At 60.7% G+C, this 56,470-nt stretch carries 55 protein-coding genes (1 of these 55 cut by a window edge); 14 read left to right on the plus strand and 41 right to left on the minus strand.

The features are described 5' to 3' along the window. Positions 1-200: 200 nt before the first annotated feature. The 4 genes from nudC to JO015_09950 form a co-directional block, all read right to left on the minus strand. Complete coding sequence (gene nudC, locus JO015_09935; protein MBV9999419.1) at positions 201-1,130, minus strand: NAD(+) diphosphatase; 930 nt, start codon at positions 1,128-1,130, stop codon at positions 201-203. Between the two features lie 110 nt (positions 1,131-1,240). Next, positions 1,241-1,999 (minus strand): TIGR00266 family protein, encoded by a 759-nt coding sequence (locus tag JO015_09940; GenBank protein MBV9999420.1) that lies wholly within the window; start codon positions 1,997-1,999, stop codon positions 1,241-1,243. 86 nt (positions 2,000-2,085) lie between these two features. After that, positions 2,086-2,661, minus strand: coding sequence for a GreA/GreB family elongation factor (locus JO015_09945; protein MBV9999421.1), 576 nt, complete (start codon positions 2,659-2,661; stop codon positions 2,086-2,088). 125 nt (positions 2,662-2,786) lie between these two features. Continuing rightward, complete coding sequence (locus JO015_09950) at positions 2,787-4,424, minus strand: alpha-amylase family protein (GenBank protein MBV9999422.1); 1,638 nt, start codon at positions 4,422-4,424, stop codon at positions 2,787-2,789. A 549-nt stretch (positions 4,425-4,973) separates the two neighbouring features. Between JO015_09950 and JO015_09955 the strand changes: the two genes are divergently transcribed. Then, positions 4,974-5,303: a TraR/DksA C4-type zinc finger protein gene (locus JO015_09955; GenBank protein ID MBV9999423.1), complete on the plus strand. Its 330-nt coding sequence runs from the start codon at positions 4,974-4,976 to the stop codon at positions 5,301-5,303. 107 nt (positions 5,304-5,410) lie between these two features. Here JO015_09955 and JO015_09960 read toward each other — a convergent pair whose 3' ends face one another. The 5 genes from JO015_09960 to JO015_09980 form a co-directional block, all read right to left on the minus strand. Beyond that, positions 5,411-6,886 (minus strand): MFS transporter, encoded by a 1,476-nt coding sequence (locus JO015_09960; protein MBV9999424.1) that lies wholly within the window; start codon positions 6,884-6,886, stop codon positions 5,411-5,413. A gap of 361 nt (positions 6,887-7,247) precedes the next feature. After that, on the minus strand, positions 7,248-7,838 hold the full coding sequence (locus JO015_09965; protein ID MBV9999425.1) for a membrane integrity-associated transporter subunit PqiC: 591 nt from the start codon (positions 7,836-7,838) through the stop codon (positions 7,248-7,250). Beyond that, positions 7,835-8,851, minus strand: a complete 1,017-nt coding sequence (locus JO015_09970; GenBank protein ID MBV9999426.1) for an MCE family protein — start codon at positions 8,849-8,851, stop codon at positions 7,835-7,837. The genes JO015_09965 and JO015_09970 overlap by 4 nt, the downstream gene beginning before the upstream one ends. Continuing rightward, on the minus strand, positions 8,835-9,692 hold the full coding sequence (locus JO015_09975; protein ID MBV9999427.1) for an ATP-binding cassette domain-containing protein: 858 nt from the start codon (positions 9,690-9,692) through the stop codon (positions 8,835-8,837). Before JO015_09975 ends, JO015_09970 begins: the two co-directional genes overlap by 17 nt. Before the next feature lie 20 nt (positions 9,693-9,712). Next, positions 9,713-10,798 (minus strand): ABC transporter permease, encoded by a 1,086-nt coding sequence (locus tag JO015_09980; protein ID MBV9999428.1) that lies wholly within the window; start codon positions 10,796-10,798, stop codon positions 9,713-9,715. 177 nt (positions 10,799-10,975) lie between these two features. Here JO015_09980 and JO015_09985 point away from each other — a divergent pair, with 177 nt between their 5' ends. Further along, the gene (locus JO015_09985; GenBank protein ID MBV9999429.1) at positions 10,976-12,079 is read left to right on the plus strand and encodes a galactose mutarotase; all 1,104 of its coding nucleotides are present in this window, start codon (positions 10,976-10,978) and stop codon (positions 12,077-12,079) included. A gap of 89 nt (positions 12,080-12,168) precedes the next feature. Here JO015_09985 and JO015_09990 read toward each other — a convergent pair whose 3' ends face one another. The 3 genes from JO015_09990 to JO015_10000 all read right to left on the minus strand — a co-directional run bounded on the left by JO015_09990 (position 12,169) and on the right by JO015_10000 (position 16,570). Then, the gene (locus JO015_09990; GenBank protein MBV9999430.1) at positions 12,169-12,351 is read right to left on the minus strand and encodes a hypothetical protein; all 183 of its coding nucleotides are present in this window, start codon (positions 12,349-12,351) and stop codon (positions 12,169-12,171) included. 127 nt (positions 12,352-12,478) lie between these two features. Further along, positions 12,479-13,807 carry an MATE family efflux transporter gene (locus JO015_09995; protein ID MBV9999431.1) on the minus strand — a complete coding sequence of 443 codons (1,329 nt, stop codon included), beginning with the start codon at positions 13,805-13,807 and terminating at the stop codon, positions 12,479-12,481. Positions 13,808-14,464: 657 nt separating this feature from the next. Continuing rightward, entirely contained in the window at positions 14,465-16,570 is a 2,106-nt protein-coding gene (locus tag JO015_10000) for a UvrD-helicase domain-containing protein (GenBank protein ID MBV9999432.1), read from the minus strand. A 55-nt stretch (positions 16,571-16,625) separates the two neighbouring features. Here JO015_10000 and JO015_10005 point away from each other — a divergent pair, with 55 nt between their 5' ends. Then, a complete protein-coding gene (locus JO015_10005) occupies positions 16,626-17,627 on the plus strand; it encodes an aldo/keto reductase (protein ID MBV9999433.1) in 1,002 nt (333 codons plus the stop codon). Between the two features lie 152 nt (positions 17,628-17,779). On the opposite strand, the gene ribB is transcribed toward JO015_10005, so the two are convergent. Next, positions 17,780-18,913 carry a 3,4-dihydroxy-2-butanone-4-phosphate synthase gene (gene ribB, locus JO015_10010; protein ID MBV9999434.1) on the minus strand — a complete coding sequence of 378 codons (1,134 nt, stop codon included), beginning with the start codon at positions 18,911-18,913 and terminating at the stop codon, positions 17,780-17,782. Between the two features lie 122 nt (positions 18,914-19,035). Between ribB and JO015_10015 the strand changes: the two genes are divergently transcribed. The 3 genes from JO015_10015 (at position 19,036) to JO015_10025 (ending at position 20,979) form a co-directional block, all read left to right on the plus strand. Beyond that, positions 19,036-19,284, plus strand: a complete 249-nt coding sequence (locus tag JO015_10015; protein MBV9999435.1) for a hypothetical protein — start codon at positions 19,036-19,038, stop codon at positions 19,282-19,284. Positions 19,285-19,384: 100 nt separating this feature from the next. After that, on the plus strand, positions 19,385-20,377 hold the full coding sequence (locus JO015_10020; GenBank protein MBV9999436.1) for an aldo/keto reductase: 993 nt from the start codon (positions 19,385-19,387) through the stop codon (positions 20,375-20,377). Next, positions 20,374-20,979, plus strand: a complete 606-nt coding sequence (locus tag JO015_10025; GenBank protein MBV9999437.1) for an isoprenylcysteine carboxylmethyltransferase family protein — start codon at positions 20,374-20,376, stop codon at positions 20,977-20,979. Before JO015_10020 ends, JO015_10025 begins: the two co-directional genes overlap by 4 nt. A gap of 230 nt (positions 20,980-21,209) precedes the next feature. Here JO015_10025 and JO015_10030 read toward each other — a convergent pair whose 3' ends face one another. From JO015_10030 to JO015_10060, 7 genes are all read right to left on the minus strand, one after another. Continuing rightward, on the minus strand, positions 21,210-21,410 hold the full coding sequence (locus tag JO015_10030) for a cytoplasmic protein (protein ID MBV9999438.1): 201 nt from the start codon (positions 21,408-21,410) through the stop codon (positions 21,210-21,212). A 144-nt stretch (positions 21,411-21,554) separates the two neighbouring features. Further along, positions 21,555-21,998 (minus strand): host attachment protein, encoded by a 444-nt coding sequence (locus JO015_10035; protein MBV9999439.1) that lies wholly within the window; start codon positions 21,996-21,998, stop codon positions 21,555-21,557. 46 nt (positions 21,999-22,044) lie between these two features. Beyond that, positions 22,045-22,890, minus strand: coding sequence for an aldo/keto reductase (locus tag JO015_10040; protein MBV9999440.1), 846 nt, complete (start codon positions 22,888-22,890; stop codon positions 22,045-22,047). 73 nt (positions 22,891-22,963) lie between these two features. Continuing rightward, positions 22,964-23,113: a hypothetical protein gene (locus tag JO015_10045; GenBank protein MBV9999441.1), complete on the minus strand. Its 150-nt coding sequence runs from the start codon at positions 23,111-23,113 to the stop codon at positions 22,964-22,966. A gap of 390 nt (positions 23,114-23,503) precedes the next feature. Beyond that, positions 23,504-24,019, minus strand: a complete 516-nt coding sequence (locus tag JO015_10050; GenBank protein ID MBV9999442.1) for a ferritin-like domain-containing protein — start codon at positions 24,017-24,019, stop codon at positions 23,504-23,506. A 560-nt stretch (positions 24,020-24,579) separates the two neighbouring features. Continuing rightward, a complete protein-coding gene (locus JO015_10055) occupies positions 24,580-25,260 on the minus strand; it encodes a YceH family protein (protein ID MBV9999443.1) in 681 nt (226 codons plus the stop codon). A gap of 18 nt (positions 25,261-25,278) precedes the next feature. After that, entirely contained in the window at positions 25,279-26,304 is a 1,026-nt protein-coding gene (locus JO015_10060) for an AI-2E family transporter (protein MBV9999444.1), read from the minus strand. Between the two features lie 116 nt (positions 26,305-26,420). Here JO015_10060 and JO015_10065 point away from each other — a divergent pair, with 116 nt between their 5' ends. Beyond that, entirely contained in the window at positions 26,421-26,741 is a 321-nt protein-coding gene (locus JO015_10065; protein MBV9999445.1) for a hypothetical protein, read from the plus strand. A gap of 65 nt (positions 26,742-26,806) precedes the next feature. Beyond that, positions 26,807-28,078 carry a S41 family peptidase gene (locus JO015_10070; GenBank protein ID MBV9999446.1) on the plus strand — a complete coding sequence of 424 codons (1,272 nt, stop codon included), beginning with the start codon at positions 26,807-26,809 and terminating at the stop codon, positions 28,076-28,078. A 17-nt stretch (positions 28,079-28,095) separates the two neighbouring features. Here JO015_10070 and JO015_10075 read toward each other — a convergent pair whose 3' ends face one another. The 3 genes from JO015_10075 to JO015_10085 all read right to left on the minus strand — a co-directional run bounded on the left by JO015_10075 (position 28,096) and on the right by JO015_10085 (position 30,998). Then, the gene (locus tag JO015_10075; protein MBV9999447.1) at positions 28,096-30,027 is read right to left on the minus strand and encodes an ABC-F family ATP-binding cassette domain-containing protein; all 1,932 of its coding nucleotides are present in this window, start codon (positions 30,025-30,027) and stop codon (positions 28,096-28,098) included. A gap of 39 nt (positions 30,028-30,066) precedes the next feature. Then, the gene (locus JO015_10080; GenBank protein ID MBV9999448.1) at positions 30,067-30,459 is read right to left on the minus strand and encodes a peptidoglycan-binding protein; all 393 of its coding nucleotides are present in this window, start codon (positions 30,457-30,459) and stop codon (positions 30,067-30,069) included. 299 nt (positions 30,460-30,758) lie between these two features. Next, positions 30,759-30,998, minus strand: a complete 240-nt coding sequence (locus JO015_10085) for a hypothetical protein (GenBank protein ID MBV9999449.1) — start codon at positions 30,996-30,998, stop codon at positions 30,759-30,761. A gap of 228 nt (positions 30,999-31,226) precedes the next feature. Between JO015_10085 and JO015_10090 the strand changes: the two genes are divergently transcribed. Next, positions 31,227-32,321, plus strand: coding sequence for a lipid A deacylase LpxR family protein (locus JO015_10090; protein ID MBV9999450.1), 1,095 nt, complete (start codon positions 31,227-31,229; stop codon positions 32,319-32,321). Positions 32,322-32,528: 207 nt separating this feature from the next. Here JO015_10090 and JO015_10095 read toward each other — a convergent pair whose 3' ends face one another. Then, positions 32,529-33,218 (minus strand): M23 family metallopeptidase, encoded by a 690-nt coding sequence (locus JO015_10095; protein ID MBV9999451.1) that lies wholly within the window; start codon positions 33,216-33,218, stop codon positions 32,529-32,531. Between the two features lie 243 nt (positions 33,219-33,461). Here JO015_10095 and JO015_10100 point away from each other — a divergent pair, with 243 nt between their 5' ends. Further along, positions 33,462-34,526: a carbohydrate kinase family protein gene (locus JO015_10100; protein MBV9999452.1), complete on the plus strand. Its 1,065-nt coding sequence runs from the start codon at positions 33,462-33,464 to the stop codon at positions 34,524-34,526. Positions 34,527-34,551: 25 nt separating this feature from the next. On the opposite strand, the gene JO015_10105 is transcribed toward JO015_10100, so the two are convergent. The 5 genes from JO015_10105 to JO015_10125 form a co-directional block, all read right to left on the minus strand. Further along, positions 34,552-35,016 carry a hypothetical protein gene (locus tag JO015_10105; GenBank protein ID MBV9999453.1) on the minus strand — a complete coding sequence of 155 codons (465 nt, stop codon included), beginning with the start codon at positions 35,014-35,016 and terminating at the stop codon, positions 34,552-34,554. A 93-nt stretch (positions 35,017-35,109) separates the two neighbouring features. Further along, positions 35,110-35,523, minus strand: a complete 414-nt coding sequence (locus JO015_10110) for a response regulator (GenBank protein ID MBV9999454.1) — start codon at positions 35,521-35,523, stop codon at positions 35,110-35,112. Positions 35,524-35,886: 363 nt separating this feature from the next. Beyond that, a complete protein-coding gene (locus JO015_10115; GenBank protein MBV9999455.1) occupies positions 35,887-36,318 on the minus strand; it encodes a DoxX family protein in 432 nt (143 codons plus the stop codon). A 237-nt stretch (positions 36,319-36,555) separates the two neighbouring features. After that, the gene (locus JO015_10120; GenBank protein MBV9999456.1) at positions 36,556-37,506 is read right to left on the minus strand and encodes a HAMP domain-containing histidine kinase; all 951 of its coding nucleotides are present in this window, start codon (positions 37,504-37,506) and stop codon (positions 36,556-36,558) included. Positions 37,507-37,684: 178 nt separating this feature from the next. Next, positions 37,685-37,909, minus strand: coding sequence for a DUF2905 domain-containing protein (locus tag JO015_10125; protein MBV9999457.1), 225 nt, complete (start codon positions 37,907-37,909; stop codon positions 37,685-37,687). Positions 37,910-38,532: 623 nt separating this feature from the next. On the opposite strand from JO015_10125, the gene JO015_10130 reads away from it, so the two are divergent. Further along, positions 38,533-39,798 (plus strand): MFS transporter, encoded by a 1,266-nt coding sequence (locus JO015_10130; GenBank protein MBV9999458.1) that lies wholly within the window; start codon positions 38,533-38,535, stop codon positions 39,796-39,798. A gap of 54 nt (positions 39,799-39,852) precedes the next feature. Here JO015_10130 and JO015_10135 read toward each other — a convergent pair whose 3' ends face one another. The 3 genes from JO015_10135 to JO015_10145 all read right to left on the minus strand — a co-directional run bounded on the left by JO015_10135 (position 39,853) and on the right by JO015_10145 (position 41,979). Further along, positions 39,853-40,155: a non-heme iron oxygenase ferredoxin subunit gene (locus JO015_10135; GenBank protein MBV9999459.1), complete on the minus strand. Its 303-nt coding sequence runs from the start codon at positions 40,153-40,155 to the stop codon at positions 39,853-39,855. A gap of 157 nt (positions 40,156-40,312) precedes the next feature. Further along, entirely contained in the window at positions 40,313-41,257 is a 945-nt protein-coding gene (locus JO015_10140; GenBank protein MBV9999460.1) for an aldo/keto reductase, read from the minus strand. Positions 41,258-41,325: 68 nt separating this feature from the next. Continuing rightward, positions 41,326-41,979, minus strand: coding sequence for a hypothetical protein (locus tag JO015_10145; protein MBV9999461.1), 654 nt, complete (start codon positions 41,977-41,979; stop codon positions 41,326-41,328). A 155-nt stretch (positions 41,980-42,134) separates the two neighbouring features. Between JO015_10145 and JO015_10150 the strand changes: the two genes are divergently transcribed. Continuing rightward, positions 42,135-43,202, plus strand: coding sequence for a hypothetical protein (locus JO015_10150; GenBank protein MBV9999462.1), 1,068 nt, complete (start codon positions 42,135-42,137; stop codon positions 43,200-43,202). A gap of 461 nt (positions 43,203-43,663) precedes the next feature. Here the strand turns inward: JO015_10150 and JO015_10155 are convergent, their stop codons facing one another. After that, positions 43,664-44,542 (minus strand): DUF3500 domain-containing protein, encoded by an 879-nt coding sequence (locus tag JO015_10155; GenBank protein MBV9999463.1) that lies wholly within the window; start codon positions 44,540-44,542, stop codon positions 43,664-43,666. 167 nt (positions 44,543-44,709) lie between these two features. Between JO015_10155 and JO015_10160 the strand changes: the two genes are divergently transcribed. After that, on the plus strand, positions 44,710-47,346 hold the full coding sequence (locus tag JO015_10160) for a glycoside hydrolase family 3 C-terminal domain-containing protein (protein ID MBV9999464.1): 2,637 nt from the start codon (positions 44,710-44,712) through the stop codon (positions 47,344-47,346). A gap of 87 nt (positions 47,347-47,433) precedes the next feature. Here JO015_10160 and JO015_10165 read toward each other — a convergent pair whose 3' ends face one another. The 5 genes from JO015_10165 to rimJ all read right to left on the minus strand — a co-directional run bounded on the left by JO015_10165 (position 47,434) and on the right by rimJ (position 50,962). After that, positions 47,434-47,829 carry a hypothetical protein gene (locus JO015_10165; protein MBV9999465.1) on the minus strand — a complete coding sequence of 132 codons (396 nt, stop codon included), beginning with the start codon at positions 47,827-47,829 and terminating at the stop codon, positions 47,434-47,436. A gap of 239 nt (positions 47,830-48,068) precedes the next feature. After that, complete coding sequence (locus JO015_10170) at positions 48,069-49,004, minus strand: SMP-30/gluconolactonase/LRE family protein (protein ID MBV9999466.1); 936 nt, start codon at positions 49,002-49,004, stop codon at positions 48,069-48,071. 92 nt (positions 49,005-49,096) lie between these two features. Beyond that, a complete protein-coding gene (locus JO015_10175) occupies positions 49,097-49,456 on the minus strand; it encodes a hypothetical protein (GenBank protein ID MBV9999467.1) in 360 nt (119 codons plus the stop codon). A gap of 311 nt (positions 49,457-49,767) precedes the next feature. After that, positions 49,768-50,316 (minus strand): DedA family protein, encoded by a 549-nt coding sequence (locus tag JO015_10180; GenBank protein MBV9999468.1) that lies wholly within the window; start codon positions 50,314-50,316, stop codon positions 49,768-49,770. A gap of 85 nt (positions 50,317-50,401) precedes the next feature. Continuing rightward, positions 50,402-50,962 (minus strand): ribosomal protein S5-alanine N-acetyltransferase, encoded by a 561-nt coding sequence (gene rimJ / locus JO015_10185; GenBank protein MBV9999469.1) that lies wholly within the window; start codon positions 50,960-50,962, stop codon positions 50,402-50,404. Positions 50,963-51,158: 196 nt separating this feature from the next. Between rimJ and JO015_10190 the strand changes: the two genes are divergently transcribed. Further along, positions 51,159-52,469, plus strand: a complete 1,311-nt coding sequence (locus JO015_10190; protein MBV9999470.1) for a class I SAM-dependent methyltransferase — start codon at positions 51,159-51,161, stop codon at positions 52,467-52,469. Positions 52,470-52,790: 321 nt separating this feature from the next. Here JO015_10190 and JO015_10195 read toward each other — a convergent pair whose 3' ends face one another. The 3 genes from JO015_10195 to JO015_10205 all read right to left on the minus strand — a co-directional run. Next, the gene (locus JO015_10195) at positions 52,791-54,482 is read right to left on the minus strand and encodes an isovaleryl-CoA dehydrogenase (protein MBV9999471.1); all 1,692 of its coding nucleotides are present in this window, start codon (positions 54,480-54,482) and stop codon (positions 52,791-52,793) included. Positions 54,483-54,560: 78 nt separating this feature from the next. Next, entirely contained in the window at positions 54,561-56,048 is a 1,488-nt protein-coding gene (xylB, locus tag JO015_10200; protein ID MBV9999472.1) for a xylulokinase, read from the minus strand. Between the two features lie 71 nt (positions 56,049-56,119). Next, positions 56,120-56,470 carry the 3' end of an FAD-binding protein gene (locus JO015_10205; GenBank protein MBV9999473.1) on the minus strand. The gene runs 1,020 nt beyond the window's last position, so only the last 351 of its 1,371 coding nucleotides appear in the window; its start codon lies off the right edge, out of view; the stop codon is at positions 56,120-56,122.

The raw sequence follows: 56,470 nt of genomic DNA on the forward strand, positions 1-56,470 counted from the left end.
CGCCGAACTCCGAACGCCGAACTCCGAACGCCGAACGCCGAACTCCGAACGCTTTCCCCTTCTTCCTCTTCCTCTTCCTCTTCCCGCCGTGGTCGCCGTGGCTCGCCGTGTTCGCCGTGTGAACTCTTACGTTGCGCCCGCCAAACCCGCTGTGCCCGCCGTGTGACCGAACTCCGAACTCCGAACTCCGAACTCCGAAACTACCCGTTACGCATATTGAGCCATGCACGGATCAACCGCCGGGCGATGGTGTCCAGATGCGGGTAACGGAGGTCGAGCCGGGCCATCAAGGCATTGGTTTCATCGACGTCGAACCACCGGACTTCGGCCAGTTCCGGCGCGCACACGATGTCGGTATTGATCGCCTCCGCGTGAAACCCAAGCATTAACGATTGGGGAAAGGGCCAGGGCTGCGACCCGAAATACCGCAGGTTGGTTACGTCAATGCAGGTTTCCTCTTTGACCTCGCGAATGACGGCTTGTTCGACGGTTTCTCCAGCTTCCACAAACCCGGCCAGCGTTGAGAAGATTCCTTCCGGCCAACTGGGCTGGCGCCCCAGGAGGCACCGGTTTTCGTTGTGCACCAGCATGATCGTTGCCGGGTCGCTGCGCGGAAAGATCTGGGTCTTGCACGATTCATTGGTGCACACCATGACATGGCCCGCTTCGCCGGGACGGGTCGGTGAGGCGCAGACATGGCAGAAACGCTGGCTGGCGTGCCAATGCATGATCGCACGAACGTAGAAAAGCAGCCCGCGATCCGCCGCGGTGAGTTGCCCCTGATAACTTCGAAGGTGGCCGAAAAAGGCGGCGGACTCGGTGAGCTGCAACTGGTCGAGCGCTTCGCGCTGGGTTTCAGCCCGAGCGGACAGGTCTAACGCAAACAAAGCCTGGTCATCAGCCTGGGTCCCAAGGAATACGATCGGGGCCGAATCAAAAGCCTGGGCTTCAAGGCGGACCGCGAGCGGTGGACGATTGCCGTCGTTCGCGAAAAGGTTTTGGCCTTTCCAGTATGGAACCATCCAGGCCGGCGCTTCAAACTGGCCGGACAGCCACCCTGAGTCGAGTCGCCGGTGCGAAGCCCGGTCGAACTTGTGAAGCAAAGGGTCCAGCGCCGTAACTTTAGCCATGCGCTATCTTTTTACATCGTGTGATCCATCCCGCAACCATGCATGCATGGACGACGGCAGCCTACGAGTGCCGCTTTTCCCCGCTTGGCCGGGCATCCCGGGGCACGAGTTCATTTTGAACCCAGGTTTCGCAGGAGCGCGCCGAGGATGCCACCGGCGCCGGCGCTTTCGACCCGTTCGATGGTCCTGGGCAGATAAGGCGACAATGCGTGCGCCAGGTTTGCGAGGGGTAACGACTGCAGCCAGATCCGGCCGGGGCCGGTCAAGGCAGCCAGAAAAATGCCGTCGCCTCCGAACAGCAGGTTTTTGATGCCGGGAATCCGGGTGATGCTGAAATTGACGGTCGCGTCAAACATGCCGACGTGACCCGGGTGCACGCGTAACGTTTCACCCGGTCCGAGGTCGTAGCTGACCACCTCGCCGTCCAGTTCGATCCACGCTTCCCCGGCTCCCGTTACCTGTTGCAGCAGAAAACCCTCTCCGCCAAAAATGCCGGCGCCGAGCGACTGCTGGAAACCGACCGAGAGTTGGACGCCGGGTGTCCCGCAGAGGAATCCGTGCCGATGGACCAGATAACTTTTCGCGGGTGTGACCGCGATCGGCAGGATGTGTCCGGGAACGCGCGTTGCGAACGCCAGCAAACCAGGTTCACCGTGCGCCGAGTATCGGGTCATGAAAAGCGAGCCGCCGCCTGCCAACCGTCTGAACGCGCCGAAAATGCCGCCGGAGCCCCCGAGTTGCGCGCTGGTCTGCAGCGTGATGGATGCACTCATCCAGGATAACTCGCCGGACACCGCCACCACGCTTTCGCCCGGCGCCAGTTGAAACTCCAGGACCGGCAGCGTGGTACCGATAATTCGATGGTTCATGCGCGCTTATGTACGGCAACCGGCGCGGCCTGACGAGACATCATTCCCATTCGGTCGCAGGAGACGGCACGCCGCACCACGGGGAGTCAAGCTTCGCCGGTTTCCGGTTGTAAACTGGGAAAAACGCGGAAGATCTCCTCGCGCGTCGGCCGGCGAACCGAGGCCACGTCGATTTCCTGGCGCCGGCCGTTGATTTCCGCGGTGAATCGTTCCCCCGTTTTCCGGCCGAGCAAGGCTTTTCCGAGGGGTGAATTGTATGGTATCGGAACCAGGTCACCTTCCTCGGGCAGGTGGTTGTCGCGTGCGCCGGCCACCAGAAAACTGTCGGTTGCGCCGTTCCAGTCGAGCGTTACCACGGTTCCGATCTCGATTTGGGCAACCGCGGGAGCGGCCGGGTCGGACGGCACCCAGCTGAGCGGATCGACCAGGGTGTGTCCCTGGGCAATCAGATCGTTCATTTCACGGGTCAGGCGGCGCTGGATTCGCCCCATGGTCCGGAACTTTTCTTTGGCGGCCTGGTAAGGGGCATTTTCGCTCAGGTCTCCGTCCAGCTTGGCAACCTTTGCCTCGCGCAGGGCGGCGTTCTTCTGGGCGACGGTGTCCTCAAAACGGTCGCCCAGGGCCCATGCGCTCACCGTCGAAAGGATGATTTTGTCTGGCATAATTCGTCTTCAACAGGCTTGCGCGGGAGCAATCCATGGAGATTTTACGGGCCGGTTCCCTGCAGACCCGCGTTAGGCTCTCCCCTATCCGCCCGTCACCTTAGACGTTACGCCGGCTCTGAGCTTCAACTCTTCAGCCGCAGCCAGGAAAAGCCGTACGGGGCGAGTTTCACCTTGATCTTTCCGTCTTTGACAGATTCCATCGGCAATTCGTCGAAAAGGTAAAGAAAGCGGATGAACCGTTCGTCCCAGAGGTGAACCGTCACTTCCACCGGTTTGCCGGCGAAATTATGCACGGCCAGCAGCGCATTTCGGTTCTCGTCTTCACAGGCATGGGCAAACACGTGGCTGGGACAATCGTTTTCCACGAACCGGAAATTACCTTCGCCGATCTCAGGGTATTCCTTCCGGGTGCGTATCAACCGCTCGAGCGCGTTGAGTAACGAGTCCGGCTGGCGTCGCTGGGTCTGAACGTTCACCTTGCGATAATCAAACGGCCCGGAGCTGACGAGGGGACGCCGCAACTGGCTCGGCGGAGCGGATGAAAATCCGGCATTCCGGTCGGGTGACCACTGCATGGGCGTGCGCACGCTGTAACGCTCTTCCTGTTTAAGGTCATCGCCCATCCCGATCTCATCGCCGTACCAAATGACCGGCGTACCCGGCAGCGAGAAGATCAGGCTGTAGCCGAGCATTTGCCGCGCGAGGTTTCCATCCAGCATCGGTGCCAACCGCCGGCGGATACCCCGGTCGTAGAGCTGCATTTCCGGCTTCGGCCCGAAAGCTTCAAAACAAAGCTCACGTTCGATGTTGCTCAGCCGGCTAAGGTCCAATTCATCATGGTTGCGCAGGAAATAGGCAAAATGGCAACCGCCGGGCAGCTTGGGCAACTGGAGCAGGCTGCGGGTCAGCGGCTCGGGTGACTCCTGAGCCATCGCGAGGAACAGGTGCGGGTTAACGAAGAAATTAAGCACCATGTGCATGCGCTCGCCGCGATTGCCGAAGAAATGCAGCATCTGGTCCGGAAGCACGTTCGCCTCAGCCAGCAGGATCGCGTTGCCGGTGCGCCACGACAGGAAACTGCGCAGTTCATCAAGAAATGTGAATTCCTCGTGGGGCCGCTTGTCGGCGTCCGCCCCCTTATAGGCGATCACGAACGGCGTGGCGTCCACCCGGAAACCCGACACGCCGAGGGCCAGCCAGAACCCCATGATCTTTTTGATTTCCGCACGAACGGCCGGGTGAGCCGTGTTCAGGTCGGGTTGATAGTCATAGAACCGGTGAAAGTAGTAGGCTTTGGCCAGCCGGTCGTAATGCCACACGGAGCGCTGTTTCCCCGGAAAAACCACTTGGTCGCTCGTGTTGCCGGGTTCATCCTTTCGCCAGACGTAATAGTCGTGGTACTGCGGGCGGCCGCGCCGGGCCGCCTGGAACCACGGGTGCTGGTCCGAGGTGTGGTTGACCACCAGATCGATGATGACCCGGATCCCGCGGTCCTGGGCCTCGTGCATGAAAGCAACGAAATCGCCGAGATCGCCCAGGGCCGGATGGACGTTGATATAATCGGTGATGTCGTAGCCGTTGTCGCGCCCGGGCGACGGGTAAAACGGCAGAAGCCAGACGCAGTTTACGCCGAGGCCGGCAAGGTAACTCAGGCCTTGTTGCAGCCCGATAAAGTCGCCGATCCCGTCCCCGTTCCCATCCTTGAAAGTATCGACGTCCACACAATAAATGACCGCGTTCTTGAACCAGCGACTTTCCATGGTGGCAAGGGGAATGGAATGCATGCGGGAGCGATCCACGCTTTCACAGATCTTTTCGGATTAGAAGAGGATTCGGCAGCGCATATTTACCGGCACGCCGAGGAATGGAGCGCCTACGTTCAGAAGCGCCAGTCGCTCATGGCCTGACAGGGTTGAATCCCTACCGGATCCGCGCTGATTTTCAGGCACCGGGCCTACCCGGATTACAGAGGCCGGACGACCGGTCCGGCTCACTTGTTCTGTTTTTGTCAGCACACAAGGTTTATGGAGAACCGAAATCAAACCGCGCAAGACAATGCCCCCGGGCAGCCCAGCCAGACCGACATGATCCTTGGACGACCGGCCGATCAGGCGCCCAAAGACGTTGTTGCGGCAGTGGCGCCGGACCAGATCGACCCGGTGCTTCGGCCGCGTTACCAACAGCTTTTACAGCTACGCGATGACCTCATCGATCAGGAAAACAACCTGCAGGCGCAGGGCGAAGAGGTGCAACCGAAGGACCGGCAACAGGCGGATGCGGAGTCGGCCACCGTCATCAACCTTCGCGACATGGCGTTTGCCCGCGCCATGACTTACAACGAGTTAATCGAAGAAGTAAACGAGGCGCTGGGCCGGATCGAGGGCGGCACCTACGGCCGTTGCGAATTGACCGGCAAACCGATTCCCGCCGAACGGCTTGACGCCATTCCCTGGACACGATTCACGGCCGAAGCCGAAGCGCAACTGGAAAGGGAAGGTCAGGCGCCGGCCCAGTTCCGTTTTCCTGACGCCGGGCGGCTCAAAGGCAGCTCGGAGACGATCGAGCTTAGCGGCGGCAACGAGACGCAGACCACCGAGGAAGGACCCGCCTCTCCTTCGCAATCCGAAGAAAAGAGATAAAACGTCCACAGATTACGCAGATTAAAGGGATTAAGGATTCACCCCGGCATGCCGGCTTCCACCCGACACTCGGCACTCGGCACTCAACACTCGGCACCCGGCACTCCTCACCCGTTGTTGGCTGCGCCGCGCGCGTCACCGATGTTCACCTGCACTGAGCTGACGCGTTTACGCCCGGCCATTTCCTCGCCCGCTTCAGGCGGTAACCGGGCGAAACTGATGGCGGACCACAGTGAAATCAGACCCACCAGCAGGAACGCAAACGGAAAATCCGCGGCCGACAACCTCGTGTGCCCGTGTAGCGCCATGGTCGACTGGAGCGTCGACGCAGCCACCGTAATGCCGAGGCTGAGGGAAACCTGCTGGGCTACACTTGCAAAACTGGTTGCGGCACTCATGCGAGGTTGTTCGACCTCGGCATAGCTGATGGCGTTGATGCAGGTAAACTCCAGGGAACGGAAGAAGCCGCCCACGAAAAGGACCAAGACGATAATCGCGACCGGCGTCGTTTCGGCGAAGAGGGCAGGGGCGGCGATCAGCACGGCACTGATGATCGAGTTGACGACGAGCACCCGGCGGAAGCCATACCGCCGGAGGATGCCGGCGGCCGCGGTTTTCATCCCCATCGCGCCGATCGCCGCGACGAAGGTCAACAGGCCGGAGTTCAGCGGGCTGAATCCGAAGCCGAGCTGCAGCAGCAAGGGCAACAGAAGCGGCATGGCGCCTACGCCGATGCGAAATAGCGAGCCGCCGGTAATGCCGGCGCGAAAAGTGGGAAGCCGCAGCAGGCTGAGGTCCAGAAGGGGAGTTTCGTCCCGGCACGCGTGCCACACGTAGAGCGCCGACAAGCCCAGGCCGGTCACGAGTAACGCTGCCGCCACCCACGGCGAAACGAAACTAACGTCCATCACGGCGGCCCCCGAAACGACGGCCGCCAGGCCGACCCCGGAAAGCACAAAGCCGAGCGCGTCGAACGGGGGCACGTCGTCCGCCCGGACATTCGGGATGTAAAGCGTTGCGAGAATCATCCCGAGCCCCGCAATCGGCAGGTTGATCCAGAAGATCCAGCGCCATGAAAAAAAGGTGGTGATAAACCCGCCGACGGGCGGCCCGATGACCGGCCCGAGCAAGGCAGGGATCGTCAACCAGGCAAGTGCACCGACTAACTCCGAACGTGGTACCGTGCGCAGAATGACTAATCGTCCCACCGGCACCATCATCGCGCCCCCGACTCCCTGAAGGGCTCGGGCCGCCACCAGGACCTGGACGTTGCCGGCAAACCCGCAAAAGGCTGATCCCAGAGCAAAGACCAGAATCGCAGCTCGGAAAACGATCCGAGCCCCGAACCGGTCTGCCGTCCAGCCGGACGCAGGGATGAAAACTGCCAGGGTAAGCAGGTAGGAGGTGAGCGCCAGCTTCAGCTGGATCGGGCTCTCGTGCATGTCATGGGCAATTGCCGGCAGCGCGGTCGACAGCACCGTCGCGTCAAGGTTTTCCATGAACAATGCGCAAGCCACGATCAGGGGCACCAAAATCCTTAGAGGCAGGGTGCCATTCTCCTGAGCTCGAGCCAAAACCGCCATTCCTGTGTTAAGCCAATGTCACCGTCGAACTGCTTGCGCCAACAAATATTACTCGGGAACGTCCCTAGTACGGCACTCAGGCAGGGGTTAACGAGGAGCGAGTAAGCGGGCACGACGACAGAGTTCACACGGTCACACGGCGGGCACAGTGGGTGGGGCGGGCACAACGTAAGAGTTCACACGGCGACCACGGCGGAAAGAGGAAAGGGTTCGGGGTTCGGAGCCGGGAGATGTCACGAATGAAGAGGGAACCGACGCCGTTGTGAGGTGTCCCTCTTAATCTGTGTCAATCTGTGTAATCTGTGGATGTTTTCTCTCTTTTCTGCGTTCTCTGCGTGTTCTGCGGATGATTTCTTGTTCGTTACAGGGAGTGCGCGATGGCGCGGCTCAGCTCCATCAACTCTTCGCTGAGCAGCCGCGCCAGGCCCGCGTAATCACCCGGTTGCCACCCTGACCGGCGCGCTTCGAAACTGCGGCCGGCGATCGGGTCGGTGCCGTTGGCCGCGAGGACCTGGTACCGGGCGGTGAGGATCACCTGGCCGGTATCGGTACCCTCGAAACGCTGCAACTGAATCGCCACGCTGTAAGAGGAATCGCCTGGTGGTGGAGAGGTGGGTGTAAACGACGTGGCCTGAACGTGCGCCACCCGGTTCAGACCCTCGGCCACCATCCTTGCAATCCCTTGATCCAGCGGCTCCGCCCATCGCGCTGAGCTGGCGTAGGCCACCTGGTTTCCTGCCCTGACCATCACCAGACTGTTCCTGGCGAGGTAGGCCGGAACCGCGACCCTCTGGACATAGACACTCGGACCGCCATGGCTCCGGCCGTTGCCGCCCGCAGGCGGGGTAAGCAAATAAAATTGCGGCAACGGTTCCCTGGCGGCACAAGCCGCCAGAAAAAATGCCAGCGCCAGCCCGATGGCCCTGAGCTTGAATTTCCGTTCCCGTCTCACGGCTGATCCTGGCGGGGCGGCTTACGGCCGAACAAAATCGAGTTCGGGTGTCGCTGCAGAAAATCCGAAAGGTTCTGGATGGATGCTGCTGCGGCACTCAACTGCGAAAGGGAACTGTCCAATTGATACTGGAACCCGGAGTTCGGTTTAAGCATGGTGTTCAGGCTGCCCACCGTTTTCTGAATCGATGCCAGCGTCCGCTTGGCTTCATCCAGGGTCGGATTCAGATTTTTCGCAGCCGGGCTAAGTTCGGTGTCAAGGTTCTTGAGCGTCGCCGTCAATTGATCGAAAGACGTATGCAGGCTGGTGAGGACTCCTTTGACGTCCGGACCATTCACCAGCTTGTTGAGGGATTCAGTTGTCTCGTTGAGCGAAGCGCCTAGTTTTTCCAGTTGCATGGCGTCGATGCCCGTACGCGCGCTCGCCACCAGATCCTGGACGTTCTGTGCCAGAGCAAGAAAGTTGACGTTGCCCAGGTTGCTGACCGCTTTCGTTACGTTGGTCATGATGGCTTCGATGTCAGACGGTTCGCCCGGGATCATCAGGTAGCGTTCATCCCCCGATTCCGGCGGGATAAGCAGCGGCGGTGCGTCCTTGTAAAAGTCGAGCGAGACGTAAAGCTGACCGCTGATCAGGCTCTCAAAATCCAGCTTTGCCCGCAACCCGTTCTCGACCCGCTTCTCGTTCAACTGGCGGCTCGACAAGTCGATGGGGGCACCGGTGTGCTTCTCGACCAGACGGGTGTCAATGGCGTAAAACACCTTGACGAACGGCGGTTGGGTGGCACCGCGGAGACTGAGAGCGACCTTGCTGACCTGGCCCACGGTCACCCCCTTGAATTTAACGTTCGATCCTACCGTCAGGCCGTTTACCGATTGATTAAAGTAAGTAAGAAAAACCTGCTTTTCGGAAAACAGGTTCATGCTGCCGAAAAACACGATAGCGCCGACGGCGATGAGGAGGGCGCCGAGAACGAACGCCCCAATGAGGGTCGGATTAGCTTTTCGACTCATGCGGTCCTTTCCGGCCGTGCGAAAGTTCCCCGCGGAGGAGAAAATCCCGTACCTTGGGATGGCTGTGTCCCTCCTCGACCAGGTCTTTCGGACTGCCTTGGGCGATCATTCGTTTTGTGTCGGCATCCAGGAAAATGGAGTTGTCGGCGATGGTGAAAATTGAGGGGAGCTCATGCGTAACCACCATGATGGTGGTGCCGAGGCTATCCCGCAGCCGCAAGATCAAGTCGTCCAGCCGCCGCGAACTGAGCGGGTCCAATCCGGCCGACGGTTCATCGAAAAACAGGAAGGCCGGGTCAAGCGCCATGGCTCGAGCCAGGCCGGCGCGCTTGCGCATGCCGCCGCTGATTTCTGCAGGATAAAATTCTTCAAACCCTTTCAGCCCGACCAGCGCAAGCTTCAGCGACACGATCTCCTGGATCTCCCGGCGGCCCAACCGGGTGTACTGCTCGAGCGGCAGGGCCACATTTTCAGCCAGCGTCATCGAACTCCAGAGCGCTCCCGCCTGGAATAACACGCCGAATTTGCGCTGCATGCTTTCTCTTTCTTCGGGTGACGCCTTCGAGTAGCTTTGGCCGTCGTACAAAATCTCGCCTTTTTCTACCGCTTTAAGCCCGATCATGTATTTCAAAAGGGTGCTCTTGCCGCAACCGCTGCCGCCCATGATCACCATGACTTCACCCTTTTTCACGGTGAAATTGATGTCGCGCATCACCACGTAAGAACCGTATCTCAGCTCGAGGTCTCTGACTTCGATCGCGCAGGTCCCCTGGCCACCCTCGGTGTCCCGTGAAGGTCCGGGTCCGCCGGCATGCGGATCAGGCGCCCCGGCTTGCGGCATCTCGACTGCAGGTTGGGTCATTATCTTATATTCAGGGTTTGTTGGATGACATCGAGCACCGCGTCGCCGGCCACAATCCACGTGATAGACAACACCACGGCCGAGGTGGCGGCATCGCCGACGGCGGCGGCATCCCGGCCGCACGCGATTCCGCGCTGGCATCCCGCCATGGCCACGATCACCCCGAAAACCGAACTTTTCACCAGGCCGATCATGACATCGGTGAGATGGACTGCCCCGAGGGTCTGATTCCAGTATTGCTGCAGGCTGACGCCCAGAAAACTCATCGCGACCAGCGCCCCGCCGGCCATCCCTATCAGGTCGGCATAGAGCGTCAGCAGCGGCATCATGATGCAAAGCGCCAGCACCCGCGGGCTCACCAGAAAATCCGTCGGCGAAATGGCGAGGGTGACGAGCGCGTCGATCTCTTCCGAAACCTTCATGCTTCCAATCTGCGCGGCAAAAGCGGCTCCGGTTCGCCCGGCCATGATGATCCCGGTCATGAGCGCGCCCATTTCCTGCGTTATACCCAGCCCCACCAGGTTGGCTACGTAAATGCCCGCCCCGAACTGCCTCAACTGGATGGCGCCGACAAAGGCGAGAATCAACCCGGTCAGAAAACTGATCAGACTGACGATCGGCAACGCCTGGGCGCTGCACTCCTGCATCGTCAGCCAGAACAGCCGCCAGTCGAATGCCGCTTGCCGTCTCAGGATGCGGCCAAAGCTCAGAATGATTTCGCCAATGAAGGTGAGGGTGGCGACCGCCCCGCCGGCGAGCCCCAGCACCCATTCGCCCAGAAACACCAACAGGGTCCTGCGTTCGGCCCGGGCGCGGCCGGTCTTTCTTTCCGGGACCTCATTGGCAAGCGCCTCCAGGTCCCGAATCCCTGCAGGCAACGAATCCTCCACCAGACGGACCTGGTGCTGGCGGCACCATTCCTCAACCCGCGAGATCAAAAGGAGGAGGCTGCTGTCCCAGCTTTCCAATCCATTCGTCCGGAATGCCAGACTGGCCACCGGTCCCTGGTGATCTAACTCCGACATAACCTGGTCGATTTGCCGGGTCGGAATGCGCCGGATGCTCCAATTCCCGTCGACCGCCATAACCACCTGGTCACCGGTTTTCTGAACCGAAGCCCGGGCGTCCGGTTGTACCGTTGAAGAATTGGTCGTTTCCATCGGCTCCCCAAAACCCACCGCAGGGTTCCTGCCCAACAACGACCAGAGAGTGCATCGGGTCAACGCCGGACTCGGCCCGGCACATTATTTAGGTAGCGGGAAATGGGCCGGTGCCGGCTGGTATGGCCCCTGTTTTCACGCGTAACGATTGATGACGGGGCGACGATCGCTCATCATGGGAAAACCCCTCCTATGGACCTCTACACCCTCACCAACGCCAACGGAATCGAAGCCCGGGTCATCAACTACGGCGCTCACCTTGTCTCGTTGAAAGTTCCCGATCGAAACCGCCATTTTGCCGACGTGCTGCTCGGTTTTGATCGCCCTGAAGAGTACGAGCAGCCCAACCCCTATTTCGGAGCGATCGTGGGCCGGTACGCCAACCGCATCGCCCATGGCCGCTTTACCCTGAACGGCGTCACCTACCAACTGGCCACCAACGATCGCGGCAATCACTTGCACGGCGGGATCCGTGGTTTCGACAAGGTTTTCTGGCAGGGCCAGCCTTCTGAACCGGCGGGTCGCGGCTCAGGCGTCACCTTGACTTACCTGAGCCCGGATGGAGAGGAAGGGTATCCCGGGACCTTACGGGCGAAGGTCACTTACGTTCTCAACGACGAAAATGGGCTCGAAATTCATTATGAAGCGACGACCGACCAGCCGACCGTGATTAATCTTACCAATCACGCCTATTTTAATCTAACCGACGGGGGCCGCGGAACCATCGTCGATCACGTGTTGACGATCGCCGGCAGCCGCTTTACCCCGACGGACAAAGCCTCCATTCCGACCGGCCGGGTCGTAAGCGTGCACGGTACCCCGTTTGACTTCACCAGACCCACCCCCATCGGCGCACGAATCCGGGAGGAAAATGAGCAGCTTGCCGATGGCCTCGGGTACGATCACAACTGGGTTCTCGACAAAATCGGCCACGAGCTTTCGCTGGCCGCAACGGTTCATGACCCGGCTTCAGGACGGTTCATGGAGGTGTTAACAACCCAACCCGGAATTCAGTTTTATTCCGGGAACCAACTTGACGGCTCGGTCCGGGGTAAACAAGGGACCTCTTACCAGTTCAGGTCGGGGCTTTGCCTGGAGACCCAACACTTTCCTGATTCACCCAACGAACCTTCGTATCCCTCAACGGTCCTGAATCCGGGAGCGACGTACACCCAGACCACCATTTACCGTTTCTCGGTCAGGTAGCCCGGCCGGCCTCGGGATTGATCCGGACTGCGGATCAACGGAATCATTTTCCCTTGAGGGAAAACGATCCGAATGATCCGCGATCCGGATCATTCGTCCTTAACCGGCAGGTTGCCAAAGCCGGATTTGCCTTGCTCAACCTTGGTTTCAAGCGCGACACGCAGCTCTTCGGCTGCGGCCCGGCTGGCCGCCTTCGCTTTGCTGGTCGCCTCGGATTGGTCCTCTTGATCCGGTGACGCTGACTTCTCCTCGTGCGTTACATCTTCGTCCATAAAGCCATTCTCCTTCTTGTCGGCCGGTCTTGCAGCATCAAAGCGCAAAAGCGGTGATGTCCAAAGAAGGCGCACCTGCGACCGGCTGTCATCTTCAGCCCACGCCTTGCGTCCTTCGGCAAGTCCATCATGGTTCTTCCTCTTTTTTCCTGGCCTCCTTCAGGGCGCTTTTGTACCAGCGCCCGGTTTGAAACCGGACAAGGAAGCAGGTCATCTTTACCACTTCCTCCAGGATTTTCGCCGCGAAAATGCCGTAAAATCCGAAAGGGGCAAGCAGTCCCAGCCCGATCGCGGCCGGCAACCCAACCGCGTACGTACCCGCGAGATTGCCGATGAGGACAAAGCGGGTGTCGCCGCCGCTGGCGAGCACGCCATTGCCGAGCACGCTGCTGAGAACTTTGACCGGCTGCGTTGTGGCCATCAGGATCACCCCCCAGAACGCCAGTTGCAGAACATCCTTGCCGACTTTCGGGTAAAGCACCGGCAACAGCGTGCTGGACGCGGCGTACAACACGCCGAGCACCACGGCGGTGATCAGGCCGAATCGGATTGTCTGCCAGGCGCTGGCTTTGGCGGCTTTGACCGAGCCGACGCCTAAAGCCTGGCCGATAACGGCCACCGCAGCGGGACCAAAGCCGGCTGAAACCACGATAAAGACGTTTTCCAGAGACATTGAGACCTGGCTGGCCGCCAGCGCGGTGGTGCCCAAACGCGTAAAAACGACCGTATAAATAAACGTGCTGGTACCCCAAAGAACTTCCGACAACGCAATTGGTGCGGTGAGCCGGACAAGTTTCCGGCCCGTCGCGATGATTTTCGAACCTCGTCCCGGCCACAACCAGGTCAGCTCCTTTTTGCCCGTATAAAGAATCGCCATCAACGCCAGGCACCGGCAGCTCTGTGAAATCAGCGTCGCCAGCCCAGCCCCTGCCACGCCGAATTTCGGGACGGGTCCGAACCCCAGGACCAGCATAAAGCCGAGCGCAGTATTCAGCGCGACGGCGCTGCCGGTGATGATCATCGGCGTTCGGGAATCGTCCAATGACCGGAAAACGGCGCTCGTGACCGAACTCAGGATCATCGGCGCCGTCGAGATGGCGTACAGTTGGAAGTAGCTTTTGGCGTCCTCAGCCAGCTGCGCATCTGCGCCCACCAATTGGAGAATGGGTTGGGAAAGCGCGACGAAGCTAATCGCCGTGAACAGCCCGAGGATGCCCGAAAGCACCTGGCCTGCCATCGCGACACGCGACACCTCGTCCATGTCTTTGCGTCCGAACGCCCGAGCCACCATCACCCCGGCACCAACACCCGCCGACGCATACAGCAACAGCGCAATCGAAGCGATACTGTTCGATAATCCGACGCTGGCCACCGCACCTGCACCCAGATAGCCAACGATTATCTGATCGACAAAGTTGAAACCCATCTGGAAGACCGACTCCAGACTGATGGGCACGGCCAGACGGATGATCTTGCCCGGATCACCACGTGAGTTGGGATCCTTTCCCGCTGGTTCTGCCTGGCCGGGAAAGGACGCTGGTTGCTTCTGTGTCGATTCGGCCAAAGGGGGAAAGGATCCGGGTAACTTGGACTCGTTTAAAGACGCTGCACTCTAGCCGGTTATTCGATTGTCCCCCGCCTTGTGGATTCAGTCACACCACGGGCACAGCGGGTTTGGCGGGCATAACGACTGAGTTCACACGGTCACACGGCGGCCGCAGCGGGGGTGGCGGGCACAACGACTGAGTTCACACGGCGAACACGGCGGCCCACGGCGGGAAGACAGAAATCAGCCGCAGAACACGCAGAAGAACGCAGAAAAGAGGATCCATCCACAGATTACACAGATTGACACAGATTAAGGTCACACGGCGGCAACTCCAAGGTTGACACTCGCACCCAACCCCCATGCTGCCGCTCCGAACTCCGAACTCCGAACTCCGAACTCCGAACTCCGAACTCCGAACTCCGAACTCCGAACTCCGAACTCCGAACTCGTTCCCCTTCTTCCCGCCGTGGTCGCCGTGGTTCGCCGTGTTCGCCGTGTGAACTCTTCCGTCGTGTCCGCCCTCCTCGCTGCGCCCGCTGTGTGACCGTGTGCCCGTGTGAACTCTTACGTTGTGCCCGCCAAACCCGCTGTGCCCGCCGTGTGACCGTGCAACCGCGCCACGAACTCCGATTCTCGGGAATGCACCACCGCTAAGTAATCTTCCGCCCGGGTAAGGGCCACATAAAAGAGGGCTTCCTGTTCCTCGGGTGCGCGGTTAAGCCAACCTGCCTGCGGCAGGATATCGGCCCACAGAAAAACCACGGCTTTAAATTGCAATCCTTTCGCGTGAAAAATGTTGAGCAGCTTAACGCCGGGCTCGTTGACCCGGGTGCGTGCGGCTGTATCCGCCCGGTTACTCAGCCAGATAAAAGGGATGGCTTTGGCGTTAAGGTCACGGCGGAACTGGGCGAAGGTTTCGGTCAGATCCTGCAGCACCGCCGGCACCAGCACCCCGATGTCAGCCGGACGAAGCGGACGAGAAAGCTGCCGGGTGCCGAATCTGCCCCGGAGTAAACCGGCGATCAAGTCGACGGCGTGCGCGCACTCATCGAGCCGATCCTTTGCCCGAATCACCACCGGCGGCACCCCGCTTGAACGCGCCGCTTGCGCATGGTCAACGGCGACCGGGCTCACCCCATCGTCCTCCCAGTCCTCCGTCCGGGCAAACGGCGCCGCGAACCCCATGATCTCGCGGGCGTTCCGATAACTCTTGCGCAGGTAGAGCGTACGGCCCTGAACCGAAAACCCGAGGCTGCTCCAACGGGTACGCCGCCTGCCATAGAGGCCCTGGTTGCCATCGCCCGCAATCAGAAGGTCTCCGTGCTCGGGATTGTGCAGCAGGCAGCGCGCGCATCGAAACCAGACCGGATCAAAATCCTGGGCTTCGTCGATCAATACCGCGTCATAACGAAGTTCAGGGGCGACGATCCGGAACCGTGCCAGCAACCGCCGGCCGAGTTCGCTTTGCGGCTCCGCCGGGTGGGTTCGCCGAATCACGCCGTAGTCACGGGCGAGCTTATCGAAGTGCCGGACGGTGATTAACTCGCCTGCTCCGTGCAGGGCACGCTCGAGATAACTGCCAAGCGAGACGTTGAAACAGATTATCAGGACGCGCCGGCCGGCTCCTTGAGCCAGGAGGCGCGCCCGCGAGACCAGCACGATCGTTTTGCCCGACCCGGCAGCCCCGAACATCAGGCGGGGGCCGGACCCCGGATCGCGAACGGCGAGTTCCTGTTCCAGGTCGAGCACCCTGAAATCAAGTAAACCCTTTTCGGAGGATTCCACCATTCCCGGCCGGGGGACGCTGACCACTTCGACGGCGATCTCATCGACAACCGCGGCCTTCTCCGGCGTTGACGGTCCAAGCCGCAACCATGGCACGCCGGGTACAGCGGTTTCCGCCGGAGGAACCACCCGGGCGGCGGACGGGACCGCCACCGGACCTCCCAGGCTCGAGATCAGCAACTCCGGATGAAGGATTGCCCGAAGCGTTTTTACCTGAAATTCGGTCATCACCGGAAACGGCCAGCTCGGGTGGAAGAACCGGCCCAAACCGGTTGAGGCCTGATTGCCGAAGGCCGCCTCCAATTCGTCGCCGGTAATCACATCCGGTGCGGAAAAGAGAGCGTTCCAGCCTGAACCAGCCAACTGGCTACGGGTGAGGTTTGACAGCACCGCCAAGGCAGCAAGAGGAAAAAAGAATTGGTCGTCGGGTTGGAGGAGGTGCTGCGCCCATAAACGTTGCCGGCAACGCTCCTGGAGGTCATCCAGGTAAGTCCGCATTTCCTGCCGCGGGTGTTCGCAGGAACGAATTCGTCCCTGGCGATCCTTCACCGTGATCCGCTCATGGTTGCCGCCGATCAGGTTTTCCGGGAGCCATCCTCGGACGTCGATCGCCAGCAGACCCTGCCCGGGGTCGATCACGACGAAAGCCGGGTGCCGGCGCCTGAGATTTGCCTCGTAGTAAACGATGCAATCGGTGGCCAGATGGCGACGCAAAAGTTCATGGATGCGCTTTTCAGCGTCACTCGCGTGGTTTGGCAACCGGCCAGGGACACAAACCGCCATAAGGATGGCCGAAGCGTACCGTAGCGACCATGAGGCTGTCGAGCCGCGTTGCGTGGCGCCACCTTTAAGGTAGACCCCCCATTGTTCTATCCGCCCTACCATCGTGCGGGCTTCTTCCCATTGCACTTTCAGCCGCCTTGCGTGAAGCAGTCTTAGTATGAATTATCGCAGACTCGGTAAGGCTGGAGTTAAACTTAGCGAACTGTCCCTGGGGTCCTGGGTAACGTTCGGCGACCAGATCTCGGACGATGTCGCCGAAGCTTTGATGATCAAAGCCTACGAGGGCGGCGTGAATTTCTTTGATAACGCCGAAGGGTATGCTTCGGGCCGGTCCGAGCTCGTCATGGGCAAGATCCTCAAGAAACTCGGCTGGCCACGCGATACCTGGCTCGTATCCAGTAAAGTTTTTTTCGGTGCGGCGCCGCAACCGCAAAAGCCGAATCAATACGGTTTGAGCCGCAAACACGTCTTTGAAGCTTGTCACGCTGCGTTGAAGCGGCTGCAGGTGGATTACCTTGACCTGTTTTTCTGCCATCGGTCCGATCCCGAAACGCCCATCGAGGAAACGGTCCGGGTCATGTCCGACCTGATTACCCAAGGCAAGGTACTCTACTGGGGCACCAGCGTCTGGACCGCCGCGGAAATCCTGGAGGCGCACTTGGTGGCGCGGCAGTACAACCTGGTACCCCCGGCCATGGAGCAGCCTTACTATAACCTTCTGCAACGAGGCAAGGTCGAGGGGGAATACACCCAGCTTTATGACCGGTTCGGTATGGGTACAACCATCTGGTCGCCGCTGGCCAGCGGTCTGCTTACCGGTAAATACAACGAGGGTTTGCCGTCCAACGCCCGGCTCGGCCTGGAAAGCTACGGCTGGCTCCGCGACTGGATCATCAAGCCTGAGCGGCTGGAGAAGGTGAAGGCATTTTGTAATCTGGCCGGCAAAATCGGCCTGAAACCGTCTGTCCTGGCGATCGCCTGGTGCTTGAAAAACCCCAACGTCAGCACGGTCATTCTGGGCGCTTCGAAAGTCCAACAGCTCGAAGAAAATCTGCAGGCGTCCGCCGCAGCCGAGCAATTAACCCCGGACCTGATGGAGCGCATCGAGGAGATCATGGGCACCAAGCCTCCGGAACCGTCCAATTCGGATAACCATTAAAATGCCATAAATGGAAGAGGGTAACGGGTAACGGGTGGAAGGGCACGGGCCGTCGAAGTCACCCCTGAGCGGCATATACTCGACGCGACACCCGACACCCGGCACCCGTTACTCGTTACCCGCCACTATTTTCCATTTGTGGCATTCCCCACTCACCCGGCGCCGTCGGCCCGCGGGTGGAGGGGGACGTGCCCGATGATCTCGAGCCCGAACCCGTCCAATCCGACGACTTTCTTCGGGCTGTCCGTCAGCAGGCGCAACCGGTTGACTCCGAGGTCGGCCAGGATTTGCGCGCCCAAACCGTATTCGCGCAGCGGCTTTTTCGAGAGAGCGGGCGGCGCGTCTTCCCCGTCGGGGGTCGGCAGGTGTGTAAACGGCAGGCTGGTGGGCGTGCCGCGCGATTCCTGTCGCAGGTAAACCAGAACGCCCGGGTCGGCCTGGGCCAAACGCTCGAGCGAACGGTGTAATACGTTCGCGTCATCGCCGATCCGGGACCCGAACAGATCCTGGACGCTGTTCTCCCGGTGAACCCGGACCAGCGCGGTATCCTTGCGGGCCAGGTCGCCATGCACCAGGGCAATGTGCGTGCCGTCATCGATCAGGGACCGGTAAAGGTAGAGCTCGAACGGTCCGTAGTCGGTCGGCATACGGATCACCTCCTCGCGCCGGATCAGCTTTTCGCGCGAACTCCGGTACGCGATCAGATTTTCGATCGAATACAGCTTCAGGCCATGCTGCTGTTTGAACCGGATCAGGTCCGGCATTCGCGCCATTGAACCGTCGTCGTTTGTTAATTCGGCGAGCACGCCCACCGGGCGTAGCCCGGCCAAGCGCACCAGATCGACCGCAGCTTCTGTATGCCCGGCCCGGCTCAGCACCCCACCTTCCTGGAAGCGCAACGGGAAAATGTGGCCGGGCCGGACAAAGTCTTTGGCGGCCGTGCCCGGACTCGCCAGCAACCGGATGGTCCGGGCTCGGTCTGCAGCCGAGATCCCGGTGCTGATGCCCTCCCGCGCATCCACCGAGACCGTAAATGCGGTTCGCATCGACTCGCGATTCGTGCGGGTCATGAGCGGCAGGTCCAACCGGTCCAGGTCCGCTCCTTGCATCGGTACACAGATCACCCCGGAAGTGTAGCGCACCATGAACGCCACCAATTCCGGCGTGGCGTGCTCGGCAGCAAAAATCAGGTCGCCTTCATTTTCACGGTCGGCGTCATCCGTTACGATCACGATCCGGCCGTCGCGCAAGCCGGCGAGCACTTCCTCAATGGGATCAAAGCTCATGCAAGCCACCTGAGGCCAGCCGCCGCGATTTTGCAAGCCTGCAACCTCAGGACGTCCACCCTCCCGCCGGGGACCGAAAAAAGGTGAAGATTTCCTCCAAAAATTTGCTGAGGACCGCAGCCATGGAACATCCCGAGGCCCTTGTGACCAGCGTCCACAATTATAACGAACCTACGGTTTCCGGTGAGACCGGGAAGACACGCATCGACCTCCGATGGGAAGGTCCGCATGAAATCGGTGACTTCGAGCTGGAACGTTTAGGCAACGTCTTAAACAACGAGACTGAAACCGAGCATACCGGCTGGGTAGAGGTTGTATATCCCGGAAACGCGAAAACCGGTGACGTCATCCCTCTACGGAAGTCCTCTTAGCTAACAATTTTTTTGTTTTGTCCGAAAACCAGAACCGTCGCATGACCGTGACGGGGCCAGTCTTTTTTTGCCCCCGTTCCGTCATGATTTCACTATCTCTATGGCCACCTCGCAAGAACGCCGCAAGCTCGGTGCATTGACAACCTCCCCGCTCGGACTCGGCTGTATGGGCATGTCCGCCTTTTACGGTGAACGGGATGAAGAGCAATCGGTCGCGACCCTGAAGCGGGCGCTCGAACTGGGGGTCGACTTTTTCGATACCGCTGATGTGTATGGCATGGGCCATAACGAAGAACTCGTCGGCCGCGTTCTTAAGCCTATCCGGGGCCAGGTCATCATCGCCACTAAATATGCTAATACCTGGAACGAAAAGGGCGAGCGGACCGGGATCAGTAACGATCCCCGCTACATCAAACAGGCTTGTGACCGCAGCCTGCAACGCCTCGGCATTAACGTGATTGACCTCTACTACATGCACCGGCGTGATCCCCAGGTGCCCGTGGCCGAATCCGTCGGGGCCATGAAGGAATTGGTGGAGGCCGGCAAAGTCCGGTTTCTGGGACTCTCGGAGGTTTCCGTCCAAACCTTGCGTGAGGCGCACGCGATTCATCCGATTGCCGCCGTCCAGACCGAGTATTCCTTGTTCACGCGTGATGTCGAAACCGAAATTCTGCCTGCCTGCCGTGAACTCGGGGTCGGGTTCGTTCCGTACAGCCCGCTCGGGCGCGGTATTCTTACCTCCGGCCTGCGGGACCTGAATCAGCTCAGCCCGCACGATTGGCGCCGTAACAGCCCGCGGTTCCAGCCGGAAAACTTTTCCAGGAACGTCGAGATCATCAAGCAGCTCGACGCGGTCGCGCAGGAAAAAGGCTGCACCACGACGCAATTGGCCCTGGCCTGGGTGTTGGCAGCCGGTGATGACGTCGTCCCGATCCCGGGCACCAAAAAGGTCAAATACCTTGAGGAGAACGTCGGCGCCCTGAAGGTCCATCTCACCCCGGAGGAGTGCCGGCGCCTGCGGGAACTTGTTCCTCCGGGCGCGGTTGCCGGTGAGCGGTACGCCGAGGAAGGAATGGCGGCAGTAAACCGGTGAGCGTTCCGGACGGCGGGTTCGTGACCAGCCGGCAAACGTTGCTTTTCAAGCTGCCGGTTGCGCTTTGGCTTGCCTGGATCATCTATTGGCTCCGGGCAGCCCGCTCGGCAGCCGGAACCCGGCGCTCGGAATCGTGGCAGTCAGGGGTTTCTTATCGTATTCCGCTTTGCCTCGGCATCGTGCTTCTGAGCCTTCGACGGTTGCTTCCGCCTCCCTGGTCACACTTGCTCTACCGGGCCCCGATCCAAAGCGCAATCGCAGCGGTGGCCCTGCAGGGGGCCGGCCTGGGTCTGACCGTGTGGGCCAGGATCCACCTTGGAAAATACTGGAGCGCAACCATCACCCTGAAACAGGGCCATCAAGTGATTCAAACCGGTCCCTACGCGCGGGTCCGGCATCCCATTTACAGCGGGTTGCTCCTGGCCTTGGTTGGTACCGTCATCTGGATCGGAACGCTCCAGAGCTTTCTCGGGGCCGGCCTGCTGTTCGGTTCGTTTATCCGCAAGCTAACCCTGGAAGAGCGCTGGCTGCGCGAACACCTGGGTGACGAATACGGCCGTTACCAGCAGCGGGTCAAAGCGCTCATCCCCGGGCTTATCTAATGCCACATACTCGGTGACGGGTAACGGGTAACGCGTAGCGCGTAACGGGTGATGGGTAATGCGTGCGGGTCGGCGTCTGACCCTGAGGGCCGGATACTGGACGTCACGCTCAGTCTTTTTCTTCCCGCCGTGATTGCCGCGTTTCGCCGTAGCGCCGTGCGGTCGAACCCGCTACCCGCTACCCGCAACCCGTTACCCGCTACGCGTTACGCGTTACCCGCCACCGACATTTACGGCAGGATCAGCCCCTGCGGGGCATTCGTCCCGGCGGTGACCTCGCGCGAACCGACCGACGTCGCGCATCGGCGGCACAGGTAATCATACACCTCACGATCCGGCAGGACCAATAACAGCTTTTCGTAGACCGGCTGTGTAGCCTTGCATTTGGGACAGTACAACGACGATGCCCGTAACGTTTTAAACTGGTTCATAAACAACACCTGAAACGAAATAAACCATTATAAATTACGCGACTACGCCGCGCCGCAATGCCGAAGCGCACCGGCCAGGCTGTCCGACCCGAATGCCCAAGAATGGCATTTACAAAACCCGGCGCCCAGGACCGGTCGCCGTGGTCATTCAACCCCGAAGCGTTTCAGGAGTTCGCTGGCCGGAGTTTTCACGTAGTCGTGTTTCAGGTTATCTCTGAGCGATTCCCGCAGTTTCGAAGGGACGTGCTGAAGGATGTGCGGGTTGATCTCGGCCGGGATTGCCACCGACCATCGGAGCGGTTGGTGGCGTGACACGATCTCGGTGATGGCTTGGCCGACCCGATGAAAAAGGCGCGCGTCTTTTTCGGTTTCCATCGTCTGGCGCTCAGCGATCCCATTTCCCTGGCCAGCGCTGTCACCCTTCGGAAAAGCACCCGCCTGATCAGTCAATTGATCCTGGTAACGCTGATGCGCCTCCGTGAACTGAAGCTGGTCAACAAGTACTGCCGTCCTACCATGGGCCGGGTTTTTCTGAACCGTATACGCCTTCACGTTCCCGCGATCCGCCACGATTAAAAGGTGAGCCAACGCCATATGATTTTGAGATCGCGGCCGGAACGCGGGTCGGGTTTACTCAGAGCATTTCCAGAGGCGCCTTGCTTTGCGGTGGCGGGAAGAGGCGGTTCAGTTCCACCAGGTCTTCCACGCCCACATGCAGAGCAAGCGCGGCATGGTTTTCCCGGACGTGCGCTGCGTTGCCTGCCTTCGGGATAACGATTGTCTCCGGCCGCTGCAAAAGCCAGGCCAGCGCGAGCTGGGCCGGAGTTACACCGCGCCGGTTTGCCAACCCCTTTAACCTCGACAGGAGACGTCCCTGCTCGACCGGTGAATAAGCCATGATCGGGATTCCCTCGATTTCGCAGCAGGGCAGCAGATCGAACTCCGGTCCCCGGCGCATGAGGTTATAAAGGATCTGGTTTGCGGCGATCGCAGGCAGGCGGGGCAGGCGAAAGGCCTCTTCAAGATCGGAGACATCAAAGTTGCTGACCCCGTAATGGCGGATCTTTCCATCGTGCTTGAGCTTTTCGAAAGCGGCGAAGGTTTCCTCCAGCGGAACCGAACCGCGCCAGTGCAGAAGGTAAAGATCCAGATGCCCTGTTCGCAGGCGGTATAAGCTCCGTTCACAGGCATCGACGGTGCCTTTCAAGGTGGCATTGTGCGGGTACACCTTGCTGACGAGAAACACCTCATCCCGCCGGCCCTCAATGGCCTCGCCCACGAGTTCCTCGGCTGCGCCGTCGGCGTACATCTCAGCCGTGTCGATCAGCGTCAGGCCAAGGTCCAATCCAACCTGGAGGGCAGTGATTTCATCGCGGCGTTTCCGCCGGTCCTCCGCCATGCGCCACGTCCCCTGCCCCAGCGCCGGAACCGTTTCACCGCCCGGCAAGACGCATCTTTTCGAGGACTCAGAGTCCGTCATAGGCTGACCCGTCAGAATGGAGGGTAAGGCGGCCAATAGTAAGGTCCCGGCGGGCCGTAGAAAGAAGCGGGAATCATATACGGATCGTACGGCGATGAGACGAAATGATGCCGGTGCCGGTGCCGATGAGCCAGACTGTGCCGGTACCGTGCCGGATACCGATGTTGGCGATAATGAGCAAAATGACCAGAGCGGCCTCCCGCGAGGTGGTAATGGCGGCCATAGCGATGCCGGGCGTACCTGGGAGAGGCAAAAGCGGCATGATGACGCGACCGGCGATACCGGGACGCATGACCGGCGCGCGCCGTCGAGTCCAGGCCGGTTCTGACTCTCGGAACGTCAGGTTGGGACGGCAACTCGCTTACCCCGGGCAGCAAGTCGGAAGGGGGTTGCTGCTCGGAAGCGGTAGTCCCCCCCGGAGGCGAGTCGCTGGACGCCACTTGAGCCTGGACAAGTCCACCTGTCACCACCAGCGCGTACACAGCCACCACCCATCTCATGGCGGGTATCATACCGCGGGTTATCAGAATTGGGAGCTTAAACTACGGCTGCGCACTCCTCCGAACCGGTGCTTCGACGAAGGGAGGCCGGCTTGGCCCTGTTTTCCCTGTTTTTATTCTTCGGCCGGGCCGGCATTCTGGGCGCGTTGGTTAACGGATCCGGTCGCCACGGCAGTCAATTGCTTGTCCATTTCGATTTCTTCATCCAGCGTTTGCTGGAGCAGTTTAACGGCATCTCTGTCACCCAATTGTTCGGCGAGTGCACGCACCGTGCCGTAAGACGCGATTTCGTAATGTTCCGCCCGCTGGGCCGCGCTGATCAGCAACACATCCCTGAGCGATTCGTCAACCTCTGCCTCCAGGTTTTCCTCGCTTTCGGCAATGATGCCTTCCATGCCTTTGCATTTCTGCACCCGGCTGGTACTGACTTCCAGCTTCTGGAAGATCTTTTCGAGCCGGGCAATTTGTTCTTTGGTCTGCTCAAGGTGCTTTTTAAAACCTTGGCTGAGCTTTTCGTCCGAGGCGAGTTTGGCCATCTTCTGCAACGCCCGGGTAAGCTGTTTTTCAGCACTGTAGACGTCTTTCAGCTCATGGAGGAAAATGTCATCGACGGATTTGATCTTCTTCATGATGTCGCAAGATCGCGACACTGCCGGTGCGCGGACGTCTGACTTTCGGGACGGCGCTCACCCGCCGCCCCAATCCGAAACACGATCTTAATGCGTTATGCCCGGATGAGCGGCAGGCCATCACCGTACTCCGGCTGCCCGCAGGACAGCAGCGGCGCCGGTCCGGCGGATCTCCGGAAAGAACGTGCCCCCATTTGCGGCGGGTTCGTTATCGGTGCCGGTGCCGGCACCGGGCTGGGCGGTGCCGGTAAGGGGGGTTCGGGAATCGGCGCCGGACCCGGCGGCACCGGGCTTGGAGGTGCCGGCGACGGTGGACTCGGGTCCGGACTCGGGATCGGTGAAGGCGAAGGCGCCGGGATGGTTGCAGTGAATGCAGTCAGAAAATCGGCCGAGCAAGCTCTCATGTTCATTTGGTTGGTTCCGAAGCCCGAGGTCAGGGACATTCCGGGCAGAGGTTCGGACCAGCGAGAACGCCCGGACGTGTTCGAATGCCCCTCAAACCAGGGCACCGCCGGTTCTGAGCCGGCACCTTGCTTGTCCTGAAATCAAAAACACGCAGCTTATTCAAATTGGCGCCGGAAAGCGGCAAACTCCGCATGGAGCGCAGCCAACGACGTTTTCAGCGCATTTATCTCCGCTTCCAAGGCCGCGAGCCGTTCTGAGCCGCGGTCCGCTTCGAGGGGAGCGCCCGGCGCAACGGGTACCGGTGGTGAATGCACAGGCCGGGAGGGCTCAACTTCGGCGGCCTGGAAAGGTCCGGACAGCAGTTGGACATAGCGCCGCTCTTTCTGGCCCGGCCGCGGAGGCAGACTTTGCACAAGCGGTGCGTCGCCCCGGGCCAAGCCTTCCAGCAAAGCTTCCACTTCCGACAGCGCCGCGGGACCGCCGAGCCGTTCCGCGCGGGAACGCAGCTCGCCGGGAGTTTGCGGGCCTCGCAACATCAAGATGCAGAGCAACGCCGTTTCCTGAGTGCTCAATTCGTATTGATCCGGCATGCGATGCCGGTACTTCGGAACGCGGGCGCCGGCGGTGTGCACGATCATGGCCAATTGTTTCTGGCGTAGACTGTCGATGCCCTGCTCGACGGTGCGCTCATCATAGCCAACCACCGGTTCCCGGTTGGTGCTCTGGTTGCAGGCTGCCACCAGCGCGTTCAGGGTCATAGGATAGCTTTCCGGCGTGATGCGTTCCTTTTCCAAAAGGCACCCCAGGATTCGCGTCTCAACGGGAGTAAGCTGCATGGTTCGGCTTGGGCACGCTCAGATGAGATCGACCTGGGTCAATTCACTTTTCAGGTAGGCGTAATAAATCGGCGCGGCGATCAACCCCTGGATGCCAAAGGCCGCCTCCATGACAAACATCGCGATCAACAACTCCCAGGCGCGCGCGTGAATTCTCGAGCCGACAATTTTCGCATTCAGAAAATACTCGAGCTTATGGATCAGGATCAGGAAGACCAGGGCGGCGATTCCGGCCGACAGGGAGACCGAAACGGCCACGATCGTGACGATGGAGTTGGAGATCAGGTTTCCGAACACCGGGAGCAGACCTGTGATGAACGTGATGACAACCAGGGCTTTGGACAGGGGCAGGTGAATTCCAAAGAGCGGCAGAATGATCAGCACGAAAATTCCGGTGAGGCAGGTGTTCAGCGCTGAAATCCGCACCTGGGCTACCATGATCCGCCGGAAAGCGTCGGCGAACCGGCTGATTCGTTCCGTGCAGGCTGCCGACAAGGCTTTAGGCCGGGGACCGGGGCGCTGTTCACGCAGCGAGATCAGGGCGCCGACAATCATTCCGATAACCGTGTTAAGGAAGAGATGGCTGGCGTCCCGGCTGAAGGTGCCCAGTTCCTGTTTGTGCGCGTCGGCCCAGGATTTTACGTAGTCGCGCAGTCCGCCGACGGTATCGGGAAGATCTTCGACCACCGACGGCGGCAGTTTATCGCGGGCATCGTTGAGGATGAGTTGGACCTTGGCGGCCAGCATCGGCAGGCTCCCGGTATCGCTGCGGAAAAACGCGACCGTGCCCATGATCAAGCCGATCAGCGCGAAAATGGTGACTATAGCCAGGGTCGCAACGGCGGCGAGTCGCGCGCGTTCACCCACCAGGCGGCGTTCGAGCAGAGGCGCCAGCCAGGTCACCAGTTCGTAGACGAGCAAGCCTGCAAGCACACCCGCAAGCAGGTGCAGCTTCAAACAGAAGTATAACGCCAGCCCGGCAAGGACGTAGGAGACAATCCTCGTAACCGCGGTGCGGTCTTGATAAGGGGTGAGCACGTTCATAGGCGCGGACAATGACAAACAACTCGTACCGGCGATATGGACCGGTCAAGCTCGCTAAATGTCAAACGATTGCGCGAAGAACGAATAAAACCCATGGTTGATGGGTGATGCCCGCCATGAAAGAGGACGATAGCGCAGGGGCCGCCGCTCGCGAGGCCGCCGGACAGGCGGCACGGTTTGAAGCCACCGTGACGAAGGTGCAGCGGCGGCCGTGCTGGTCGTTTGTGGTCGAGGTCGAGGCAGCCGAATTTGCAAGCTTGCAGCCGGGCCAAGGCTTATCGGCAGGGTTAGGCTGGCTGTTGGTCAGCGGGACGCGGGCGGGCGAAACGAGCGTTCGTTTCCGCGGGTTTGGCCATCCCAAGTTGGCCGTCGGGGAAAAAATTGTCATCCATGCGGAGCCGGTACGACCGTCCCGCAAGCGGCCAAACCTTGACTGATCGCCGGCCGGGGTTGCCTTATAACGATTCTGGCGCAGGACCAGAGCTGTGCTAGCCTCGCTAGAATGAGGAAGCGCCCGTTGGTTTTTGCCTGTATCGTGCTGGAGCTGGCCGTGGGCTTGGCGCTGCTCTCGGCGGCCCCGGTTGCGCCGGCGCTCGATGAACTCGCGCAAGCCACCTTGATTTTCAGCCGGGTGTTGCAGATTGTCCGCCAGGATTACATCAGCCCCGACAAGACAAGCTACCGCGACCTGATCTATGGGGCCCTTCGCGGCGTCGTCCGGCACCTCGATCCCCACTGCGAATTCTACGATCCTGCAGCTTACCGGCAGGAACGGTACGAAAGCCGCGGGGAGATGAGCGGTTTGGGCATCGTGGTCGCACAGGTCTCCGGTAATTTCACCGTGGTCTCGTCTATCGAGAACGCCCCCGCCGCTCGCGCCGGCGTGCAGAGCGGCGACCAGATTACGGCCGTCAACGGGACGACCACGCGCGGGTTGACGTTCGATAAACTCGGACGCTTGCTCAACGGTGAGCCTGGTCAGACCGTGAAGCTGGACCTGTTTCGTCCCGCAACCAGACAGAGCTGGCAGCTCGAGATAAAACGTCAGGTGGTCCAGGTGCCTAGCGTCCGGGATACCCGCGTGATCCGGGCCGGTAACTCCGAACCTGTTCAGATCGGCTACTTGCGTGTGACCGAATTCGTGGCACGAACGGCCGAAGAGATCAGGCAGAAAGTCGATGAGTTCAAGTCATCGGGTATCGCTGCCCTGATCGTGGATTTGCGTTTCAACCCCGGCGGCCTCGTTAACAGTGCGGTGGAGACCAGCGCTCTCTTTTTGCCGGCTAAAACCGCGGTGGTTTCAACGGAGGGCCGAGACGGCAGCAATCGCCAGGAGCTGACCACGCCCGACCACGATGGGCCCTTTATGACGCTGCCGGTCGCGATCCTGGTAAACGGTGAAACGGCCAGCGCAGCAGAGATCGTGACCGGCGCGCTGCAGGACTGGGCTCACGCCATCGTCGTCGGGGAACCCACTTTTGGCAAAGGCGTCATCCAGAGCGAGGTGCCGCTTCCGGATGGCTCTGCCATTAAGTTTACAACGGCCGAATATTTCACCCCCAAACACAATGCGATCGAGTGCCGGGGCGTCACCCCAAACATCCTCGCCCCATTGTCCATCATGCAGGAACGCGGCCTTCTGCTCCAGGACCGTGGAGCTTACCTGAATGCGGATGAGAAGGATCTGGTGTCCAATTTCTCTGATGAACCGTTGGCTCGAGCCCTGGATGCGCTCCACGGCTACCTTACCTACCAGGTAAAATCCAAAGGGTGAGTCCGAGGCAGCCCGGTCTACCCGGAATCCGGCTCGGGAAGGGTCCGGTCTGTTTGGCTGCCGGCGCGAATGGCCTCAAGTTCGCCCCAGCGAGCGTAGAGGCGTTCAATCTCGGCCCGGGCATGGGCGAGCTTCTGTTCCAGCTCAAGCCGTTGCATCCCGTACTTGCGGAAGAAATCGGGGTCTGTGAATGAACGCTCCACTCGCTCCACCTCCGCTTCAGCCGCCAGGATTTGCTCTTCCATCTGCGCCAACTCGCGTTCCTCTTTCCAGATTAGCTTACGCGGTTTGCCGGGGGTACATGCGGCAGCCGCACGGCGCGCCGCGGGCCCCTCCCGCGATCCGGCTTTCGCCGGGGCCGTGGTGTTGTTTTCCCGTTCACCCCGTTTTTGAACGTAGTAATCGTAGTTACCCACGTAGTAGCGTACCTGGCTGCCCTCCTCGAACACGAGGGTCGCGGTGCACACGCGGTTCAGGAAATACCGGTCATGACTTACCACCATGGCGCTGCCCTCAAATGATGTCAGGGCTTCCTCCAGCAGACGCAACGTGCCGAGGTCGAGGTCATTGGTCGGTTCATCCAGGATCAGAACATTGCCGCCGCGGCGCAGGATCTTGGCCAGGATGACGCGGCTTCGCTCGCCGCCGCTGAGAAGGCTCACCCGCGTGTTGATACGTTCGTCGGTGAACAGAAAGCGCCGCAAATAAGCGCGGGTGGTGATCATCTGGCCGCCGAACGGGATGTACTCGCGGCCTTCCCCGACCTCCTCCCAGACGGTTCGTTCGTCGTCCAACTGCGTCCGGCCCTGGTCCACGTAGTTGATGATCGTGCGAGGCCCGAGGCGCACGATTCCTCCCGCGGGCCTAACCTCGCCTAAAATCGCTTTCAACAGGCTTGATTTGCCGGCACCGTTCCGGCCAACGACGCCCAGCCGTTCACCCGGCTTAAGTTCGAAACTGAGGTGGCGGAAAAGGATCTGCCCGCCCATCTCGAGGGTGAGGTCGTCCGCTTCGATCACGCGCTCGCTCAGCGGCGGCGGCGGCGGGATGACCAGTTCCACGTCGATTTCAGGCTCCGGCGGCTTCCGGTCGGCCAGTTCAAAGTAACGGGCAACGCGGTCGACGGACTTGGTCCGGCGCGCGCTGGGATTCTTTCGAACCCAGGCCAGCTCCTGTTTGAGAAATTTCTGGCGCTTCCGCTCCAGCTGCTCCTCCGCGGCCTGGCGCTCGGCTCGCCCGAGCAGGTAATCGGTGTAATTGCCCTCGTAGGAGGCAAATTGCCCGCGGGCCAGCTCCACGATCCTGGTCGCTGCGCGGTCGAGAAAATAGCGGTCGTGGGTAACAAAAAGACAGGTTCCCGGGTACCGCTGAAGAAAATCCTCCAACCATTCGATGGAGGAAGGATCGAGGTGGTTGGTCGGTTCGTCGAGGATGAGCAGGTCAGGTCGACCCAGTAAAGCGCGGCAGAATAATACCCGCCGCTGTTCGCCGCCCGAAAGGGTTCGGACGAGGCGGCCCGGTTCAGGCGCGTGCAGATCATTCACCAAAGCCCGAAGCCGGCTCTCGAGATTCCAGCCGTCAGCCCGACTGATCAGATCGAACAGACGCGCGCTCTCCGGAGAATCGGAAGGGGTACGCTCATATTCCGCAATCCAATCCCGGACGCGTCGGGCGCCGGACAGCACGTTCTCCTCCACGGTCTTGTCCGGCTCCAGGTTTAACGTTTGCGAAACGAACCCGATCGATAAATCCCGGCGGCGCGCAACGGTTCCTGTATCGGGGGACAGTTCGCCGGCAACGATCTTCAGAAAAGTCGATTTGCCGACGCCGTTGCGCCCGATCAGGCCGACCCGTTCCTGTTCGTCGAGGTTAAACGTCGCATTTTCCAGGATAATCTGCGCCCCGTACTTTACGGATGCGTCGCTGACGCTCACGACCGAACTCGGCATGGGCGCACCTTTACCGCGCACTCACGAAGGCGCAACGCCTTACTCCCTCGGGCGCAGCTTCATGGCGTCCAGGAGTTCCGGAGTGATCTCGCCGGTGACGGGCAACCCGTGGTCCCGCTGGTACTCACGAATAGCACGGCGGGTCCCGGCCCCAATCACGCCGTCCAGCGGCCCCTGATAGTAGCCGTGGCGCGCCAGTTCAGCCTGGACCGCCACCCCGAGGTTCGGCCTGCCCGGGCGCTGATTAACCGCCGCCTGGTAGTCGTAACCGGGATCGTAACCGTAGTAGTCGTAATTGTACCCATAGGGGTAACCGTACCAGTAGGGATAACCGTAGTCGTAAAACCCGAACGGGTAGCCGAAGAAGCCGACATCGACAAATCTGTGCCGGTACCGGTCATACCGATAATAGTGGCCATTACGGCCGTGCATAAAACCTGAACGGTACGCACCCCGAAAACCGGCTACCCCCCGGAAAGCAGGCGAACCGCGGAAGGCGACCGCCCCGTGACCATTGGCACCTGCAGGCATGGCACCGTGAAATCCTCCGCCATGGAAACCCCCGCCGTTAAATCCGCCCGCCCCGACCGCGATCGCGGAAGACGTCAGCCAAGCACCAAACAGGGCAACCCCAGCTAACTGAGTGACCAATTTCATTGCAAAACGCAAAGTATCACCAAATGGAAAAATTACCAGGGGCCCCGGCCGTTCAACGGCTGCGCCAAAGGGGCTTAAACCTCCCCGGTCTCATTAATCGTCAGGTCCTGATCGGCCGGTCGCGCGGCGGGGTCCGTTTCTTCGGGCGGCAACTCGCTCGCATCATCCTCCGCCAGGGACGCGTCACCCCTGGGCGCGATCCGGCCCGAGCTGGAGAAAGGTTCCTCGAGCGGGTCAGTCACTTCCCCAGGGGATTCCGCCAGATTCTCATAACCTTCCCAATTGGGGTTGGGATCATCCGGGTAAACGTTCATGTAGAGTTGATCGCAACGGGCCCGGACCGTGGTCGGGTCCTCCCCCGGAAGAGGCCAGCGAGTTCCGGCCCGGTTTCGATCGGTGTGACGGTGTGATAATCGCAGTTGCCATCACGCGGCTAAACCGGTAAGGAAATTCGCGGAAGCCAGCTTCGGCGTACTGGTGATTCTGGCGCCCCTGCGATTGAGGGGGTATTGCATAGAGCACCCTGGAATTGAAAACACAAAATGATCCGAGCCCTCTGTTTTGCCGTTCTCCTCTGCGCCTTGCCCGGCCTGCGGGCGGAGCAGGCTGCAGGAATCGAAAGCAGCGACGCGAGTGCCGCCGGCAAAGGAATCGCGCCAGCTCCCCTGCAAACGCAATCTGCCGGCGGGCGTGGACAGCTTACGTCCGTTGAGGAAAACGATGTTTTTACTCCGATCGGCCAGGATCAGCATTACACGCAGGGCGCGAAGATCCTTTACCTTTCTCCGTCGCTTGACCCGAACAGTTGCTGGGCACGGCCCTTCGACTGGCTGCATTCAATCTTCCTCTTTGGCCGCCCAGAATTTCCGGATAACCGGATTGAGTGGACCGTGCTCGGCCAAAGCCTTTTTACTCCGAAGGATCTCAAGCGGTCAGACCCGTCCACCCGGGACCGGCCGTATGCCGGATGGCTGTACACGGGCGTCAATTTTATTCAGGACGACGACAGCCGGGAACTGACGTCGTTTGAACTGTTGGGCGGGGTCGTGGGCTCGTACGCCCTCGGTCGCCAGACCCAGAACGACTTTCACGTGTTTGAGGGCAGTTCCAAAGCGAAGGGCTGGGGTCATCAACTCAGGAACGAGCCCGCCCTTGTGGCCTCGTGGGAGCGCAAATGGCGCCTGATCCATGAGTTCGGCAACCATTTCGGCGTTGAATTCATCCCGGATGCCGGCATCAGCGTGGGCAACGTTTTTGACTACGCCGAGGCGGGGGGCCTTTTCCGATGGGGTCGCGGCCTCAAAGCCAATTGGGGTCCGGATTTCATCCGGCCCGGCTACTCCGGCACCTCGTATTTCTCGCCGGAGCGCGGCGGCACGGATTTTGGGTTCAATCTCTACACCGGATTCCAAGGGCGCGCGATCGCCCGCAACATCTTCCTTGATGGCAACACCTTTGCGAACAGCCGCAGCGTTTCCAAGGTCCCGGTTGTGGGTGACGCCTTCGTCGGCGCGCAACTTTACTACAAAGATTGGGTTCGCCTGGGCTTTTCGCTGCTCGTGCGGAGCCCCGAATTCTACCACCAGCAGGGCGTCGACCTTTTCGGCAGCTTCAATTTCGGGTTTACCGTCTTCTAGAATGCCACTAATGCCACAAGCGGAAAAATGCCACAAATGGAAGAAAGCTCCTTGTTCGCGGCATTCCCTGGCAATCTATAACCGCGCCGGTGACATTTCCTGATTCCTTGTCCGTGCGGTCTCCGGAAGGAACGTCCCGATCAGTTCTCGTCCATTTGCGGCATTTACTCGACACTCGACGCTCGACACCCGCCACGCTCCTGCGTCTCACTGTCCGGTGAAGCTGATTGCACGGCCGAAACGTTGGCCGACGGCTGCGGGCCGGGCAGGGATGCCGGCGAAGCTGGGCATGGCATAACCACTCAGGGCAACGACCACGGTCTGAGGGGAGCGTTTGAGCACGCGGTGGGAATCAAGGAACTGGGTCGGATCGGCATAGTTGGAATAGTCCCCGGCAAATCCGGTATGCACGACGCCGATGGTCAGGTTGTGGTGGATTTCGAAATGCAGGTGCGGAGGGTAGAGCCCATGGGCCGTGCCGATCGTCCCAATCTGCTGGCCGCGCGTCACCCGCTGACCCTCGCTCACCAGGATCCGATCGAGATGCCCGTATAAGGAGTCAACGTATTGCACCCGGCCGTCCTCGAGAAATGCGTGCCGGATCACCACCGCATTGCCCCATGCGCGCCGGAAGTCGCGGGCAAGCGTCACGACGCCCGTTCCGACGCTGTAAACCGGGTTGCGGAACGCGACGCCACTTCCCTCCTGCCGAACCCAATCTTCACCGAGATGACCGTGCGGCGTGAAGCCGCGGGATTTGTAGAACTTCTCCGCATTCGGTTTTCCCACCGGGTAATCGAAGCCATCCGTCAATTGAGTTGATACCTCGGTTAACTGGGCGTTGACCAGGGGTGCAAACGCGATAGTGAGGCCGACGAGAAGGAACAAGCCCGACATGGCCGAAGCTAGTATCGGGGTTTAGCGCCCAGGGCAAGTCCCAATGACGCATTTTTGTCGAAAAACAGGTAAATCGGACGATTACTGACGCGATTTCTTCCGATTGACGGTCTGGATAGCAGAAAAACGTCCGCACCTGCGTTGCGCCGGATCGTCCGGCCCGTTCGTCAAACCGGACGCGCAAGTATGTTCACCCGCTGAGCATTCGCTCAACCGGCAGACGCTGCCGGGCTCAAAAAGGAGATGGACTTTTCGCGTTCCGGCGGGAACGATGGACGGCTTGTGGCTCCGCGCAACGGACTCCTGGCTGCCGGCAACTGGATCGTCGATCACGTCAAGATGATCGACGCTTGGCCGAGCCAGGACACGCTCGTCAACATTGAAGCAGAGCAGGACGGCACCGGGGGCGCTCCGTTTAACGTGCTGGTTGATCTGGCCCGGCTCGGGGCGGATTTTCCGCTCGCCGGCGCCGGCCTGGTAGGAATGGACGGGCCCGGCGACTGGGTAATCAAGACCTGCGCGGATTACGGCATCGATACCTCGTTGATCGTGCGCACCGATCGAGCCCCCACCTCCTATACGGACGTGATGACGGTGAAGGGCACGGGCCGGCGCACCTTTTTCCATCAACGCGGCGCGAACGCGTTGTTCGATGCGGACATGCTGGATCTGTCCACCTCAACGGCGCGATTTTTTCACCTGGGCTACCTCATGCTTCTGGACCGGCTCGACGGGCCGGGTAACCGGCGGGCAACCCGGAGCGCGGAACTCCTTGAGCGTGCGGTGACCTCTGGCTTCCAAACTTCGGTCGACTTGGTGAGCGATGAACGCCAGGACCGGTACGCCAGCGTTGTCCATCCGACGCTGCCCTACGCCGACGTGCTGTTCCTTAATGAGATTGAGGCGGAACGCGTCGTCTCTCGCCGGATCAGGCGCGCCGAGGCCATCGATGTACCGGCGCTGATCGATGCCGCCCGGCGGTTGCTTGCAGCCGGTGTGAGACGCTGGGTCGTGGTGCATTTTCCCGAAGGTGTACTGGCCGTCGGCAGGCCGGATACGGTCCTGTTTCAACCCAGCGTCAATTTCCCGGCGGAATCAATCCGAGGGTCTGCAGGTGCGGGTGATGCCCTCGCCGCCGGCGTGCTGCTTGGTCTGCATCAGGGAGTCCCCATGCAGGACGCACTTCGATTTGGCGTTTGTGCGGCGGCGGCTTCTCTCCGGTACCCGAGTTGTACTCTGGGCATCAGCCCCTCGTCCGAGTGCCTTGCCTTGGGTGAGCGTTACGGGTACCGCCCGGCGCTAACCTAAACCAAACCAACTAAACCAAACCAAATTAAAACGGAGGTGCGTCCGGACCGCCTTTGTTCGAACGGGAGCGGGCTGCCCGGTGAACCACCCCCAGCCAGACCTGGTAATCGTTCCGGCGCTGCGTCAGGACGCGATGAGCCGAGCTGAAATATGCTCCCAGCAGCAACTCGATGCCGATACCGGTAAGCAACGCAGGCCAGCGATAAGGATCAATCACAAAAAAACTGCCGACAGGCACCACCAGGGCCACCACCACGCTGGTGAAGGCGAAATAAACGCGTTCTCTGGCCCACTGAACCCGCTCAAAAAGGAACAACGCACGGTCAACATCCTGGCGCCGCACGCTGAATGGCCCGAAGCGGCGCAGGATCTCACGAAAAAACACGTTGGGCGAAACGTGCTCTGCTGCCCGTAAGAATCCTTCAAACCGGGTCACGCGCTTGCGGTTCCTGGGAAAACCATCTTCGTTGTGAAGATCGATAAACGGCATAAAGCTTAGCCCCCCAACGTGCACCCGCCAGCGGTCGTGTCAATCACGAGCGTCGAATGCGCTCCGGGCGGCAGACCTCCAGGACAGGCACACTCAAACCGCGGAACCGGCGGGGCTAAGGTGCGATTGCAAGAGGGTTATGAGCTGTTCGGGGAAAAACGGCTTTTTGAGCAGCAGCCGCCTTTCCACAAGGTCCAATGTCCGGGGATCATCATCCGGCAAAGCACCCGTGATGAAAAGAATCGGCAGCGACGGTTTAACCTGCCGCACGCGTTCCGCCAGGGTAAAGCCGTCGATTGAATCCGGCATCATGATATCAGTGAGCAGGAAGTCGATGGTGTTGCGCTGGCGCTCAAACAGGGACCAGGCTTCGTCGCCGTTGCGTGCAGTCAAGACCCGTTGGCCCAGGCGCGACAGCACCTGGCGAACGTATTCCAGGATGAACGGTTCATCGTCAACCACCAAAAACGTGAGCTTTCGGTCAGAAAAGCGGGGTACAGCGGCCATGGTCAGGATTTGCGGATTGCCAGGCTAGAACAGGCGCCGACAGGGATGGCAACTGCTCAGGCTGATCGGTAGGGGTTGAGGTTGCACGTTGCGTTGGGGGTTGCGCGACCATCGAAGCTTGTCTCCCGCACGGGCGTTTGGAAGCCGAGTGCCGGTCTCAGCATGCAGCTGCATGTTGGATAATTCGACGGCGAGAGGCAATAGGGACGTCACGAGCCTGCAAAAAAACGGTCGCATTGGGACTCTCGTGCACTTTTGCTTACGTGATGAGCAACGGTTCGAGGTCAACGACCCCAGAATCGTCCATTCTTATGATTGCTTGATCTTAGACGGGCCGGGGTGGTGCAGGGCAACGCAAGGCGATCAGGTACGGGCATCGTCTCGGGTCGAAGGCCGCAGTAAGGCGTGGTCAACCGACCACCAACCTCCGCCGTAGATAAACAGCGTAAGACTGGCTCCGAGCAGAGCGAGAGGAAACTCCATGCCGTCGGGGTTAAGAAACGAGCCGAGATGTACCTTGCAGATGGCGATTGCCATTACGGCCGCGAGGCCGAGCGCACCCAGACGCGTCAGCAACCCGGAGAAGACAAGTAGCGCCGCGTAAAACTCGGTCAGCGCGGCCAGGGAGGCCCATAAAAGCCCGGGTCGAAGCCCGTAAGGCGCCTCGAAAATCTGAGCGCTGAAGATGAGGCCTTTGCCACCAAACCAGCCCAGCAGCTTTTGCGAACCGTGTACGAAGAAGATGGTGCCCAACACAATGCGGACGGGAATCATCGACCGGGAAGGTCCGGTCATGATCAGCCGCTTTAACAACGAATTTATCATCAACCACAACGAGCCTTGATCGGCCTTCTCAGTCGGTCGACCGTAAGTTTGGGTGCGCTCCGGGGTAACCATGGTGACCTTTGCAAAAGTTAGAAGCACGCAGGGCTTTATGAGCCGGCCCCAACGCGGTCGAGCCACGGTCCCTTACCGGCTCGGACCGGCGTCGAGCCAACCCGAATAACATCCTTCGGCAGATTTACCTCTCACTTAAACGTCCGCAGGGCCGGCAAAGCGCACACGTGCGACAAAGCTACCTTGCCGCTGGCGCGCCTCCACCTTGAGACCCTGGTGCGCCTGGGCCAGCAGGTAGGCCGTCTTCAGACCCATCCCGGTGCCGGCTTCATGCGTCACGGATTCATCCGCTTTCTGCCGCACGCGATTCACGATAAGCAATTCGGGCACCTTGCGTCTCTGGTGCAGCCGGACGCGAATTTCACCCGACCCATGGTAGAATGCATTCGACATTAGGTTATTGAAAATCAGGCCGAAAATCCTGGGATCAATCTCCGCGGTCATCGTCTGTTTCAATGTGCAGTGAATCGGGCGCCGGCTGGTTTTGGCCCGCAGGTCATAGGGCTGCAGCAAATCCGCGATCAGCGTGCTGAGGTTACAGCTTTCCTTGGACAACGGCAGGTTGCCTTGCTCCGCCCTGGCCACTAAAAGCGCCGTGTCCACGTAGTCGGTGAGCCGCTTGATCTGGGCTCGGAGCCCTTCAACGAGCCCTGGATCCAGCCTGCCGGCCGCGTAATCGATCTGCAGCTGGAGCAGGGTGATCGGCGCGCGGAGCTCATGCGCCACCTTGGCGGAGAAAACGTTCAATTGCTCCTGAGATTGCGCCAGTTCCGCCAGGAGGGCATTCACCTCCCGGGTCGCCGTGCGCGGAAACGGGTCATCCGTTTGAGATTGAAGTAAAGGGCGTTCAGGCGAATTACGTAAACCCGCGAGCTGACGCACAAAATCCTCCCAGGGACGGGCGAGGCGGTCTCCAAGCCACCAGCCGACCGCGGAGGCGACGACCACAGAAACCAAAAACACAGACAGCAGCGCCCCCGATGCCCCAGGGCCGGATCGGGTCCAACAAACGGCTGCGGCTAGGCTCACGCTGAAAACCACCAGGCCAACCGTCGCGGTCGCCACCGTGAGTCTGGTTGATTTCATTGGACGCCAATTGAAAATGGGTTCGCCGTTTTCATCAACATTTTCCAGCCCGGCAGCAGGCAAACCGCTACATAGTCGAGCATAGATCGGCAAATCCAAAGATAAGTTCAGCAAAAATGCACGCAAAAAGCCCTCGAAATCACCCCGTCCGCCGCAACGCCCGCCCTCCGAACCCGGCTCAGCGCCGGAACAGCCAGGCAAGAAGGGACAGGATCACGCTGATCAGGACGCAGGAAGCCAGCGGAAAATAGAATGAGAAATCGCCTTTCCGTACGGCGATATCGCCCGGCAGCTTGCCGAACCACGTCCACGCTCCCGGCACTTTCCACACTACGAGGCCGATGATCACCAGGAGCACGCCGACGCCGATGATCAATTTGCCAATCTCCGGTTGCACCCGCATAAGATGCGGTCAATCCGCCCAGGCTGCAACCCGGCGGGCACACGGCGGGCACGGCGGGTTTGGCGGGCACAACGACAGAGTTCACACCGCGAACACGGCGGGCCACGGCGGAACGACTAAATCATCCGCAGAACACGCAGAAAAGAGGAAAGCATCCACAGATTACACAGCTTGACACAGATTAAGAGGACCCGGCGGCAACTCTAAGGCCGAGACTCGCACCCACCCCCCACTCCGAACTCCGAACCCCGAACTCCGAACTCTCTCCTCTTCCCGCCGTGGCTCGCCGTGTTCGCCGTGTGAACTCTTACGTCGTGCCCGCCACCCCCGCCGTGCCCGCCGTGTGCCCTTAATCTGTGTCAATCTGTGTAATCTGTGGATGTTTTCTCGTTTCTGCGTTCGTCTGCGTGTTCTGCGGATGATTTATCTTCCCGCCGTGGTCGCCGTGGCTCGCCGTGTGAACTCAGTCGTTGTGCCCGCCTTTTCGCCGTGCCCGCCGTGTGACCGTGTGACCCTGGCCCGACAATCGGGATGTCCACCCACCCTTGGACTCGCTCCCTGGGTTGCGCCCGGGCGGAATTAAAATAGCGTATACGTTCCCGGGAAATCCCGGTCAGCAAAACATGGAAGCTCGTCCGCAGACTGAATCGATTCATCCTTCGCACCATCGTCCTGAGAACACCGTGCTGGCCATCATTCTGGCCGTAAGTTTCTGCCACCTCCTTAACGACACGATTCAGTCGCTCATCCCTTCCCTGTACCCCATCCTGAAAGACAATTATCGGCTTAGCTTCGGCCAGATCGGCCTGATTACGCTCACGTTTCAGCTGACGGCTTCGCTGCTGCAGCCGATGGTGGGCCTCTACACCGACCATTTCCCGCAGCCTCGCTCCCTGGCGATAGGCATGGGTTTTACGCTGGTCGGTTTGCTGCTTTTGTCTGTGGCGGGAAGTTACCCGGTAATCCTGGTTGCGGCGGCATTGGTCGGGATGGGTTCCTCGGTTTTTCATCCGGAAGCTTCGCGCATGGCCCGGATGGCCTCGGGCGGCCGTCACGGCTTTGCGCAGTCGCTTTTCCAGGTGGGCGGCAATGCCGGCCAGTCGCTCGGGCCGTTGCTGGCCGCCCTCGTCATCGTTCCCGGCGGACAGTCCAAGATTGCATGGTTTTCCGCGCTGGCGCTCCTTGCAATTATTATCCTCGCCAATGTGGGCGGCTGGTACGCCCGTAACCTCTCACGGCGCAAAGGTAATAAACCGGGCGTACACGGCGTTCAGCCGGCGGTGAACGCACCGGGGCGGGTAACCGGCGCGCTGGCCGTGCTGATCGCGCTGATGTTTTCGAAATTTTTCTACCTGGCCAGCATGGGCAGCTATTACACCTTTTACCTGATCAACAAATTTCATCTGCCGATCCAGACCGCGCAGCTTTATCTCTTCCTGTTCCTGGTTTCAGTCGCTGCCGGCACCATTCTGGGCGGTCCCATCGGCGACCGTTTCGGCCGCAAATACGTGATTTGGGTGTCGATTCTGGGCGTGGCGCCGTTCACCCTGGCGCTGCCTTACGCCGACCTGTTGATCACCGCGGTGCTGACGGTGATCATCGGCCTGATCCTTTCCTCCGCATTTTCGGCGATTCTGGTGTATGCCCAGGAACTTATCCCGGGCAAGGTGGGCATGATTTCCGGCCTCTTTTTCGGATTCGCCTTCGGGATGGGTGGGATCGGGTCAGCCGTGCTCGGGCAATTGGCTGACCGTACGAGCATTGAATTCGTTTTCCACGTTTGCTCGTTCCTGCCGTTGATCGGACTGCTGACGGCCTTTTTGCCGGCCATCGAGCATCATCATCCCCAGGCGGCCGTACCGGCCGTACCGGCCGGAGATGGCCGGTGAGCTGCGAAGCTGGGAGCGAGGGAGCGAGGATTGCGTGCGATCGATGCAGGGTGGTTAATCGAGTTCCACGTAGACGTCCCCGTCTTTCAGCACGACCGCGAAGGTTTCTACCGGGTCGACCGCCGGGGGCGTGAGCGCTTCACCGGTGCTGAGTGAAAAACAGGCGCCGTGCAAGGGGCAAACGACGGATTGCCCGTCAACTTCGCCGTCCGACAAGCGGGCCCAGGCGTGGGTACAGACGTCTTTGATGGCAAAAAGTTCACCCGCCACGTCGTACACGGCGATGGGAGGCTCGTCGATCCGCTTCCAACTTCCCGGCAAGAGCTCCGACCTGGCACAGATCCGTTGCAAAGCCATGGCAGGATGTAATCGCAAAACCGCGATCAGTTCAACCGTTCAACCCGGTCAAACCTGCGAAGAGACGCGGGCGCACCCTTGAGGTTGCGCCCGCGCAAAGCGGGTTCAGCGGTTCAGCGGCGTTGCCGTGCTCCCGGTTCCCGCACCCGCCACGAGTTTATGAATTACGGGTGGAAGCAGTCGTGAGGCGGTTGAGTTCATCCCGAGTCAATTGCAGATCGACGAACGAAAGGATTTCGGCCAACTGCGCGGGGTTACGAGCGCTGGCGATCGGCGCCGCCACCGTCGGCTGCGCCAGCAACCACGCCAGCGCGATGGCTGCCTGCGTCGTGTGATGGGCGGCGGCGATGTCGTCGAGTGCGGTCAGCACCCGCAGACCGCGCTCGTCAAGGTAAGCGCGGGCACCTTCGGCGCGAACGCTGTTCACCTCCGGACCGCCCGGACGGTATTTACCGGTCAGAAAACCTTTCGCCAACGCAAAATACGGAACCGCCGACAAGCCTTCCAGCTGCACCACGTCAGCCAGGGCGCCCTCGTACTCGTCCCGCTCCATAAGATTGTAGTGCGGTTGCAAAGCGACGTACCGGGCGAACCCTCGGCGTTTTGAAACCTCGAGCGCTTCCGCCAGGCGCGATGCCGAGTAGTTCGAAGCCGCGATGTAACGCACTTTGCCGGCATGCACCAGGGCGTTAAAGGCTTCCAGGGTTTCTTCCAAGGAAGTTTCCGGGTCATCCGCGTGCGCGTAATACAAATCGATGCGGTCGGTCTGCAACCGCTCCAAAGATTGTTCGACCCCAACCCGGATGGTCTTGGCCGACAACCCGGAGAGGCGCGAGAGTTTGCCGACCTTGGTGGCTATGATCATGCGGTCACGGTTTCCGCGCGCTTTCATCCAGCGCCCGATGATCGTTTCCGATTCACCGCCCGAGTTCCCCGGTCCCCATTCCGAGTACATATCGGCGGTATCGATAAAGTTGCCGCCCGCAGCGGCGTAGGCATCGAGCACGGCAAAAGATTGTTGCTCATCTGCCGTCCAGCCGAAAACGTTCCCGCCAAGCGCGAGGGGGAAAACGTCGAGATCAGTCGTACCAATTTTCGCCATGGCAGAAAGCTAACCCGTGCCGGACCGTTGTCGACCGCCGGAAACCCGGATCAACGGGCCGGGGCTGCCTACCGGGAATCCACTTCCGCCAAGGGCTTCCATCCGGTTGGAAATCGGGGCAGCAACACCGTGTTGCCCGGCGCCGTGACGCTCCATTTCGGAAGGTCACAGTAAAAGCATTTACCCCCGAAAAGGCTTTTCAGGAATGCCCCTCGAAAGAACGCCTGGCGGCACCGCGGGCAGGTCCAGTTTGCAAGCCACAGGGCGCAGAGGAAGTAAATGACGAACGTCGCCGCGAACGCCAGGCCGGGAATAATTGTCAGCCAGCGCAGCTCGATCAGGGCGACGAAAAAGAGGGTGAACACCACCCGGCGCAATCGACGATAAAAAATCCATGCCGCTGCGTATCTGGGATCCACCGCGGCAAGTTCGAGCAAACTCGTTAGGGCACAAGGCGAAACTTGGGTCCGGCTCGGCCCGCGGCGGCCAGGCAAGTCTGCCGGCAATCCGGCGGCTTCACCGGTAATGATGATGCCTGCGGTGCGATGATCCGCGCCATGACCAGTGGCGAGCAGCATGATGCGAATGCGCAGGTCCGGCCTGGCGGTTCCAGCGTTTGCCGTACGCCGGCCCTGGCCGGGCCGAAGCGCGACGAACGTGGGTGGTTCGTTCCGGACGGCTCGGACGGCGCCGCCGTGCGGCAGGCGTTCCGGACCCGGCATGGTGATGCGAAAGCGTCGGCGGGGGACCGGATGGCGGCAGCGGCCCGGGCACATACGGCGGTTGCTCCGCGTGCACTGCGATGGCCGCCGCCATCAACATCGCCCACCAACCTGGGACAAACCCTCTCGTGACCATGGATGGCCTGCATTGAATCATGAACTCCACGCAGGACAACCTCGAACTGAAATCCGAGCCGGCTTATGCTCCTCCGATCGAAAAGCCTTCTCGCCTTAAATTGAATTTTTGCCCTGCCGGACAGAGCGGAAAAATCGGTGCAGCCGCGGCACGCTGGATACGGGCCCTGCCGGTGTTTCTACAAATATCGGCGGCCGCCAGCGCTTTCGGCCAAGTGGCGCCGGTGCCTTGCAGTGACATGTTGCCGGACCTGACTCGCTGGCTGGCCAGGCAGACCAGGGGTGATGAACATTCGACCCCCGTTGCCGGGACCGGGCTGGCCGGCTTCCTGCGCCAGGAGCGGCCTGATATTTACGGCCACTCAGCGCTCTTCCTCATGGACGCGCCCTCGCTGTCCCGTTATCTGGCCGAGCTTGCGCCGTACCTGCCCGCCATGCGCACCCTCGAGGGGCGTTGCCTGGACCAGGAGCCCAAGATTACCGAGGCATTGCGACGGCTTTTTCCCGATTTCGACCCGTCGCGCGTCCGGGTATCGCTGATGCTCTCGTTGTTCAGGTTCGATGCTAAGATCCCGCACGACCAACCTAACCAGCTCTGGCTTGGGCTGGACGGCATCGCGAAGCTGCACGGCCCAAACGGCCGGCTGGGCGTCCTCCTGGCGCACGAAAATTTTCATCTCTACCATTTCCAGGTGAACCCGCAGCCGCATCGGGGTGAATCGGTACCGCTCTACCGCCAGGTCTGGCAGGAAGGCCTGGCCTGTTACATCTCGCACCTGCTCAATCCAGGTGCATCGATGGCCGATGTGCTGCTGGACCCGGATTTGGCCGCAAACGGTCCACGGTACGTATCGACCGTGGCTCGAGCCATGCTCAATGACCTGGAAGCGGATGATGATGCGGTAACGGCCCGCTACCTCAGTTACCACCGCGCCATGGGCGCCCTGCCCCCGAGAATGGGTTATCTCATCGGGTACGACGTGGCCGCCGCCTGCGCCGCCCGGACCCCCCTTTCTGAGTTGGTCCGCCTTCGGGGTAACGGCTTACGGCGAATCGTGCAGCGGGCGGTTCGGACCCTCAGCCGGTGAATAAATGCCACAAATGAAGAGTGACGGGTAACGGGTAACGAGTGTCGGGTGTCGGTCACACTGCGGGCACGACGACTGAGTTCACACGGCGAACACGGCGGGCCACGGCGGGAAGAGGAAGAGTTCGGGGCTCGGCGTTCGGAGTTCGGAGGCGTCGTAGAACCGGATCCGATCTCCCCCGAGGGTCAGGCTCACCCCGCGGAAGACAAAATCATCCGCAGAACACGCAGAAAAACGCAGAAAAAGAATCCCAAACGCTGGACTTGACATCGGCAGCCGGCACCCATGCTGCAACTCCGAACTCCGAACTCGTTTCCCTTCCCCCTCTTCCCGCCGTGTTCGCCGTGGCTCGCCGTGTTCGCCGTGTGAACTCTTACGTCGTGCCCGCCAGCCCCGCCGTGCCCGCCGTGTGACGGTAATCTGTGTAATCTGTGGACGTTTTCTCTGTTCTGCGGATGATCTCAATGCGCCGGCCAGGGCTGGCCCGTCCCGAAGTCCGTGCGGTCATCGCGCAGGAGGGAATGGAAGTGCAACTCCCCCTGGCGCTGCAGGTAATAATGCAGACCGCTCCCTTCAATTTCCAGTCCCAAGGCGTCGTAGCGAAACGTCGCGTTCTGCAGACGGGCATCCAGGTCCCGCGTGAAACGGCCACGCTCGGCCGCGGGATAGATCTGGTAGGAAAAATACAGAACCTGACGGATTCGCTTCTGGTCGTCGGGAGATAAAAGGCTCACGCGAACCCCGGATCGCGCCACGTCGATTCGAACGTTCTTGGCCACCGTTGCTGCTTCCGCCAGCAGAGGCGAAAGGAGAACCTTGGGCTCGGACGATTCGTCGAACGGCTCCGGGTTTGACCCGATAAAGAGCGGCGTGCCGGCGATCAATTCATCAGCGTTATAAGTCAGGTTCAGGGACAGATGGTGTCCCTCAAACCGAAGACTCCAGGGACCCGGTCCGGGATAACCGAAGATCGCAAAATAGTACGCGCCGGGGTCCATAAAATTTGCTCCCCCCTGAACCTTTTGCAAAATCCGCTCCTGGTTGAGTATCATCCGGACGGCCTCGAATCCTCCCGGGCTGAGCTGTTGCCTGAGCAATGTCCACATGGCCGTTTGCACCTCGGGGCGCATCACCCTCAGGGCCAGCCCGGCCCTGATGCCCGGGATCCAGCTCAGGTGCCGGCGTTCCGGATCGCTCCACTCCAGCACGGCCTGGCGCCGCTCGTTCTCGTTGAGCTGTGCGACCCAGCGGTGCACGTCCTCGACCGGCCCGGCCACGGCTCGTGAACCCCATACGAGCACGATCCCGGTCCACGCCAGCAACGAGCGCCAGATCCTCATTCAGCACAGTAACGGATTCGCAAGACGGCGTCGACCGGTCTTCTTTGTCCATGAAACCGGTCCGACGAGAGAACCGCCTGGAATCGGTCCATCGATCATAGAAGCGGGTGCGAGGCACGTTGATGAGGCGGACCGATGCGCGTTTCCCACAACCCCCCTTCTACCTTATGAGGTTAGTTGATCCAGGAAAGGTTATCTTGATCGGGTTGTTCATCAACGCATGCAACGTGAGTGTGCGCGGCGAACAGGGTCAGTCTACCGCCGCGCCGGGCGACGTGGATACCAGGGTAAACACCATCTTCTCCCAACTGGCGCCGGACGCGAAGCTGAGTTACATCGGGGGCACCGGGTTTTTCGATTTAAAGCCGGTGCCTCCGGTACCTGACTTCCCGGGCAACCTGAATCCGCAAATCTATCAAACGGATGCGGGGTTAGGCGTACGCCGCAACTCTCCCGGGGTAAGATTTCCCTCCGGACTAACTTTAGCCGCGACGTGGAATCCAAATCTCGCCCGGGAACAGGGCGCCGCCATGGGACAAGACACCCGTGCGCGCGGCTATTTCGCCATCGAGGGCCCGGGGATGGACGTCTACCGGGTTCCGCTCGGGGGACGAAATTTCGAGTACCTGACCGGAGAAGATCCCTTCCTCGGGAGCGAACTGGCTGTCCAGGAGGTTCTGGGCATCCAGAGCCAGGGCGCCTGGGCCTGCGCCAAGCATTACGTCTGTAATGATGAGGAGGAAAATCGTACGGAGGTCAACATCAGGGTCGACGAGCGGACGCTGCGCGAGATCTACCTGCCGCCGTTTGAGGCGTCGGTGAAAGCCGGCCACGTTGCCACGGTGATGGGCGCCTACGACAAGGTAAATGGTGACTGGTGCTGCGAGAACTCGTTTCTGCTCCAGAAAGTGCTGAAAGGCGACTGGGGGTTTACCGGCATTCTGGTGTCGGATTACGAAGCCATTCACAATGGGGTCAGAGCGGCGCTGAACGGTTGCGACGTGGATCTCCCCGCGGGCAAGCATATGAACCCGGCGACGCTCGGGCCGGTAATCAGCGCCGGCCTTTTGCCCGTTTCAACCATCGACGACAAGGTGCGCCGGATCCTGCGCGGGGTAATTTCTTTCGGGTTCCTGGATCGCCAGCAACTTGATCCGGCTGTCCCTCTTGACAATCCTTACAGCGAGCGCGTCGCCCTCGAGATCGCCCGTGAAGGCATCGTGCTGCTCAAAAACCGGGTCGATCTGCTGCCGTTCGGCCCCGGGGTCCGGTCCATTGCCGTCCTTGGGGCACGCGCCCTCGGCGCACCGCCGACCGGGTTCGGCAGTTCGTACGTCACGCCGATCAGTTGGGTCAGCGAACTGGATGGCATCCGCTCCGCCGCCGCGCCGGGCACCCGGGTGGATTACATCCCGGCCTGCACGCCCAGGCCCGAGGACTCTGCCTGGGAACACATCGACGAACATGGTGAGATCGCCGGGGGCCTGAAAGGGGAATACTTCGCAAACAACTATCTCTCGGGCCAACCGGCAGCCACCCGGATCGATCTCCATTTGAACCTCGAATGGACTACCGGGATAACGCCGGAGACGGCGTCGGTGGCCACCGGTCAAGTCCCGCCGCAAATTCCGTCCACGAGCCAGGCAACCTTCTCGGCCCGTTGGTCCGGGCAGATCCGCCCGCAAATCCCGGGCGCCCACGTCTTCAAGGTTCGCGGCGACGGCGGGTTGCGGTTATCGGTTGAGGGCCGGGTGTTGATCGATAACTTCAATAACCCTGATCTGCCTTCGATCGTATATGGCCCCACCCCGGCGCGATCAGCCCGGATTGACCTGCAAGCCGGCCGGACTTACCGCGTGGTGATCGAGTACCGCCGGGTAAAAGGCTTTTTCAACTCCTTCGAACAGGGCGGCTTGCAGGGGATCCAGGCGAGCTGGGCTGCACTGCAGGCTCCGCCCGGCCTGGAGAAGTATGACGCCGTGGTGATGTGCCTGGGCCTAGGTGAGGAGTATGAAGGCGAAGGTTGTGACCGCGCCTTCCAGTTGCCGGAGTTCGAAGATGAACTGATCCGGAATCTCTCCCGGGTGAACCCGCACACCGTCGTGTGCCTGCACGGCGGCGGCAACTTCGATTCCCTGCCTTGGATCGACCAGGCAGGCGCCTGCCTGCACACGTTCTACCCGGGCCAAAACGGCGGCCAGGCACTAGCCGAAATCCTCTTTGGCAGGGTAAATCCGTCAGGCAAGTTGCCGGTGACCTTTGAACGCCGGCTCGAAGACAACCCCGCGTACGCCACTTTCCCTGAGCAACTGCATGGGCATACGGCCGAAATCGCGTACGCCGAAGGGCTTTACATCGGCTACCGGGGTTATGAAAAGCGCAGCGTCACGCCGCTGTTTCCGTTCGGTTACGGCCTGTCCTACACAACATTCGACTTCTCCGGCCTAAAGGTTACCCCCGCTGCCTTCGACGGAACCGCGCCGGTGACGGTGACGTTCATCGTCAAGAATACCGGCCAACGGGCGGGCGCCGAAGTCGCCCAGCTCTACGTACGCCAAAACAACCCGCCCATCGAACGGCCCATCAAGGAGTTGAAGGGGTTCAGGAAAGTTTACCTGGACCCGGGCCAATCGGAACAGGTCAGCCTCACCCTGGACCAGCGTTCGGTCGCGTACTGGAACACGGCGACCCAGCAATGGACGGCTCTACCCGGCTCCTACACGGTCCTGGTTGGCGCATCGTCACAGGACATCAGGCTTTCTGGCGACTTTTCCCTAACCCGCGAACTCACTGCCGGGCCGTAGAGCCCCCTCCACCCGTCGACGACGTCCGTGGCGCCCAAAGGGGAAGCCGGGTATTGACCCATTTACCCGTTCAGGGCTGAGGGAACGTCAATAGGGTACCGGAACCGGCACAAATGGAAATGGAAACGGGAATCCGCCTCCAAAGAAGGGGCTGTCCACGGGATAATAGCCTGGATCATAGTAACGGCCTCCGTAGTAACCGCCTCGGTAGTAGCGGCCACCGTGGTAATATGCCCCGTGGTACCCGTGATAAGCACCACCGTGGTAGCCATGATAACCACCTCCGCGATTCCCATAAGACCCGTGATAAGCGCCGCGATAAGGCCCGTGATAGGCGTTGCCATGAACCGCCGCGTTATTGGCGGCGGGACGGCTGACGTGATTGTTGTAGTTATTACCGGCCTGGGCTGAAAAAACGACCACAGTCTGAAGGACGATCAACCAGAGTGCAAACCTGGCTCTTTTCGAAGTACTAATAACCATGATTTTTCCTGTTATGCTGAGAGGATGCTGCTGCTTAACTGCGCTCGGACTTACCCTGTAGTGCTGCTTCGCCGACTTCATCGGCGCTGACTGAGAAGGCCAAAAATCCGTCTCCGCGGTATGCACATAACCCTTGACGGTTGTCACTCGGTCGAAACGACAGTCGCCGTTGTCTCAGCTTTGGCGTCGTTTGTCAAGGCGGCAATGGGACAATGGGACAAAGCGGAGGACTGATCGGCTCACCGGGCTTCCGCGGTCCGGAAGTATTTTTCCGAAGCGAAGCTCGTGGGTAAACCGGGCGCAGGCGCACGGAAAGAAAAGATTCCGCCGTCAGTTTCCGCCAAAGGTTTTCCGCTGGACCGGATGAGCTTTGACGATGATGTCACAAAGGCCGTTTGCAAATCTTCACCCCCGAACGCGCACATGGTGGGATACTTGGTCGGCAGGTGGACTTCGCGCTCGATTCTACCTTCGGGGTCCAGCCGCACGAGCCGGCCGCCGCCAAAAATCGCGGCCCAGTAAAAGCCTTCGGCGTCGACCATACCGCCATCCGGCCCGCCGTCGGGGCTGGGAATGACCGCCAGCGTGCGTTCGTTTGTAAGGGTCGCGGTCGCAGGATCGAAATCGAAAGCGAACACGGCTTTCTTCTCGGTATCGGCATGATACATCAGACGCGCATCGGGGCTCCATCCGAGCCCATTGGAGACGCTGACGTGCCCGATCACCGGCCGCAACCGCCAACTGTCCGGATCCAGGTACAGCAGGGGCGCAGTCCGCGGTCCGGCGCTGACCGGGTCCAGCGGATCGAACATCGGTCCGACCCAGAAGCGACCTTCACGGTCGCATTTGCCGTCATTCAGAAAGAATTGGCGGGGGTTGAACGGTGGCGGAGCAAGCAGCTCAAGCGACCCTGATTCGTGGGCGAAACGGTAGACCCCGGTTCGAAGCGCCACGATCATCTTCCCCGGCGGACCCAGGGCAAGGGAGCCGATCTTGGTGGGCATCCGCCAATGAATATCCTGGCCGGTGCCGGGATCGAAGCGGTGAACCATGCCTTCGGGCACGTCGACCCAATACAGGCATTTTTCACGGGGATCCCAGCAGGGTGATTCTCCGTTCATCGCTTGCGCGGGCAAAACGCAGTTCACGGCCGGGTCAGGATCAGCATTTTTCATGGGGGGAACAAATCCAGGGCATTTATGAGTCGCCTGAGGGCGGCCCATCGGCCCTGCGGGGCCGCAGGGCTGCACATCGCCTTACGGTCCTACTACGGCCCCGCGACGACCCTGACGGGCTCCAGCACCGAATTTCCGCCCAGCACCACGGCATAGAATTCCTGGCGTACCCCGCCGACATCGCCATTGAAGGTGGCCAGGTAATGCGGAATCGGATCCGCCTTGAAGTTGACCGAGGTCATAAAAATGTCATGGGCGTTGTAGAAGTTTTTTGCCCACGAAAGTGCAGCGACGCCCGCGGCGTGTTGCGCTGCCGTCGATTGCTCAAACGGTTCGGCAGGCAGGGTGCCTGGAACCTGGAACTGGTAAACGACTTGGGTTCCATCTGCTTTCCGAAGCGGGAAATTGAGGATGACTTCGCCCAGGGCTACCGCCGGGAGGACGATCGCCATGAGCAACGTGATAATCGTAAGGGTTCGAATAGACCGCATAGGTGATTAGAATGCCACAAACTCGGTGGCGGGTAACTAACTGGCAACTCGTAACTGGTAGCGCGTAACGGGTACCGGTTAAAGTTCGGAGTTCGGAGTTCGGAGTTCGGGGTTCGGAGTTCGGGGTTCGGGGTTCGGCGCTCGGTCACACGGCGGGCACGGCGGGTTGGGCGGGCGCAACGTAAGAGTTCACACGGCGAACACGGCGGACCACGGCGACCACGGCGGGAAGAGGAGGAGGAGGCGTTAGGCGTTACCAGACCAGCTACCCGTTACTGAGTCCGCGGCACTTTTCTGGCCATCATCGTGCCGCCGCCCGTAACCGCGACCAGGGCGATCGCCCAACGCAGGCCGAAAAGGGCGGTTGCGCCTGGACCTAACGTTGCAAACAGCGAAAAGACCAGGAACAACCAGCCCAACGCGCCGAAAAAGGTCACCACCAGGAAGCGGCGGCTCGGGTAGGCCACCAGGCCGGAAACCACCAGCAGGGCGGTCCGAATCCCGAGCACGAACCGGCTGAGAACCAGCGCAAGGGCCCCGTGCAAATGGAACCAGCGGGTCGCTTGACCCGTTTTATCCAGGGGGAGCAGCCGCCGCGCCCACCTGGACTCAAGCAGCGGGCGCCCGCCCAATCTGCACACGATGTAAACGCCAAAATCGCTGACCCACATCCCGAGCGCACAGGCGATAAAGGTTTCCCAATACGGGAAAACTCGCTGGCAGCCCATCAAAGCGGCGCTCACCACGGCTGAATCCTCATTCACGAACGGGAGGAAAAACAGCCCGACGAGCAGGAAATGATTAGCCGCTGGAGTGGTCATGCACGATGCGAGATTTTTCGGAAACTGCTTCCGGCGTAACGGAGTATCTGGCCCGGAAACCGCCCCGGCGCAACTCGCGATGGGGTCACATTTCGGAGTTGGTCAGGCTTGTCAGCACGTGGTCTTCCCAGACGCCGTTGATTTGCAGGTAATCGCGGGCGTAACCTTCCACCACAAAATCAAGCCGGCGCAATAACCCGCCGCTACGCCGGTTGAACGGCATGTAGTTGGCCATGATGCGGTGCAAGCGGAGCTCGACGAACACGTACGAAATCGAGGCTTGCAACGCCTCGCGCATGTAGCCCCGGCCTTCATGCGCCTTGTCAATGCTGTATCCCAGGTAGCAGGCGTGAAAAGCGCCCCGGACAAAATTGCTGAACCCGATCGCGCCGATCACTCTGGGCGGGTTGGTTTTGGAAAACACGAAAAGGTTGAGGGACCGGTCCGCCTGGAAGCTCTCCAGAAAATACGAGATCCGCGCCGCCCACGCGTTCTCCTGGTAAAAATTGGCGCTGCGCAACGGTTCGAGCGGCTCGAGGTGCTGACGATTGCGCAGGTAATAATCCAGGACCAGCGGCGCTTCGCCGGCTTCCGCCAACCGGACGATGGTGCGCGGCGTCTCGATGCGTGGCAAGAGTCGGTTCATCGGGTGGAGATGCTTCTCTGCAATCGCAGTGCCGGCGAGGGCTCAACCTGCAACGATCGGCTCGGTTACTTTACTCCTTGCCGGTTCGATTTTACCCGCGAGTTGGACGTTTCAACGCTTCTCAAAAGACTTTTCTCAAACCTGAGCTGGCGTTTTGCGGTTAATTTTTTAGAACGTTGACGTGGGCAAGGCAACGATGCAGGCGGCCACGACGCAGAGGTCCGTTGAACACCGGACCATTCAGGTTTTGAGTGAAATTTTTGCGGGTTGCCCCCTCGAGAGGGTAGCCGTGCGGCTTTGGGATGGAACGCCGTGGCCTGATGGACGGCCCCGTCCTGCGACGATCGTGCTTAAAGACCCTGATGCGCTCCGCCGGATGTTCCTGCCCGGCTCGGAAATCGGTCTGGCTGAAGCCTACCTGTATGATGATTTTGACCTCGAAGGGGACATCGAGGCGGCGTTCGACATCGGCGATTTTCTGCTGACCCGGGTCCGGGACTGGCGGACGAAGCTCAAGCTGGCGGCGGCGCTGCTGGCTTTGCCCGGGGAAAGCTCGGGGCTGCGGGCGGCCGCAGGGCGGTTCCTGCCCGATTTGCGCGGCAAACGTCATTCGCGCGAGCGGGACCGGCGGTCGGTCACATTTCACTACAATGTGTCGAATGATTTTTACCGGCTCTGGCTGGACTCCCGGATGGTCTATTCCTGCGCGTATTTTAAATCGCCGGATGACAGTCTCGATGCGGCGCAGGAACGCAAGCTCGACTACATCTGCCGCAAGCTGCGCCTGCGCCCCGGCCAGCGGTTACTCGACATCGGTTGCGGCTGGGGCGGGCTGGTCATGTACGCTGCCCAACGCTATGGGGTAAGCGCACTCGGCGTCAGCTTGAGCGAACCGCAGGTTGAGTGGGCCCGCGCGCGCATCGCCGAGGCCGGCCTGAAAGATCGGGTCGCGGTGGAACTGCGCGACTATCGCGAGATCGCCCCGGATTGCGATGGCCCGTGCGACGCCGTGGTAAGCGTCGGGATGGCTGAGCACGTCGGACGCGAGCGGCTGAAGGACTACTTCAAAATCGCCTTCGATACCCTTAAACCCGGCGGCGTGTTCCTGAATCACGCCATCGGCGAGGGTGTGGCGGCATTGCCCGTCGACCCCAATGATTCGTTCGTCTATCGTATTGTTTTTCCCGACGGCGACATCCCGCCGCTGCCCGCTGTCCTCGGGGCCGCCGAGCCGGCGGGGTTCGAAATCCGCGATGTTGAAAATCTGCGTGAGCATTATGCGCTCACCCTGCGCCATTGGGTGCGACGGTTGGAAGCGCATTACACCGAAGCGCGATTCTGCGTGGACGAACCCACCTACCGCACCTGGCGGCTCTACATGGCCGGGTCAGCCCACAACTTCGCGCGCGGTCAAATTGCCGTTTACCAGACGCTGTTGGCGAAAGTCGACCAGGCGGGCAACGCGCGCCTGCCTCTGACGCGCGACGATTGGTATCACACGGCATAGAAGTTCGGGGTTCGGCGGTCGGAGTTCGGAGTTCGGAGGCGCTGTACAACCGGGTCCACCTTTTCCGTGGAACACGGCGAGAAGATTAAATCATCCGCAGAACACGCAGAAGAACGCAGAAAAGCTGAAACATCCACAGATTACACAGATTGACACAGATTAAGGTCACACGGCGGAAAGCCATGCCGCCCGGCGCCTTTTCATTTGTGGCATTTTTCCGCTTGTGGCATTCTCTTTCGCTCCGAACCCCGAACGCCGAACCCCGAACTCTTTCCTCTTCCCGCCGTGGTCGCCGTGGCTCGCCGTGTTCGCCGTGTGACCTCAGTCGTTGTGCCCGCTCTCTTCCGTCGTGCCCGCCGTGTGACCTGTTCTAGGCTGGGCCCGCTCGAGCAGCAGTGTCACGCCCTCTTCCGAGCGCAATGTTCCGAATGCCAGGCCGGGTCTCTCCGTCAGACGGGCGGCGCAGAAAAGGTCCGCCACCGGCTGGTTCCCGCTTCGGATCAAGGCGGACGCTTCCAAAGCGAGCGCCAACTGTTCCACCAACCTGCGGGCGCCGAACTCCGCACCCGCGATCTCCTTTGCCGAAAGAAGGGACGCGATAAAATGATCAAAAATGGAGTTTGCCCCCGTCGTTGACGCAAGCTCCTGCCGGAGTGCGGCGATGGTCTCCGGATCCTTTTGCATCGCCTTTAAGACGTCGAGGCATTGGACGTTACCGGCGCCTTCCCAGAGAGAATTCAGGGGAGCATCCCGGTAGAGGCGCGGAAGCGGCGATTCTTCGATGTACCCGTTTCCGCCGAGGCATTCCAACGCTTCGGCGACGATTACGGGCGTCCGTTTAGTGACCCAGTACTTGGCGATGGCCGTCGCGATGCGGGCAAACTTTTGCTCGCGTGGATCTTCCTTCGAACGATCGAACGCACGCGCGAGGCGAATCGCCAGGGTGGTCGCCGCTTCGGATTCCAGGCATAAGTCAGCCAGCACATTTCGCATGAGCGGCTGATCGATCAACCGGCGGCCGAACGCCGACCGGTGAGCCGCATGATGCGTGGCTTCGGCGACGGCCTTGCGCACCGCTGCCGCCGATCCGAGCGCGCAATCCAGGCGCGTGTGGCGCACCATCTCCATGATCGTTGCGACCCCGCGGCCTTCTTCACCGACCAATCGTGCCGACGCGCGCCGGAACTCCACTTCGCCGGAGGCATTCGAGCGGTTACCCAGTTTGTCCTTCAAACGGAGAAGATGAAACGCGTTCCTGGTTCCGTCCGAACGCCACCGGGGCATCAGAAAACAGGAAAGCCCGCCCACCGTTTGTGCTAGGATAAAGAAGGCGTCACACATCGGCGCGGAGCAAAACCATTTGTGCCCGGTGAGGATGTACTCCCGGCCGGGACCGCCGCCATCGACGGATTCCGCCCACGTCGTGTTCGCCCGGACGTCGCTGCCGCCCTGCCGCTCCGTCATGCCCATTCCGAAGAGGACACCGCCTTTTTCGGACGCCGGGATGGCTCGAGGGTCGTAAACGGACGACAGGGCCCGGGGTTCCCATTCCGCCACGAGCTCCGGCTGCAGGCGGAGCGACGGGATGGCCGCAAACGTCATCGTCAGGGGACAACTGGAGCCTTCGTCGACCTGGTGCCGGAGCATCAGCAAGACGGCCCGTGCGACCTGAGCTCCCGGACGGCTTTCCACCCAGGGTAACGAATGACACCGCGCCTCGATCCCGATACGCATCAACTCATGGTAGGCCGGGTGGTAGACGACCTCGTCGATACGGTAACCGAATCGATCATGGGTTCTCAGTTCCGGTGCAAACCGATTTGCCTGGACGCCCAGGTTGATCGTTTCCGGCCGGCCTAAAAACGCTCCGAACCTGGATGCGTCCGCGTTGATCCAGCCGGCGCCTTCGCGTTGAACCGCCTCCTTCAAGGCGGAGTCGCTCTCGAAGAGGTTGTAATCTTCCAACGGCGGCGGCTGGTTGAAAACGGCATCGGGAGGGTAAAGGGCGCCCATGGAGTGAACGAGTCAAACTACCATAACGCCGCCCCTGTGTCGTGGTAATCCGCGCGCCGGGGAGGGGCAGCCTGCGCCTCACTCCTGGTTATGGAAGTAAGGACGCAGGCGCGGGTACAACTCGCGAAAATCGTGGTAGGCGCGGTCGTACACCGCGACCCGGTCCGGGTCGGGCGTGGTCTCCTCGTTGAAGGTTGGAGCCAGGGCCTTGATCGAAGCCATGCCCTCCAAAATCCCGGCGCCGATCCCGGCCAGCAGACCGGCGCCGACGCCGGCGCGTTCGGCGGCAAACGGGTCGTGCGACCGGTACAACGGGCGGTTCAACACGTCGGCGAGCATCTGGCGCCAGACCGGGCTGCCGAGCCCATTGCCGGAAGCAATGAAACGTTCCGGCCGCGCCCCGACCTCCTCCATGACTTCGACGATGTGGCGCACGCTGAAAGCGATGCCCTCCAGTACCGCCCGAGTCAGGTGACCGAGGTCATGCCGGAGGGTCAGGCCGATGAATCCGCCCCTGGCTTTCGCATCCATCAACGGAGACCGTTCCCCGACGAGGTAAGGCAGGAAGCGCAGGCCTTCGCTCCCGGGGGGAACGGCTTCGGCCAACCGGTCCAGGGTGGCGTAGTCCAGGTTGCCGGTTCGTTGTTTGAACCAGCGAAGGGCCATTCCAGCCGATAACATGGCCCCCAGAAGGTACCAGCGGTCCGGAGGCGCGTGGCAGAAGGTGTGGAGGCGAAGTTCCGGATCGACCGCCGGCTCGGTCAACGGCATAAAGACCTGTCCGCCGGTCCCCAAAGTCACGGAGCCCAGCGGCGGATCGAGCAGGCCGTTGCCAAGGGCTTGCGCCGGCTGATCGGCGGAGCCGGTCACCACGGGAATTCCCGGGCGCAAGTTGAGGAGAGCCGCCGCATCGGCTCGCAACTCGCCGCAAACCGTCGCCGAGGTCCGAACTGCCGGCAACAAGGCGGGATCGAGTTTTAATCGCTCCAGAATTGATTGCGGCCAACGCCGGTTGGCGACATCAAACAGCCCGGTGGCGGAAGCGTCGGTTTCATCGGTTTCAATGGTGCCCGTCAGCCGGTAACGCACGTAATCCTTCGGCAGGACAACGGTTTGCGCCCGCGCCAGGCTCTCGGGTTCATGCTCCTGCAACCAGACCAGGGTTGCAATCTGAAACCCGGCTGCCGGCGCCGTGCCGCAGGTCCGTCCCAGTTCAGCCGGCCCGACTAACTGCTCGACCCGGTTAAGGACGGAAGCGCTGCGCTGATCGGCCCAGATGATCGCAGGCCGGACCGGCCGGCCGCTGCGGTCAAGCAAGACGGCGCCATGCATCTGCCCGCAAAAACCGACCGCGGCCACGTCCGCTTCGCCCGCTTGCGTCAAGGCCTGCCGGGTGGCTTCGATGGCGGCTTGCCACCAGCCCTCCGGGTTCTGCTCGGCCGCCCCGGGTTGGGGAGTGTCGATCTGGTATTCGGCGTGTCCCAGGCCGGCCACCTTTCCCTGAGTATTCAGCACAACGGCTTTTAAACTGGAGGTTCCAAGGTCGAGTCCGAGCAGGTGTGGCATAGAGTAAATTTGAAGTTCAGGCAGGATTCGCCGCAGTACAACCCGTTCGGCCTGAGATGGTAGCCGGCGGCTTACAGAAATTTTCCCGGGTTAAGAATCCCGTGCGGGTCCAGCGCCTGCTTGATGACGCGATGAAGGGCCAGATTTTCGGGTGAAACCGCCTGGGGCCACCACCGTTTTTTGGCGAGGCCGATCCCGTGTTCGCCCGTAATGGCGCCGTCCCACGCAATCACCTGCCGGAAGAGCTCGTCGAGCGCCTGTTCCGTCCTGGCCTGCTCGCCCGGGCTATCCGGGTTCGCCACCATGATGTTGACGTGGATGTTGCCGTCACCCGCATGGCCAAAGCACGCCACCGGAAAACCGTACCGATCCTGGAGTTGCCCGGCAAATCGCACCAGATCCACCAGGCGGCCGCGGGGCAC

It is taken from the genome of Verrucomicrobiota bacterium (genome assembly GCA_019247695.1).
Lineage (GTDB): Bacteria > Verrucomicrobiota > Verrucomicrobiia > Chthoniobacterales > JAFAMB01 > JAFBAP01.

Excerpts from the sequence above, each read along its gene's own strand:
- nudC (MBV9999419.1), bottom strand. The coding sequence starts at position 1,130 with ATGGCTAAAGTTACGGCGCTGGACCCTTTGCTTCACAAGTTCGACCGG.
- JO015_09940 (MBV9999420.1), bottom strand. The coding sequence starts at position 1,999 with ATGAACCATCGAATTATCGGTACCACGCTGCCGGTCCTGGAGTTTCAA.
- JO015_09945 (MBV9999421.1), bottom strand. The coding sequence starts at position 2,661 with ATGCCAGACAAAATCATCCTTTCGACGGTGAGCGCATGGGCCCTGGGC.
- JO015_09950 (MBV9999422.1), bottom strand. The coding sequence starts at position 4,424 with ATGGAAAGTCGCTGGTTCAAGAACGCGGTCATTTATTGTGTGGACGTC.
- JO015_09955 (MBV9999423.1), top strand. The coding sequence starts at position 4,974 with ATGGCGTTTGCCCGCGCCATGACTTACAACGAGTTAATCGAAGAAGTA.
- JO015_09960 (MBV9999424.1), bottom strand. The coding sequence starts at position 6,886 with ATGGCGGTTTTGGCTCGAGCTCAGGAGAATGGCACCCTGCCTCTAAGG.
- JO015_09970 (MBV9999426.1), bottom strand. The coding sequence starts at position 8,851 with ATGAGTCGAAAAGCTAATCCGACCCTCATTGGGGCGTTCGTTCTCGGC.
- JO015_09975 (MBV9999427.1), bottom strand. The coding sequence starts at position 9,692 with ATGCCGCAAGCCGGGGCGCCTGATCCGCATGCCGGCGGACCCGGACCT.
- JO015_09980 (MBV9999428.1), bottom strand. The coding sequence starts at position 10,798 with ATGGCGGTCGACGGGAATTGGAGCATCCGGCGCATTCCGACCCGGCAA.
- JO015_09985 (MBV9999429.1), top strand. The coding sequence starts at position 10,976 with ATGGGCCGGTGCCGGCTGGTATGGCCCCTGTTTTCACGCGTAACGATT.
- JO015_09990 (MBV9999430.1), bottom strand. The coding sequence starts at position 12,351 with ATGGACGAAGATGTAACGCACGAGGAGAAGTCAGCGTCACCGGATCAA.
- JO015_10000 (MBV9999432.1), bottom strand. The coding sequence starts at position 16,570 with ATGGTAGGGCGGATAGAACAATGGGGGGTCTACCTTAAAGGTGGCGCC.
- JO015_10005 (MBV9999433.1), top strand. The coding sequence starts at position 16,626 with ATGAATTATCGCAGACTCGGTAAGGCTGGAGTTAAACTTAGCGAACTG.
- ribB (MBV9999434.1), bottom strand. The coding sequence starts at position 18,913 with ATGAGCTTTGATCCCATTGAGGAAGTGCTCGCCGGCTTGCGCGACGGC.
- JO015_10015 (MBV9999435.1), top strand. The coding sequence starts at position 19,036 with ATGGAACATCCCGAGGCCCTTGTGACCAGCGTCCACAATTATAACGAA.
- JO015_10020 (MBV9999436.1), top strand. The coding sequence starts at position 19,385 with ATGGCCACCTCGCAAGAACGCCGCAAGCTCGGTGCATTGACAACCTCC.
- JO015_10030 (MBV9999438.1), bottom strand. The coding sequence starts at position 21,410 with ATGAACCAGTTTAAAACGTTACGGGCATCGTCGTTGTACTGTCCCAAA.
- JO015_10040 (MBV9999440.1), bottom strand. The coding sequence starts at position 22,890 with ATGACGGACTCTGAGTCCTCGAAAAGATGCGTCTTGCCGGGCGGTGAA.
- JO015_10045 (MBV9999441.1), bottom strand. The coding sequence starts at position 23,113 with ATGGCCGCCATTACCACCTCGCGGGAGGCCGCTCTGGTCATTTTGCTC.
- JO015_10050 (MBV9999442.1), bottom strand. The coding sequence starts at position 24,019 with ATGAAGAAGATCAAATCCGTCGATGACATTTTCCTCCATGAGCTGAAA.
- JO015_10055 (MBV9999443.1), bottom strand. The coding sequence starts at position 25,260 with ATGCAGCTTACTCCCGTTGAGACGCGAATCCTGGGGTGCCTTTTGGAA.
- JO015_10060 (MBV9999444.1), bottom strand. The coding sequence starts at position 26,304 with ATGAACGTGCTCACCCCTTATCAAGACCGCACCGCGGTTACGAGGATT.
- JO015_10065 (MBV9999445.1), top strand. The coding sequence starts at position 26,421 with ATGAAAGAGGACGATAGCGCAGGGGCCGCCGCTCGCGAGGCCGCCGGA.
- JO015_10070 (MBV9999446.1), top strand. The coding sequence starts at position 26,807 with ATGAGGAAGCGCCCGTTGGTTTTTGCCTGTATCGTGCTGGAGCTGGCC.
- JO015_10075 (MBV9999447.1), bottom strand. The coding sequence starts at position 30,027 with ATGCCGAGTTCGGTCGTGAGCGTCAGCGACGCATCCGTAAAGTACGGG.
- JO015_10080 (MBV9999448.1), bottom strand. The coding sequence starts at position 30,459 with ATGCACGGCCGTAATGGCCACTATTATCGGTATGACCGGTACCGGCAC.
- JO015_10085 (MBV9999449.1), bottom strand. The coding sequence starts at position 30,998 with ATGAACGTTTACCCGGATGATCCCAACCCCAATTGGGAAGGTTATGAG.
- JO015_10090 (MBV9999450.1), top strand. The coding sequence starts at position 31,227 with ATGATCCGAGCCCTCTGTTTTGCCGTTCTCCTCTGCGCCTTGCCCGGC.
- JO015_10095 (MBV9999451.1), bottom strand. The coding sequence starts at position 33,218 with ATGTCGGGCTTGTTCCTTCTCGTCGGCCTCACTATCGCGTTTGCACCC.
- JO015_10100 (MBV9999452.1), top strand. The coding sequence starts at position 33,462 with ATGGACTTTTCGCGTTCCGGCGGGAACGATGGACGGCTTGTGGCTCCG.
- JO015_10105 (MBV9999453.1), bottom strand. The coding sequence starts at position 35,016 with ATGCCGTTTATCGATCTTCACAACGAAGATGGTTTTCCCAGGAACCGC.
- JO015_10110 (MBV9999454.1), bottom strand. The coding sequence starts at position 35,523 with ATGGCCGCTGTACCCCGCTTTTCTGACCGAAAGCTCACGTTTTTGGTG.
- JO015_10115 (MBV9999455.1), bottom strand. The coding sequence starts at position 36,318 with ATGACCGGACCTTCCCGGTCGATGATTCCCGTCCGCATTGTGTTGGGC.
- JO015_10120 (MBV9999456.1), bottom strand. The coding sequence starts at position 37,506 with ATGAAATCAACCAGACTCACGGTGGCGACCGCGACGGTTGGCCTGGTG.
- JO015_10125 (MBV9999457.1), bottom strand. The coding sequence starts at position 37,909 with ATGCGGGTGCAACCGGAGATTGGCAAATTGATCATCGGCGTCGGCGTG.
- JO015_10130 (MBV9999458.1), top strand. The coding sequence starts at position 38,533 with ATGGAAGCTCGTCCGCAGACTGAATCGATTCATCCTTCGCACCATCGT.
- JO015_10135 (MBV9999459.1), bottom strand. The coding sequence starts at position 40,155 with ATGGCTTTGCAACGGATCTGTGCCAGGTCGGAGCTCTTGCCGGGAAGT.
- JO015_10140 (MBV9999460.1), bottom strand. The coding sequence starts at position 41,257 with ATGGCGAAAATTGGTACGACTGATCTCGACGTTTTCCCCCTCGCGCTT.
- JO015_10145 (MBV9999461.1), bottom strand. The coding sequence starts at position 41,979 with ATGCCGGGTCCGGAACGCCTGCCGCACGGCGGCGCCGTCCGAGCCGTC.
- JO015_10150 (MBV9999462.1), top strand. The coding sequence starts at position 42,135 with ATGAACTCCACGCAGGACAACCTCGAACTGAAATCCGAGCCGGCTTAT.
- JO015_10155 (MBV9999463.1), bottom strand. The coding sequence starts at position 44,542 with ATGAGGATCTGGCGCTCGTTGCTGGCGTGGACCGGGATCGTGCTCGTA.
- JO015_10160 (MBV9999464.1), top strand. The coding sequence starts at position 44,710 with ATGAGGTTAGTTGATCCAGGAAAGGTTATCTTGATCGGGTTGTTCATC.
- JO015_10165 (MBV9999465.1), bottom strand. The coding sequence starts at position 47,829 with ATGGTTATTAGTACTTCGAAAAGAGCCAGGTTTGCACTCTGGTTGATC.
- JO015_10170 (MBV9999466.1), bottom strand. The coding sequence starts at position 49,004 with ATGAAAAATGCTGATCCTGACCCGGCCGTGAACTGCGTTTTGCCCGCG.
- JO015_10175 (MBV9999467.1), bottom strand. The coding sequence starts at position 49,456 with ATGGCGATCGTCCTCCCGGCGGTAGCCCTGGGCGAAGTCATCCTCAAT.
- JO015_10180 (MBV9999468.1), bottom strand. The coding sequence starts at position 50,316 with ATGACCACTCCAGCGGCTAATCATTTCCTGCTCGTCGGGCTGTTTTTC.
- rimJ (MBV9999469.1), bottom strand. The coding sequence starts at position 50,962 with ATGAACCGACTCTTGCCACGCATCGAGACGCCGCGCACCATCGTCCGG.
- JO015_10190 (MBV9999470.1), top strand. The coding sequence starts at position 51,159 with ATGCAGGCGGCCACGACGCAGAGGTCCGTTGAACACCGGACCATTCAG.
- JO015_10195 (MBV9999471.1), bottom strand. The coding sequence starts at position 54,482 with ATGGGCGCCCTTTACCCTCCCGATGCCGTTTTCAACCAGCCGCCGCCG.
- xylB (MBV9999472.1), bottom strand. The coding sequence starts at position 56,048 with ATGCCACACCTGCTCGGACTCGACCTTGGAACCTCCAGTTTAAAAGCC.